This is a genomic window from Neisseria montereyensis (assembly GCF_024834045.1).
In the GTDB taxonomy this organism is placed as follows: Bacteria; Pseudomonadota; Gammaproteobacteria; order Burkholderiales; family Neisseriaceae; genus Neisseria; species Neisseria montereyensis.
The window spans coordinates 288,357-346,027 of record NZ_JANUXW010000001.1 but is presented as its reverse complement, the minus strand read 5'-3'; the positions used below and the strand labels follow the sequence as shown (position 1 = coordinate 346,027).

Annotated in this window: 54 protein-coding genes (1 of these 54 only partly in view); 30 read left to right on the top strand and 24 right to left on the bottom strand. The window is 48.0% G+C overall.

Features of this window, described 5'->3' with window-relative positions:
• The first annotated feature begins 2 nt into the window (after positions 1 to 2).
• The 3 genes from NXS09_RS01555 (at position 3) to pdxH (ending at position 3,773) form a co-directional block, all read left to right on the top strand.
• Entirely contained in the window at positions 3 to 1,199 is a 1,197-nt protein-coding gene (locus tag NXS09_RS01555; protein ID WP_259290802.1) for an acetate kinase, read from the top strand.
• Between the two features lie 270 nt (positions 1,200 to 1,469).
• Positions 1,470 to 2,969, top strand: coding sequence for an exopolyphosphatase (ppx, locus tag NXS09_RS01550; RefSeq protein ID WP_259290801.1), 1,500 nt, complete (start codon positions 1,470 to 1,472; stop codon positions 2,967 to 2,969).
• 171 nt (positions 2,970 to 3,140) lie between these two features.
• Complete coding sequence (pdxH, locus tag NXS09_RS01545) at positions 3,141 to 3,773, top strand: pyridoxamine 5'-phosphate oxidase (protein ID WP_259290800.1); 633 nt, start codon at positions 3,141 to 3,143, stop codon at positions 3,771 to 3,773.
• Between the two features lie 100 nt (positions 3,774 to 3,873).
• On the opposite strand, the gene NXS09_RS01540 is transcribed toward pdxH, so the two are convergent.
• The 4 genes from NXS09_RS01540 to NXS09_RS01525 form a co-directional block, all read right to left on the bottom strand.
• Positions 3,874 to 4,098, bottom strand: coding sequence for an HP1242/YdcH family protein (locus NXS09_RS01540; protein WP_259290799.1), 225 nt, complete (start codon positions 4,096 to 4,098; stop codon positions 3,874 to 3,876).
• 143 nt (positions 4,099 to 4,241) lie between these two features.
• Positions 4,242 to 4,712 (bottom strand): DUF3465 domain-containing protein, encoded by a 471-nt coding sequence (locus NXS09_RS01535; protein ID WP_259290798.1) that lies wholly within the window; start codon positions 4,710 to 4,712, stop codon positions 4,242 to 4,244.
• Positions 4,705 to 4,866: a hypothetical protein gene (locus tag NXS09_RS01530; RefSeq protein WP_259290797.1), complete on the bottom strand. Its 162-nt coding sequence runs from the start codon at positions 4,864 to 4,866 to the stop codon at positions 4,705 to 4,707. The genes NXS09_RS01535 and NXS09_RS01530 overlap by 8 nt, the downstream gene beginning before the upstream one ends.
• Before the next feature lie 79 nt (positions 4,867 to 4,945).
• Positions 4,946 to 5,740, bottom strand: a complete 795-nt coding sequence (locus NXS09_RS01525; protein ID WP_259290796.1) for a hypothetical protein — start codon at positions 5,738 to 5,740, stop codon at positions 4,946 to 4,948.
• 181 nt (positions 5,741 to 5,921) lie between these two features.
• Here NXS09_RS01525 and NXS09_RS01520 point away from each other — a divergent pair, with 181 nt between their 5' ends.
• On the top strand, positions 5,922 to 6,173 hold the full coding sequence (locus NXS09_RS01520; protein WP_151050945.1) for an NGO1151 family protein: 252 nt from the start codon (positions 5,922 to 5,924) through the stop codon (positions 6,171 to 6,173).
• A gap of 75 nt (positions 6,174 to 6,248) precedes the next feature.
• Here NXS09_RS01520 and NXS09_RS01515 read toward each other — a convergent pair whose 3' ends face one another.
• The 3 genes from NXS09_RS01515 to leuB all read right to left on the bottom strand — a co-directional run bounded on the left by NXS09_RS01515 (position 6,249) and on the right by leuB (position 8,556).
• A complete protein-coding gene (locus tag NXS09_RS01515) occupies positions 6,249 to 6,815 on the bottom strand; it encodes a peptidylprolyl isomerase (RefSeq protein WP_259290795.1) in 567 nt (188 codons plus the stop codon).
• 217 nt (positions 6,816 to 7,032) lie between these two features.
• On the bottom strand, positions 7,033 to 7,371 hold the full coding sequence (locus tag NXS09_RS01510) for a carboxymuconolactone decarboxylase family protein (RefSeq protein ID WP_259290794.1): 339 nt from the start codon (positions 7,369 to 7,371) through the stop codon (positions 7,033 to 7,035).
• Between the two features lie 114 nt (positions 7,372 to 7,485).
• Positions 7,486 to 8,556, bottom strand: coding sequence for a 3-isopropylmalate dehydrogenase (leuB, locus tag NXS09_RS01505; RefSeq protein ID WP_259290793.1), 1,071 nt, complete (start codon positions 8,554 to 8,556; stop codon positions 7,486 to 7,488).
• Between the two features lie 167 nt (positions 8,557 to 8,723).
• Between leuB and NXS09_RS01500 the strand changes: the two genes are divergently transcribed.
• The gene (locus tag NXS09_RS01500; protein WP_259290792.1) at positions 8,724 to 9,506 is read left to right on the top strand and encodes a TrmH family RNA methyltransferase; all 783 of its coding nucleotides are present in this window, start codon (positions 8,724 to 8,726) and stop codon (positions 9,504 to 9,506) included.
• A gap of 75 nt (positions 9,507 to 9,581) precedes the next feature.
• Here NXS09_RS01500 and NXS09_RS01495 read toward each other — a convergent pair whose 3' ends face one another.
• A complete protein-coding gene (locus NXS09_RS01495; RefSeq protein WP_259290949.1) occupies positions 9,582 to 10,826 on the bottom strand; it encodes a multifunctional CCA addition/repair protein in 1,245 nt (414 codons plus the stop codon).
• A gap of 184 nt (positions 10,827 to 11,010) precedes the next feature.
• Here NXS09_RS01495 and rlmB point away from each other — a divergent pair, with 184 nt between their 5' ends.
• From rlmB to NXS09_RS01480, 3 genes are all read left to right on the top strand, one after another.
• A complete protein-coding gene (gene rlmB / locus NXS09_RS01490) occupies positions 11,011 to 11,760 on the top strand; it encodes a 23S rRNA (guanosine(2251)-2'-O)-methyltransferase RlmB (protein ID WP_259290791.1) in 750 nt (249 codons plus the stop codon).
• Between the two features lie 140 nt (positions 11,761 to 11,900).
• Complete coding sequence (locus NXS09_RS01485; protein WP_259290790.1) at positions 11,901 to 12,323, top strand: NfeD family protein; 423 nt, start codon at positions 11,901 to 11,903, stop codon at positions 12,321 to 12,323.
• 13 nt (positions 12,324 to 12,336) lie between these two features.
• The gene (locus NXS09_RS01480) at positions 12,337 to 13,302 is read left to right on the top strand and encodes an SPFH domain-containing protein (protein WP_259290789.1); all 966 of its coding nucleotides are present in this window, start codon (positions 12,337 to 12,339) and stop codon (positions 13,300 to 13,302) included.
• Between the two features lie 73 nt (positions 13,303 to 13,375).
• Here the strand turns inward: NXS09_RS01480 and NXS09_RS01475 are convergent, their stop codons facing one another.
• The 3 genes from NXS09_RS01475 to hemC form a co-directional block, all read right to left on the bottom strand.
• Positions 13,376 to 14,023, bottom strand: a complete 648-nt coding sequence (locus NXS09_RS01475) for an HAD family hydrolase (RefSeq protein WP_259290788.1) — start codon at positions 14,021 to 14,023, stop codon at positions 13,376 to 13,378.
• Positions 14,024 to 14,120: 97 nt separating this feature from the next.
• Positions 14,121 to 15,080 carry a cation diffusion facilitator family transporter gene (locus NXS09_RS01470; protein WP_259290787.1) on the bottom strand — a complete coding sequence of 320 codons (960 nt, stop codon included), beginning with the start codon at positions 15,078 to 15,080 and terminating at the stop codon, positions 14,121 to 14,123.
• 110 nt (positions 15,081 to 15,190) lie between these two features.
• Positions 15,191 to 16,141 carry a hydroxymethylbilane synthase gene (gene hemC / locus NXS09_RS01465; protein ID WP_259290786.1) on the bottom strand — a complete coding sequence of 317 codons (951 nt, stop codon included), beginning with the start codon at positions 16,139 to 16,141 and terminating at the stop codon, positions 15,191 to 15,193.
• A gap of 101 nt (positions 16,142 to 16,242) precedes the next feature.
• On the opposite strand from hemC, the gene ybeY reads away from it, so the two are divergent.
• Both ybeY and NXS09_RS01455 read left to right on the top strand, forming a co-directional pair.
• Positions 16,243 to 16,752: an rRNA maturation RNase YbeY gene (gene ybeY / locus NXS09_RS01460; protein WP_259290785.1), complete on the top strand. Its 510-nt coding sequence runs from the start codon at positions 16,243 to 16,245 to the stop codon at positions 16,750 to 16,752.
• An 8-nt stretch (positions 16,753 to 16,760) separates the two neighbouring features.
• Positions 16,761 to 17,609 (top strand): CorC family transporter, encoded by an 849-nt coding sequence (locus tag NXS09_RS01455; protein ID WP_259290784.1) that lies wholly within the window; start codon positions 16,761 to 16,763, stop codon positions 17,607 to 17,609.
• Between the two features lie 112 nt (positions 17,610 to 17,721).
• On the opposite strand, the gene NXS09_RS01450 is transcribed toward NXS09_RS01455, so the two are convergent.
• The gene (locus NXS09_RS01450) at positions 17,722 to 18,612 is read right to left on the bottom strand and encodes an NAD(+) kinase (RefSeq protein WP_259290783.1); all 891 of its coding nucleotides are present in this window, start codon (positions 18,610 to 18,612) and stop codon (positions 17,722 to 17,724) included.
• Between the two features lie 265 nt (positions 18,613 to 18,877).
• Here NXS09_RS01450 and radC point away from each other — a divergent pair, with 265 nt between their 5' ends.
• Positions 18,878 to 19,561, top strand: coding sequence for a RadC family protein (gene radC, locus NXS09_RS01445; RefSeq protein ID WP_259290782.1), 684 nt, complete (start codon positions 18,878 to 18,880; stop codon positions 19,559 to 19,561).
• A gap of 23 nt (positions 19,562 to 19,584) precedes the next feature.
• On the opposite strand, the gene ilvA is transcribed toward radC, so the two are convergent.
• A complete protein-coding gene (gene ilvA / locus NXS09_RS01440; RefSeq protein WP_259290781.1) occupies positions 19,585 to 21,108 on the bottom strand; it encodes a threonine ammonia-lyase, biosynthetic in 1,524 nt (507 codons plus the stop codon).
• A 402-nt stretch (positions 21,109 to 21,510) separates the two neighbouring features.
• Between ilvA and NXS09_RS01435 the strand changes: the two genes are divergently transcribed.
• The 3 genes from NXS09_RS01435 to NXS09_RS01425 all read left to right on the top strand — a co-directional run bounded on the left by NXS09_RS01435 (position 21,511) and on the right by NXS09_RS01425 (position 24,526).
• The gene (locus NXS09_RS01435) at positions 21,511 to 21,765 is read left to right on the top strand and encodes a hypothetical protein (protein ID WP_259290780.1); all 255 of its coding nucleotides are present in this window, start codon (positions 21,511 to 21,513) and stop codon (positions 21,763 to 21,765) included.
• A gap of 196 nt (positions 21,766 to 21,961) precedes the next feature.
• Positions 21,962 to 23,185: a D-alanyl-D-alanine carboxypeptidase family protein gene (locus NXS09_RS01430; RefSeq protein ID WP_259290779.1), complete on the top strand. Its 1,224-nt coding sequence runs from the start codon at positions 21,962 to 21,964 to the stop codon at positions 23,183 to 23,185.
• 216 nt (positions 23,186 to 23,401) lie between these two features.
• Complete coding sequence (locus NXS09_RS01425) at positions 23,402 to 24,526, top strand: aminotransferase class V-fold PLP-dependent enzyme (protein ID WP_259290778.1); 1,125 nt, start codon at positions 23,402 to 23,404, stop codon at positions 24,524 to 24,526.
• A 98-nt stretch (positions 24,527 to 24,624) separates the two neighbouring features.
• On the opposite strand, the gene NXS09_RS01420 is transcribed toward NXS09_RS01425, so the two are convergent.
• On the bottom strand, positions 24,625 to 25,629 hold the full coding sequence (locus tag NXS09_RS01420) for an NAD(P)-dependent oxidoreductase (protein WP_259290777.1): 1,005 nt from the start codon (positions 25,627 to 25,629) through the stop codon (positions 24,625 to 24,627).
• 297 nt (positions 25,630 to 25,926) lie between these two features.
• Positions 25,927 to 26,328, bottom strand: coding sequence for a Cu(I)-responsive transcriptional regulator (gene cueR / locus NXS09_RS01415; RefSeq protein ID WP_259290776.1), 402 nt, complete (start codon positions 26,326 to 26,328; stop codon positions 25,927 to 25,929).
• A gap of 172 nt (positions 26,329 to 26,500) precedes the next feature.
• Between cueR and NXS09_RS01410 the strand changes: the two genes are divergently transcribed.
• The 5 genes from NXS09_RS01410 (at position 26,501) to NXS09_RS01390 (ending at position 31,070) form a co-directional block, all read left to right on the top strand.
• Entirely contained in the window at positions 26,501 to 26,710 is a 210-nt protein-coding gene (locus tag NXS09_RS01410) for a heavy-metal-associated domain-containing protein (protein ID WP_259290775.1), read from the top strand.
• 12 nt (positions 26,711 to 26,722) lie between these two features.
• On the top strand, positions 26,723 to 27,385 hold the full coding sequence (gene yczE / locus NXS09_RS01405; protein WP_259290774.1) for a membrane protein YczE: 663 nt from the start codon (positions 26,723 to 26,725) through the stop codon (positions 27,383 to 27,385).
• A gap of 82 nt (positions 27,386 to 27,467) precedes the next feature.
• Positions 27,468 to 29,630, top strand: a complete 2,163-nt coding sequence (locus NXS09_RS01400; protein WP_259290773.1) for a heavy metal translocating P-type ATPase — start codon at positions 27,468 to 27,470, stop codon at positions 29,628 to 29,630.
• 329 nt (positions 29,631 to 29,959) lie between these two features.
• Positions 29,960 to 30,505: a DUF2062 domain-containing protein gene (locus tag NXS09_RS01395; RefSeq protein WP_151052181.1), complete on the top strand. Its 546-nt coding sequence runs from the start codon at positions 29,960 to 29,962 to the stop codon at positions 30,503 to 30,505.
• The gene (locus tag NXS09_RS01390; protein ID WP_259290772.1) at positions 30,495 to 31,070 is read left to right on the top strand and encodes a type IV secretion protein Rhs; all 576 of its coding nucleotides are present in this window, start codon (positions 30,495 to 30,497) and stop codon (positions 31,068 to 31,070) included. Before NXS09_RS01395 ends, NXS09_RS01390 begins: the two co-directional genes overlap by 11 nt.
• A gap of 169 nt (positions 31,071 to 31,239) precedes the next feature.
• On the opposite strand, the gene amgK is transcribed toward NXS09_RS01390, so the two are convergent.
• A complete protein-coding gene (gene amgK, locus NXS09_RS01385; RefSeq protein ID WP_259290771.1) occupies positions 31,240 to 32,244 on the bottom strand; it encodes an N-acetylmuramate/N-acetylglucosamine kinase AmgK in 1,005 nt (334 codons plus the stop codon).
• Positions 32,245 to 32,314: 70 nt separating this feature from the next.
• Between amgK and NXS09_RS01380 the strand changes: the two genes are divergently transcribed.
• The 7 genes from NXS09_RS01380 (at position 32,315) to NXS09_RS01350 (ending at position 41,536) form a co-directional block, all read left to right on the top strand.
• A complete protein-coding gene (locus tag NXS09_RS01380; RefSeq protein WP_259290770.1) occupies positions 32,315 to 34,639 on the top strand; it encodes an LPS-assembly protein LptD in 2,325 nt (774 codons plus the stop codon).
• Positions 34,636 to 35,595, top strand: a complete 960-nt coding sequence (locus tag NXS09_RS01375; protein WP_259290769.1) for a peptidylprolyl isomerase — start codon at positions 34,636 to 34,638, stop codon at positions 35,593 to 35,595. The genes NXS09_RS01380 and NXS09_RS01375 overlap by 4 nt, the downstream gene beginning before the upstream one ends.
• Before the next feature lie 391 nt (positions 35,596 to 35,986).
• Positions 35,987 to 37,015: a type I glyceraldehyde-3-phosphate dehydrogenase gene (gene gap / locus NXS09_RS01370; protein ID WP_259290768.1), complete on the top strand. Its 1,029-nt coding sequence runs from the start codon at positions 35,987 to 35,989 to the stop codon at positions 37,013 to 37,015.
• Positions 37,016 to 37,214: 199 nt separating this feature from the next.
• The gene (mltB, locus tag NXS09_RS01365; RefSeq protein WP_259290767.1) at positions 37,215 to 38,294 is read left to right on the top strand and encodes a lytic murein transglycosylase B; all 1,080 of its coding nucleotides are present in this window, start codon (positions 37,215 to 37,217) and stop codon (positions 38,292 to 38,294) included.
• A gap of 158 nt (positions 38,295 to 38,452) precedes the next feature.
• The gene (dnaX, locus tag NXS09_RS01360) at positions 38,453 to 40,579 is read left to right on the top strand and encodes a DNA polymerase III subunit gamma/tau (protein WP_259290766.1); all 2,127 of its coding nucleotides are present in this window, start codon (positions 38,453 to 38,455) and stop codon (positions 40,577 to 40,579) included.
• A gap of 134 nt (positions 40,580 to 40,713) precedes the next feature.
• Positions 40,714 to 41,049, top strand: coding sequence for a YbaB/EbfC family nucleoid-associated protein (locus tag NXS09_RS01355; protein WP_259290765.1), 336 nt, complete (start codon positions 40,714 to 40,716; stop codon positions 41,047 to 41,049).
• A 76-nt stretch (positions 41,050 to 41,125) separates the two neighbouring features.
• Entirely contained in the window at positions 41,126 to 41,536 is a 411-nt protein-coding gene (locus tag NXS09_RS01350) for a YidB family protein (protein ID WP_259290764.1), read from the top strand.
• A gap of 203 nt (positions 41,537 to 41,739) precedes the next feature.
• Here NXS09_RS01350 and infB read toward each other — a convergent pair whose 3' ends face one another.
• The 6 genes from infB to NXS09_RS01320 all read right to left on the bottom strand — a co-directional run bounded on the left by infB (position 41,740) and on the right by NXS09_RS01320 (position 49,956).
• The gene (gene infB / locus NXS09_RS01345; protein ID WP_259290763.1) at positions 41,740 to 44,592 is read right to left on the bottom strand and encodes a translation initiation factor IF-2; all 2,853 of its coding nucleotides are present in this window, start codon (positions 44,590 to 44,592) and stop codon (positions 41,740 to 41,742) included.
• Entirely contained in the window at positions 44,589 to 46,103 is a 1,515-nt protein-coding gene (gene nusA, locus NXS09_RS01340) for a transcription termination factor NusA (RefSeq protein WP_259290762.1), read from the bottom strand. The genes infB and nusA overlap by 4 nt, the downstream gene beginning before the upstream one ends.
• Before the next feature lie 37 nt (positions 46,104 to 46,140).
• On the bottom strand, positions 46,141 to 46,572 hold the full coding sequence (gene rimP / locus NXS09_RS01335) for a ribosome maturation factor RimP (RefSeq protein WP_259290761.1): 432 nt from the start codon (positions 46,570 to 46,572) through the stop codon (positions 46,141 to 46,143).
• A gap of 293 nt (positions 46,573 to 46,865) precedes the next feature.
• Positions 46,866 to 47,402 carry a hypothetical protein gene (locus NXS09_RS01330; protein WP_259290948.1) on the bottom strand — a complete coding sequence of 179 codons (537 nt, stop codon included), beginning with the start codon at positions 47,400 to 47,402 and terminating at the stop codon, positions 46,866 to 46,868.
• Positions 47,403 to 47,787: 385 nt separating this feature from the next.
• Positions 47,788 to 47,946, bottom strand: a complete 159-nt coding sequence (locus tag NXS09_RS01325; protein WP_259290760.1) for a hypothetical protein — start codon at positions 47,944 to 47,946, stop codon at positions 47,788 to 47,790.
• 87 nt (positions 47,947 to 48,033) lie between these two features.
• Positions 48,034 to 49,956: an ATP-binding cassette domain-containing protein gene (locus NXS09_RS01320; protein ID WP_259290759.1), complete on the bottom strand. Its 1,923-nt coding sequence runs from the start codon at positions 49,954 to 49,956 to the stop codon at positions 48,034 to 48,036.
• A 560-nt stretch (positions 49,957 to 50,516) separates the two neighbouring features.
• On the opposite strand from NXS09_RS01320, the gene NXS09_RS01315 reads away from it, so the two are divergent.
• The 3 genes from NXS09_RS01315 (at position 50,517) to NXS09_RS01305 (ending at position 55,492) form a co-directional block, all read left to right on the top strand.
• Entirely contained in the window at positions 50,517 to 50,936 is a 420-nt protein-coding gene (locus NXS09_RS01315; protein ID WP_259290758.1) for a DoxX family protein, read from the top strand.
• Between the two features lie 242 nt (positions 50,937 to 51,178).
• The gene (gene alaS, locus NXS09_RS01310; RefSeq protein ID WP_259290757.1) at positions 51,179 to 53,803 is read left to right on the top strand and encodes an alanine--tRNA ligase; all 2,625 of its coding nucleotides are present in this window, start codon (positions 51,179 to 51,181) and stop codon (positions 53,801 to 53,803) included.
• A gap of 72 nt (positions 53,804 to 53,875) precedes the next feature.
• Positions 53,876 to 55,492 carry a tetratricopeptide repeat protein gene (locus NXS09_RS01305; protein ID WP_259290756.1) on the top strand — a complete coding sequence of 539 codons (1,617 nt, stop codon included), beginning with the start codon at positions 53,876 to 53,878 and terminating at the stop codon, positions 55,490 to 55,492.
• 374 nt (positions 55,493 to 55,866) lie between these two features.
• Here NXS09_RS01305 and NXS09_RS01300 read toward each other — a convergent pair whose 3' ends face one another.
• Together NXS09_RS01300 and NXS09_RS01295 are read right to left on the bottom strand one after the other, a co-directional pair.
• A complete protein-coding gene (locus NXS09_RS01300; protein WP_259290755.1) occupies positions 55,867 to 56,106 on the bottom strand; it encodes a hypothetical protein in 240 nt (79 codons plus the stop codon).
• 142 nt (positions 56,107 to 56,248) lie between these two features.
• Positions 56,249 to 56,680 (bottom strand): META domain-containing protein, encoded by a 432-nt coding sequence (locus NXS09_RS01295; RefSeq protein WP_259290754.1) that lies wholly within the window; start codon positions 56,678 to 56,680, stop codon positions 56,249 to 56,251.
• Between the two features lie 215 nt (positions 56,681 to 56,895).
• Between NXS09_RS01295 and NXS09_RS01290 the strand changes: the two genes are divergently transcribed.
• Positions 56,896 to 57,671 carry the 5' portion of a tetratricopeptide repeat protein gene (locus tag NXS09_RS01290; protein WP_259290753.1) on the top strand. Its footprint extends 1,534 nt past the window's final position, so only the first 776 of its 2,310 coding nucleotides appear in the window; its start codon is at positions 56,896 to 56,898; its stop codon lies beyond the right edge, outside the window.

Here is a 57,671-nt window from a genome sequence, read left to right as displayed (position 1 = left end):
ACATGTCAAACAAATTGATTTTAGTATTGAACTGCGGCAGCTCGTCTTTAAAAGGCGCCGTTTTAGATAACGACAGCGGCGATGTCTTGCTGAGCTGCCTGGCAGAAAAACTGAGTCTTTCAGACGCCTACATCACATTCAAAATCAACGGTGAAAAACATAAAGTCGAACTAGCCGAAAACCCCAACCATACCGGTGCCGTAGCCGCTTTGATGGAAGAATTGAAAAAACACGGTTTAGACAGCCGTATCGGTGCAGTCGGACACCGCGTCGTCAGCGGCGGCGAATTGTATAGCGATTCTATCGTAATTACCGAAGAAGTCATTGCCGGTATTGAAAAATGTATTCCTTTGGCTCCGTTGCACAACCCGGCCAACCTGCTCGGTATCCGTGCCGCACAAGATATTTTCAAAGGCCTGCCTAATGTAGCCGTATTCGATACCGCATTCCACCAAAGCCTACCCGAACATGCCTACACCTACGCTGTGCCACATGAGCTTTACCGCAAATACGGCCTACGCCGCTATGGTTTCCACGGCACCAGCTACCGTTATGTAGCCGATGAAGCCGCCCGCTTCTTAGGCAAAAACAAAGACCAATTGCGCATGGTGATTGGCCACTTGGGTAACGGGGCTTCTATCGCCGCCATCGCCAACGGCAAATGCCAAGACACCAGCATGGGTTTAACCCCGCTTGAAGGTTTGGTAATGGGTACCCGCAGCGGCGACGTAGACCCCAGCGTATTCTCATTCTTGGCCGAAAATGCCGGTATGGATATCAAACAAGTAACCGACATGCTAAACAAAAAATCAGGCCTATTAGGGATTTCCGAATTATCCAGCGACTGCCGCGTTATCGAAGAAGAAGCAGGCAAAGGCCACGAAGGTGCCAAACTGGCGCTGGAAGTATTTGCTTACCGCTTGGCCAAATATGTCGGTTCCATGGCTGTTGCAGCCGGCGGCTTGGATGTTTTGGTATTCACCGGCGGCATTGGTGAAAACTCAAATGCCATCCGCAGCAAAGTATTGGGTTACCTGAATTTCTTAGGCTTGAAAGAAGACGCAAAAGCCAATGAAGATGCCCGTTTCGGCAATTCAGGCGTGATTACTACTGCAGACAGCACTGCTCAAGCGGTTGTGATTCCGACCAACGAAGAATTGATGATTGCACACGACACTGCCAAACTGAGCGGTCTGTAATCATCTGTTAAAAAAAACAGTACCCATACAAAGGCAGCCCTGAGGCTGCCTTTTTTACTACGATAAGTATAATCGGCGGCCCATCACCCGCCGCCATTTTCCTCCGACACAATTTTTCTTCGCCGCTCACTCACCCAATTTATAAAACTTAAAACTTAAATACATTTAATCTATATACCACAAATACTTATCTATCAGGCAGATGACAGCCCCCCTTTATGCGCGGTAACATCTCCGCTTTCATTGATTGACGCTCCGGTTTTTGCTTTTATGACTAAACCCAACATACTTGCCTCTGTCGACTTAGGTTCTAACAGTTTCCGCCTGCAAATTTGCGAAGTCCACTCAAACAGCCAGCTTAAAGTTATTGATTCATTTAAAGAAATGGTTCGTCTTGCCGGCGGCTTGGATGAGCAGAAAAATCTTGACGAGGCTTCCCAAACGCGGGCATTGGAATGTTTGGCCAGATTCGGCGAACGTTTAAAAGGTTTTCCACCGGAGCAAGTACGGGTGGTGGCCACCAATACTTTCCGTGTTGCAAAGAATATTACCGATTTTATGCCCCGTGCCGAAGCTGCTTTAGGGTTTCCCATCGAAATTATTGCCGGCCGTGAAGAAGCCCGTTTGATTTATACCGGCGTCGTGCATACCCTACCGCCCAAAGGCGACAAAATGCTGGTTATCGATATTGGCGGCGGTTCGACCGAATTTGTTATCGGGTCGGAACTACAGCCTGCGCTCACCGAAAGCCTGCCTTTAGGTTGCGTTACCTACAGCATGCGTTTTTTTCCGAATAAAATCGGCCAAAAAGATTTTCAAGCGGCTATTACGGCGGCACGCAATGAAATCCAACGTATCGGTAAGATGATGAAGCGCAGCGGTTGGGATATTGCCATCGGCACTTCCGGCTCGGCCAAATCCATCCGCGACGTTCTCGCTGCCGAAAATCCGCAAACGCACGATATTACCTATGAGGGCATGAAAAAGATTGCCGATAAAATCATTCAGGCCGGCAGCGTGAAAAAAGCACGCTTTTCCGGCATGAAATCCGACCGTATCGAAGTATTCGCCGGCGGATTATCCGTTATGATGGCGGCCTTTGAAGAGCTCGGTATTGAAAAAATGACGGTCACCGATGCCGCCCTGCGCGACGGTGTATTCTATGATTTAATCGGCCGCCAGATCAATGAAGATATGCGCGACCAAACCACCGCAGAATTCCAACAGCGCTATCATGCCAGCCCGAATCAGGGTAAACGTGTGGCGGCTGCGGCGCAAAAATTTATGGAAAGCATCTGCCATGCCCTGAATGCGCCGGTGCAGGAATTGGCTTATTGGCAGCAATACATCAATTGGGCGGGCATGTTGCACGAAATCGGCATTGATATCGCCCACACCGGCTATCACAAACATTCCGCCTATATTCTCGAAAATGCCGATATGCCTGGCTTCTCGCGCAAAGAACAACGCATTTTATCCCTATTGGTACTCGGCCATCGCGGCGATATCCGCAAAATGGTAGATTTGGTTGATAATCAAATGATGTGGTTTGCGATTTTATCGTTACGCCTCGCAACCTTATTCTGTCGTGCCCGTATGCCGTTGGAACTACCGCCCTATACCCAATTGCGTAGCGACAACGGTAACGGCTTTATTCTGCGTATCAGCCAAAATTGGCTCAACGAACACCCACTGATTAACGGCGCACTCGGCTACGAAAGCGAGCAATGGCAAAAAGTCGATATCCCATTTAGCGTACAGCCGCAATAAACCTATATTGGTTTTAAGCGCTTATACATAAGCATACCGACAATTAAAAAACATACTTGATTTATAACCCAATATTAGGCCGTCCGAACACTTTCAGACGGCCTTAAATCTTGCTATCCTTAATATATATGTGTTCATATATCTTTCCTCACTACAAGCTAGGAGTTGGTTATGGATTTACACAATATCCGCAAAGATTACAGCAAACAGGAATTATCCGAAGCCCAATGCGATGCAAACCCCATCGTTCAATTTGAACGTTGGCTGAATGAAGCCATCCACTCCGAGGTCAACGAACCGACTGCCATGAATGTGGCTACCGTTAATTCAGACGGCCGGCCGGAAAGCCGCCAATTATTACTAAAAGAAGTTACCAAGCAGGGGTTTGTTTTTTTCACCAATTACAAAAGCCGCAAAGGACGTGCACTGGCCGCCGTACCTTTTGCCGCGCTCACATTCTTTTGGCCGGAGTTGGAACGACAGGTTCGCATAGAAGGCAGGGTTGAAAAACTGGATGAAGCCGCTTCCGACGAATATTTCGACAGCCGCCCCTACACCAGCCGCATCGGGGCATGGGCAAGCGAACAAAGCGAAGTGATTGCCAGTAAATCGGTATTGGTTACCCGCGCCGCAGCAATCGGCGTGAAACATCCGCTCCACGTTCCCCGCCCGCCGCATTGGGGCGGCTATGTGCTGATACCCGACAGAATAGAGTTTTGGCAGGGCAGACCCAGCCGCCTGCACGACCGTATCCAATACCGTTTAGACGGTAATCAATGGATTAAAGAACGGCTCTCTCCTTAAATTTTATTTAGAAATAAACCATTTTCTTGACTACACAGTAAAAAGGCCGTCTGAAAATATTTTCAGACGGCCTTTTTATAACTTTCCGACTTTAAAGCGATTATTTGGCTTCTTTATCGGCTTTTACCAAAATATCATATAGTTGATCTTTCAGATGTAATTTTTGTTTTTTCAATTCTTCAATTTCTTCCAAGCCTTCGGTAACAGGGCTGTTGGTTAAACCGGTGATTTTGTCATCCAACTGATTGTGTTCTTCAAACAAACGGGCAAAGTGTGTATCTTCTTGTTTTAATTTAGAAATCAAATCACGGTATTCTGGGAACATTTCGTTTTCCTCTTACAATACAAATTAAAAATTAAGCAATCTTGTGCTTACCTGAGTCGGGCTTATTCTATAACAAAGTGGGCACATTTATCCAGTTTTTTCAGCTTTTGTGCCGCGCGTGTCTCATCCGTATCTTACCGAAACTATTGATAAACTATGCCGTTGTGTTTAAGCCATCCGTCGGCATGCCGGCCTTGCGGATCGTGATGCGTCCAATGGATTACACCACCCTGCTTCGACCATTCGTATTCACCGTAAAACGAAACGGTATCGCCTTTTTTCAGCCCTTTAATCTTGGGTGCCAAATCGATATTGTGTGCCACCAATAAAGTTTGACCGCTACCCAGCTTTAAAATAAAACGCTGGTGCTTCGAGCCTTTATTATCATCGGGCAACGTTTTGGTCACTTGGCCACTGCCTTCGATTTGAATATCGCTTTGTTGACGTTCAAACGCCGTCTGAAGAATATCATCTACCGAGAAGCTTGGTGTTGAACTCTGTTGCTGTATTTCAACCCTATGATCGCTTTCTATATATGGTTGTGACTTATTCCATATTTTATAGCCACCGGCAACCAGAGCGATGACAATACCGATCCAAGCGCGTTTATTCATGCCGTTTAAATTCCATATCCTTGACCGTCTCTATGCTTTGCTCTATTTTGGCTTTATAGGCGTTTTTTTCTACATAATGTTGGTACTTATTCCATATTTTATAGCCGCCGACAATGATTGCGATAACGATAACAATCCAAGAACGTTTATTCATATCATAAGCCTCCATAATATACGCCATATAAAAAACCGCCCTAGAAATTTCAATATTTCAGACGGCTCTAATCTTACATTTAACGCTTGTATTTCAAACTGTATTTGATATCCGACATCACGGCTTTGAGGTTATGTTCCAATATTTCATCCACCAATGCCGGTGTTTGTTCGTGCAATATTTGCTGAAGTTGGTAAGTCAGTGCAGCCGCCTGTTTTTGGATGGCTACGCGCACCATTCCTGCAACGGCATCGGTTAAATGCGGGCGCAGGCGGCGGGTTAGGTGCTCAAGTAATTCCTGTTCGGAAAGAAACAGCACGGGTTTACGCGGATCGGCCTGCGGGTTGATAACTTTCACGGTTACCGGCAGCCATTCTTCCGGCTGCACCGCTTCTTCAATCGGGTGTTCTTGTGTGCCTTCTTCTTCGCTACTCGGCTTGGGCTGTTCGGGTATCGGATTTTCAAATGCCACATTTTGCCGCTTCGGATTCAACCATACCGTGCGAGTACTTTGTACTTTACTGTCGTCGATACGCGCACTTTGCAAAGCGGTTTGAGCAGCCAACCAATCTTCCTGCAGCAATACGGTTGCATCGGTTTCAGCCGTCATGGTGTCTGCCAACGGATCATTATGTTCTTTTTGCCATTGTTGCAAATATTCACGCAGCAGTTTTTCGGCAGCGGTATGATTAAGTTGGACTTCTTCGGATAATGATGAAGCTTTAGCTTCCGGTTTCGGCGTTGTAGCGGTTGCCGAAGCCTTAGCCGGTTTATTCTGACCGGCGTTGCGCTGTTCGCGTAATTGTTCCAAGCCGCGTTCCCAATCGAACTCGTCTTGGCTGTTATCGGAATTGGTATGACGTTGGTGGTTCATTATTATTTTCTCTCTATGATAATACGGCCTACTCCCGCCGCTTCGGATTGTCTTTTTCCAGCATTTTCCTGAAATGATTTCAAGCATAAGAAACCACACATAAGCGCCGGTAAAGGCTAAGGGCTTCTTAAAAAGTATGCGGTATAATGCTTCATTTTATCAGATTATGAAAGGAAAAATCATGAACGGTATGGAACAGCGACTGGAATACCTCGAAGAAGCCTATGAAGCCGTCCGGATGCAAAATCATGTATTGGCCACCGCCTTAAAAGGCATGATTCGCGCACTGCCTGCCGATATTGCGCAGGATGTAGTCGAATCGGTGCAATTGGCATTTGAAGATGCATTGGCCGAACTGACTTATGAAGACAGCCCGCATGTGGATTTGTTTCACGATGTAACTTATGCTTTTTTCCGTGAAAAAGAACGTTAAGCAGGCTTTTGCCCGTACTCATAGTAAAAAACGCCCTTGATGGGCGTTTTTTACACTCTTTTTTTTACAGATATTTTACTCTGCAACGGTAACACGGCGAATCACTACCGGCTCTACCGGAACGTTTTGATAAAAAGAGTAATTGGTGGTGCCGACTTTGGCGATTTTATCCACCACATCCATACCGGAAATCACTTTACCGAATACGGTATAGCCATAGCCCTGTATGGTTTTGTTTTTAAAATTTAAGAAAGAATTATCGGCCACATTGATAAAAAACTGGCTGGTTGCCGAATGCGGGCCGGCTCTTCTGGCCATCGCAATGGTGCCGACGGTGTTTTTCAAACCGTTATCCGCTTCATTCACAATGGCTTTCTCAGTTGATTTTTCTTTCATATCCGCAGTAAAACCACCGCCCTGAATCATAAAGCCATCGATAACACGGTGGAAAATAGTGCCGTTATAAAAGCCTTTCCGCGCATAGTTGGCAAAATTGGCCACGGTTTTCGGGGCTTTTTTTTCATCCAGCGACAACTCGATTTGACCCATATTGGTATCAATCACGGCACGGGTTTCTGCGTGTGTGTGAAAAGCAGCGGCAAGTGCGATGCCTGCAAATATTATTTTATTGATGTGTTTCATAATTTTTTATTAATCATTACCTTTAATGTTGGAAAAAAGGCATATCCGATGCCTCTCGTTATCAGCAGCCAGATTATTGTGATTCGAACCACCATAACCTTGAGCAGCTTGAACAGTATATAAGGCCGTCTGAAAAATAAACAATATTATTCAGACGGCCTATTTTTACAGTATCCGATATTACCATACCGAAACATCAAAACCTAACGGCTTGCTGTTATTTACGTTGTGTTTCAACAGCTTCCATTGCACGCAAAGCGTAAGTATAGGCGGCACCGGCGTTCAAAGAAATTGCGGTAGCCAATGCACCGGCGATTTCGCCATCAGTTGCGCCTGCTTTAATCGCTCTTTCGGCATGAATACTGATACAGCTTTCGCAACGGGTGGTAATCGCCACGGCAATGGCAATCAGCTCTCTGGTTTTTTCGTCTAATGCTTCTGCCGCTTCCGCCTGCTCCAATGAAGCATAAGCTTGAATCATTTTCGGGTGTTCTTTACCCAATTTGGCGAAAGATTTTTTCAGCAAGGCGGTATGTTCGGGCCAATCTTTAAACATGATATTGTCCTTTTATCCGTTTTTTTCAATAAATAAGAGCCTGCATTATATAACGGAAAAGCAGGCTTCATCGAAATAAAGCCGATAATTTTATGATTATAACATATATTTATACTAAATCGCATCCAACACGGCGTCACCCATTTCCATACAGGAAACCAATTTACAACCCTCTTCAAAGATATCGGCGGTACGATAACCTTGTGCCAATACCTTTTCTACCGCCGTTTCGACACGGTGGGCGCGCGCTTCATCATTGAGGCTGTAACGCAACAACATCGCTAGCGATAAAATCGTCGCCAACGGGTTGGCTTTGTTTTGTCCGGCAATATCGGGGGCGGAGCCGTGCGAAGGTTCGTATAAACCTTTGCCGGTTTCATTCAGAGAAGCAGATGGCAACATGCCGATTGAGCCGGTGAGCATAGAGGCCTGATCGCTGAGGATATCGCCGAAGATATTGCCGGTGGCAATCACATCGAATTGTTTGGGCGCACGCACCAGCTGCATGGCGGCATTGTCTACATACATATGGCTGAGTTCGACATCGGGATAATCTTTACTCATCTCGGTAAAGATTTCTTTCCATAGCTCGGTGGTTTCCAATACATTGGCTTTATCGACCGAACACAATTTTTTATTGCGTTTTTGCGCCGCTTCAAACGACACTTTGGCAATACGGCGGATTTCGCTTTCGCTGTATCTCATGGTATTGAAACCTTCGCGCTCGCCGTTTTCCAAAGTGCGGATACCGCGCGGTTCGCCGAAATAAATATCACCGGTCAGCTCGCGGACAATCAAAATATTCAAGCCTGCCACCACTTCGGGCTTCAGCGTCGAAGCATTGGCCAATTCGGGATAAAGAACGGCCGGACGCAGATTGGCAAACAAATTCAAATCCTTGCGGATGGCCAACAAGCCGCGTTCGGGGCGCAGCGGGCGGTCGAGTTCGTCATATTGCGGACCACCGACGGCACCGAGCAGCACCGCATCGGCTTGGCGGCAGAGTTTTTGGGTATATTCGGGATAAGGATGGCCGTATTCGTCATAAGCGGCACCACCGAGCGGGGCATACAAATATTCGGCATCTAGGCCGTCTGAAATCAATTTATCCAATACACGAACAGCTTGTGCGGTAATTTCCGGGCCGATACCGTCGCCGGGCAGAATCACGATTTTTTTAGACATTGATAGGTTCCTCGTAGACAAAACAGACTAAAACGGTTTCGATTGTACCTTTTTTCCCATGCGCGGTTAATATAAATATCGCACAATCACAACCGTCCACTATTTTTTCAGACGGCCTGTTTATTCCGGCGGATACAAGGCCGTCTGAAAACATTATAATGCCGCCTATGGAAACGATTACCTCTGCCAAAAACGAGCAACTCAAACACTTATCGAAGCTGCTTTCACAAGCCAAAGCACGCCGTTTGCACAAGCAAACCGTTTTAGAAGGCGTGCATCTTCTGCAAGCCTATCTGCAAGCGGGCGGTATGCCTATGCGGGTTTATATACCCGAACACAAACGGCAGACACCCGAAATCAGCGCTTTACTCGCCACACTGCCAGCAAGCAAACAGATTCCCGTTGCATCGGGAATATTGGCCAAAATCAGCGGCCTGACCGATGCCGAAGAAATCCTCACCTTAATTGATATCCCCACCGCTCCGCCGCTGCCCGAACACGGCGACTGCGTGGTGCTCGACCGCGTACAAGATCCCGGCAATGTCGGCACGGTGATACGCAGCACCGCAGCGGCCGGAATAAAGCAATTGATATTGGGCAACGATTGTGCCGATGTATGGTCGCCGAAAGTATTACGCGCCGGCATGGGGGCGCATTTTCTGCTGACCATCTGCGAACGAGTCGATTTATCCGCATGGTGCCCGAGCTATCAAAACCCGATTTGGGCGACCGCCCTCTCGCAACACAACGAACACCGCCTCTATGACATGACGCTAACCGAACCCGCCGCATGGGTGTTCGGCAACGAAGGCAGCGGCATCCGCCCCGATATTCTTGATAAAGTAAGCGGTTGCGTCAGAATCCCGATGGCCGGGCAAACCGAATCTTTGAATGTGGCAATGGCGGCAACCGTCTGCCTATTCGAGCAATTACGCCAGCGCCTCCTCTAACTCAATCTCATAATCATAAAGCCGTCTGAAACCTTTCAGACGGCTTTATCCATACTCAAACAAACACCAACCACACTAATGCCCTTTGCCTGCATATTGCGCTTTATAGGCCGTCTGAACCGGATTGATTTCCGCCAAACGCGCCTTATCAATGGCTTCGGCGATTTTCTGCGGCGTTTCCGCATAAGCGGCGGCAATCGCTGCCGTGTCGATATTATTGGCCGCATGCAGCAGTTCGAGCCAGTGGGCACGTTGCGGATACGGGGCATTTTCACGATGCAAGCGGCCGCGCGTATCGGCAACACACACATTCAAAGCTGCTTCAAAACGCTGCGGGCGGCGGAAAGCATCTACTTTTTTTAATGTTTTCAACACCGTTGCCGGCTTTAATTCGCCCACGCTATGAAAAATAATATGCCAACGGCACACCAATTCCGCCAATTCGGCGCAGGCTTTCGGCACTTTCCAACGCGCGTTTACCGTGCGGACGGGTTCTACTCCTGCCATATCGTGGCCGTGATGGCGCGGCAGAATGTCGGCAGGGGTCAACGCCTTGCCCAAATCGTGCAATAGCGCGGCATAGCGTTCGGGCAGGGTTAAACCGCTGTCGGCGGCATATTGCAACACCATCATGGTATGGATACCGCAATCGATTTCGGGATGATAATCGGCACGTTGCGGCACACCGAATAAGGCATCCACCTCCGGCAGCAATACCTTTAAAGCGCCGCACGCACGCAACACTTCAAACATACGAACCGGCTTCGGCTCCATCAAACCTTTCGCCAATTCCTGCCACACCCGTTCCGCCACCAACGCATCCACTTCGCCGTTATCCACCATCTGCCGCATCAATATCATGGTTTCGGGTGCCACTTCAAAATCATAGCGGGCGGCAAAACGGGCGGTGCGCAAAATCCGTACCGGATCTTCGGCAAAGGCCGGGGAAACGTGGCGCAACACCTTATGCTGTAAATCCCGCTGTCCGCCGAAAGGGTCGATAATCAGGCCGTCTGAATCCTGCGCCATCGCATTGATGGTTAAATCGCGGCGCATTAAATCCTGCTCTAAGGTAACGTCTTTTTCGGCATAAAAATCAAAGCCGGCATAGCCTTTGGCCGTTTTGCGTTCGGTGCGCGCCAAAGCATATTCTTCCTGACTTTCAGGATGCAGGAAAACCGGAAAATCCTTGCCGACCGGCCGAAAACCCGCCGCCATCATTTCTGCCGCATCCGCCCCCACCACCACCCAATCGCGGTCGGTAACCGGCAGATTCAATAAACGGTCGCGTACGGCGCCGCCGACCAGATAAGTTTTCATCATAGCTTTCCATCAAACGTTTCAAAATAAACCCGATGCCTATTCACGAGCATAAAGCCGTTTTAACCATCATGCTCAATATACGATGCATATTGTATAGCAATCCGAATCACCACGCTTTTTCAGACGGCCTCCCGATAAACCCTGTATAATGCCGCCTTAAATATTAATACAAAGTAAAAACATGGCAAACCAAAGACTTATCTACGGCTTTCATGCTGTAAACGCCCGCTTGTGGCAAAACCCGAAAAGCATTACCGAACTTTATATCCAAGAAGGCCGCAACGATGCCCGCACCCGCGACGTGCTCGAAAAAGCCGCTACCGAAAAAGTGCGCGTTCATTTCGCAGCGGCGGATAGATTGAACACCATCAGCAAAGGGGCACGCCATCAGGGTGTGGTCGGCTTTATCGACGCTTCTAAAAACCATGTACATCTGGAAGACGTTTTGGAAAACCTAAGCGAACCGGCACTATTATTGGTGCTGGACGGCATTACCGACCCACACAACCTCGGCGCCTGCCTGCGTACCGCCGACGCGATGGGCGTACACGCCGTTATCGCGCCGAAAGACAAAAGCGCGGGGCTGAACGCCACCGTTAGCAAAGTAGCCTGCGGCGCGGCGGAAACCGTGCCCTATATTACCGTCACCAACCTCGCCCGTACCCTGCGCGAGTTAAAAGAATACGGTATTTGGGTGGTCGGCACCGATATGGAAGGCAGCAGCGACCTATACCACTGCGACCTACCCGAAAGTGTGGCGTGGGTAATGGGCAACGAAGGCGAAGGCATGCGCCGCCTTACCCGCGAACATTGCGATTTGCTGGTTTCGGTACCGATGTTCGGCACGGTGGAAAGCATGAACGTATCGGTCACCGCCGGTATGGTTTTGAGCGAAACACGCCGCCGCCGCGTATTGGCCGCCGAACAATAAGGCTTTAAGGCCGTCTAATCATAAGTTTGCCATACGTTCAGACGGCCTGTTAACCGCTTCGCATAAACCGGTTGAATTTTTTGAAACTTGGCTTATGCTTATGCGAAAAAAAAATAGATAACAAGATAAAGGGAAACATAATGATGCTATGGTTTATTGCCGCCGCCCTGATTTTAATTCTCGAATTGTTTATCGGTACCGTTTATCTGTTGGTGGTCAGTGCCGCCCTATTCGGTGCAGGGATTGCCGCATTTTTATTCAATAGTTTTAGTCTCAGCATGCTAATAGCCGCCGTGCTTTCTGCCGTCGGTATTTGGTGGGCGCACGGTTGGCTTCAACGCCACCGCCATTCCGATACGGAAGAATCCGCCCGCAATGATTTGGATATCGGCCAAACGGTACAGATTACCCGCCACCTGCACGACTCAAGCTACGAAGTACACTACCGCGGCACACTCTGGCAGGCTCAGGCGCAAAATGCCGCTTCTTCCGATGCACCGGTTTCGCAAACTGCCGTTATTGTCGGGAAAAACGGCAACACCCTTCTTATCCAACTACACTAAGGAATAATTCATTATGGATCTTGGCTTTTTCTTAAGTTTCCCCTTGTTGATTTTGATTGCCGTGGTGGTGTTCGGTTTCAAATCGTTCACCGTTGTGCCGCAACAAGAAGCCTATGTTGTCGAACGTTTGGGGCGTTTTTATAAAGTATTGAACCCCGGTTTGAATATTCTGATTCCGTTTATCGACCGCCTCGCCTATAAACACACTCTGAAAGAAATTCCGCTCGATGTGCCCAGTCAGGTGTGTATCACCCGCGACAACACCCAATTAACGGTGGACGGTATTATTTATTTCCAAGTTACCGATCCCAAGCTGGCTTCTTATGGTTCGAGCAACTACATTATGGCCATCACCCAACTGGCGCAAACCACCCTGCGTTCGGTTATCGGCCGCATGGAATTGGATAAAACCTTTGAAGAGCGCGATGAAATCAACAGCATCGTCGTATCGGCTTTGGATGAAGCCGCCATATCATGGGGTGTAAAAGTATTGCGATATGAAATCAAAGACTTGATTCCCCCGCAAGAAATCCTGCGTGCCATGCAGGCGCAAATTACCGCCGAACGCGAAAAACGCGCCCGTATTGCCGAATCGGAAGGCCGCAAAATCGAACAGATCAACTTAGCCAGCGGTCAGCGTGAAGCGGAAATCCAACAATCCGAAGGTGAAGCGCAAGCGGCCATCAATGCTTCCAACGGTGAAAAAATCGCCCGCATCAACCATGCCCAAGGTGAAGCCGAAGCCCTGCGCCTAGTGGCCGAAGCCAATGCCGACGCCATCCGCAAAATCGCCGAAGCCCTGCAAAACCCCGGCGGCAATCAGGCCGTGAACCTGAAAATCGCCGAGCAATATGTAGAAGCCTTCAGCAAACTGGCGAAAGAAAGCAATACCTTGATTATGCCGGCCAATGTTGCCGATATCGGTAGCTTGGTTTCTGCCGGATTGAAAATCGTCGAAGGCAACAAACCTGCCCAATAAACGATATTGCTTATATAAATGGCCGTCTGAAACTTTTCAGACGGCCATTTATCATTAAAAACAAATCTTTGTGCTATACATATTCCAACAATGCCGCAGGCGTAGCAATGCGCCAATCGTATAGCCATTCTTCGGTTTTATCTGTCGGCGCAATATAGCCCCAATCCACCAACACGGTTTTCATACCGGCATTTTTTCCGGCTTCCATATCCCGTTCGGCATCGCCGACATAAATACAGTTTTCAGGCGCCACGCCGATTTGTTCGCAAGCATAAAACATCGGTTCGGTGCTTGGTTTGGGTTTACTGCATGTATCGCCGCTCACCACCACCGCGGGCGGATGGATAAAACCCAGCTTGGGCACCAAACGGTCGGTAAACCTTTTCGGCTTATTGGTAATAATCCCCCACTGAATGCCGCGCGCCACCAAATCGTTAATCAATGGGTTAATGCCGTCGAATAATACGGTTTCCTTATCGAAACAGCGCTCATATTCGTCCAAATATTCCTGCCGCCAATCGGCATGCTTCGGGTGTTCTTTGGTAATGCCCGCGCCCAATAAAATCAGGCCGTTGGCACCATGGCTGGCAATGGGGCGGATTTCGTCCATCGTTTTTTCAGGCAGGCCGTGACGGCGCAGCAGGGTATTGAGTGCGCCGCCCAAGTCTAGGGCGGTATCGGCAAGGGTGCCGTCCAAATCGAATAATACGGCTTCGGTCATAAGGTTTCCTTCTTATCAAACAGCCATAACGGTTGTCAGCGTTATCAATGGATTAGGCCGTCTGAATGGTGTTCAGACGGCCTAAATTCTAACAGATTTAATGATGGTGTTGATGGTCGTGGGGGTCAATGCTTGGCTCGCCAATCGAACACAACACGCTGTCTTCATGCGGGTGTTTGCTGCTTTCGGTCTGTATGGTGGTATGGCGGATATTTTCGTGCGCCAAAGTATGTTCGATACGGTACACAATCTGCTCGGCTTCGGCTACACTCAAACGACCGTCTACCACAATATGACATGACAATACATGCACATTGCTGGTAATCGTCCACACATGTAAATCGTGCACCGATAAAACGCCGTCGGTTTCTTGGATAATCGCCAGCAATTCGCCGGTATCGATATTTTCCGGCGCACCCTCCATCAGAATATTCAGGGTTTTCCTGAATACCTGCCAACCGCTGCGCCCCACCAAAGCTGCCACAAGGATACTCGCCAACGGATCCGCCCACTGCCAGCCGAACGCCATCATCAAGATAGCCGCCGCAACGGCACCGAGCGACCCGAATAAATCGCTCAACACATGCAGATACGCCCCACGCATATTGATATTGCCGTCGGTATCGCTGCCGCGCAGCATATACCATGCTACGAAAATATTCACCAACAGCCCGACCAAACTAATCACCAACATGCCGGTGGTGGCGATTTCCGGCGGATGGCGGAAACGGTCGGCCGCTTCATAAAAAATCAAGACCGCAATCACCATCAGCGAAATGCCGTTAAAGGCTGCCGTTAGGATTTCAAAGCGTTTGTAGCCGAATGTTTTTTGCAGAGTGGTGGCTTTTTCGCCGAGTTTAAACGCCAGCAAAGCCACGCCGAGCGAAAAAGCATCGCTAAACATATGCCCCGCATCCGACAACAACGCCAGCGAGTGCGTTAGCCAACCGCCAATGGCTTCGACCAACATAAACGAAGCAATCACGGCAAACGATACTGCCAATACTCTCTTATTGGCGGTATGTGCATGCGCATGATGTGAATGATCGTGTGCCATAAGCGTACTTCCTTATTATGAATAAGGCCGTCTGAAAATACGGTAACAAGGTTTCAGACGGCTTCAAACCCAAGCGTTTAGGCAATGTGGAAACCGCCTGCATTCATCGGTTAAGAACGTTCCGTTGTATCCTGTTCGGCCAATACCGCGCGAATTAAATCTTCCGCGCCGTCGTCCGCCAATTTTTTGGCAACGGCACGCCCCAAAGCATCGGCATAAGCCGCCGGCGCTTCGGCTTGAGCCTGCAAAATCACCGAGCCGTCGGGGTGGCCGACCAAGCCGCGCAAGGTCAATAAGCCGTTTTCTTCGGTGCAATACGCCGCCAACGGTATCTGACAACTGCCGTCTAAAGCCCGTGCCAGCGCACGCTCTGCGGTTACACACGCATTGGTCAGCGCATGATTGAGCGGGTTTAAGGCTTCCAATAAATCATAGCGGTGGGCGGCGATTTCAATCCCCAACGCCCCCTGCCCGGCTGAAGGCAGGCTGTCGGTCGGCTGCAATATCATGCGAATGCGGTCGTCCAAACCCAAACGTTGTAAACCGGCAGCAGCTAAAATAACGGCATCGTATTCGCCGTTATCCAGCTTGGCCAAACGGGTTTGCAAATTGCCGCGCAACGGCTTTACATTCAAATGCGGATAACGCGCCCTGATTTGCGCTTCGCGGCGCAAGCTTGCCGTCCCGACCACCGCCCCCTCAGGCAGCTCTTCCAAACGTCCGTATTTTGAAGAAACAAACGCATCGAAAGGATTGGCGCGTTCACAAATAGCCGCCAAAGCAAAACCTTCCGGCAATACCATCGGCACATCTTTAATCGAATGCACCGCCAAATCGGCGCGCCCGTCTTGCAAGGCCTGCTCCAACTCTTTAATAAACAAACCCTTGCCGCCGATTTTCGACAGCGTTTTATCAAGAATCTGGTCGCCGCGCGTGGTCATCCCCAAAATGCTGACTTCGCAATCGGGATAAAGCTGTTTCAGACGGCCTTGAATATGTTCGGCCTGCCACATGGCCAACGCGCTCTCACGGCTGGCAATTACAAGTTTTTTAGGAGTCATAAAAATATATTGGAAAACGTTGTCAAAACAACACAAGTCTATCATGTTTTTCAGACGGCCTTGTGCTATATTTCAGCCTGAACACTTACCTATCCAAATTTATGAAACGCGCTAAAAAATTCCCTTTTCTCAAACTACAACAACAACGTTTTCATCTACATTTCGACAATCAAAGCAGCTTAAACGGCCTGCCGACGGAGCACGATTTCTACCGTTGGGCATGGCATGCTTTGAAAAACGGCTACCGCCGCGCCGACATCAGCATTATCCTGCTCGATGAAGAAGACGCCCGCGCCTATAACGCCGACTACCGCGGCAAAGACTATGCCACCAATGTATTGAGTTTTGCCCTAAACGAAGGCGACATCATGCCCGGCAGCCTTTCAGACGGCCTCTACGGCGATTTGATTATCTGCCCGCCGGTTGTGCTCAAAGAAGCCCGCGAACAAAACAAAACACCGATGCAGCACTTCGCCCACCTCACCATACACGGCATCCTGCATTTAATGGGCTACGACCACATTGAAACCGGCGATGCCGAAATCATGGAAACACTTGAAATCCGCCTGCTGAATCAGTTAGGATATACCAACCCCTATTTACAGGATTAAATACGAAAATGGACGACAGCCAGTCGAAACCCTCATTTTTTGAACGTTTGGTTGCCCGCATCTCCGGCGACGCTCCCGAATCTGCCGAAGAAGTACTCAACGTACTGAGACAGGCGCACGAACAAGAAGTATTCGACAGCGACACCCTGCTACGGCTTGAAAAAGTATTGGATTTTACCGAGCTCGAAGTGCGCGATGCCATGATTACGCGCAGCCAGATGGATGTCGTTAAAGCCGAAGAAAGCATCGAACGCATTATTTCCTATGTGATTGAAACGCCCCGTTCACGCTTTCCCGTTATCGGCGAAGACAAAGACCACGTTTTAGGCATTTTGCACACCAAAGACTTGCTCAAGTATGCCCTTCACCCCGATCATTTCAATCTGCAAAGCATTATCCGCCCGGCGGTTTTCGTGCCCGAAGGCAAGTCGCTCAACACGCTTTTAAAAGAATTCCGCGAACAGCGTAACCACATGGCGGTGGTTGTGGATGAATACGGCGGCGTATCCGGCTTGGTGACCTTTGAAGATATTATCGAACAGATTCTCGGCGACATCGAAGACGAATTCGACGAAGAAGACGGCGACAATATCGCCCCCGTATCGGCAGAGCGCTACCGTATTCACGCCGTTACCGAAATCGAAGACATCAACGAATATTTCGGCACCGATTACAGCGACGATGAAGTCGATACCATCGGCGGCTTGGTGATTCAGGAAATCGGCCATCTGCCCGTTCGCGGCGAAAAAGTGGTTATCGGGCCGCTGCAATTTACCGTTGCCCGTGCCGACAGCCGCCGCCTGCATACCCTGATGGCCATACGGGTTAAAGACAAAGATTTGAAAGAGAAAGAGTAAACCGCCGCTTACTTTACCTACGATTACTTTGCCCACATAGCAAAAACCGAATCATGCAGACATTTAAAAATCTCTTTGCATGATTCGGTTTTATTTTGTAGTAACGTAACAATTAAACCAACTGCTCGCCCCAATGCAATTTTTGGCGCAGGGTTTTGTAATATTGATAGTCGGTCGGGTGTAAAACCCTTAACGGATGGCGGTAGCGGTGGATTTTAATACGGTCGAAATTCTGTACATCAATAAAAGACTGGCCGTCGAAATGGATACGGGCATCGCCGCTTTTGGTCAAAATAATTTCGATTTCACAAGTGTCGGCAATCGCAATCGGCCTGTTGGTCATGGATTGCGGGCAAATCGGCACCAATGTAAACGCCCGCAGGCTGGCCTGCATAATCGGCCCGCCGGCCGCCAGCGCATAAGCGGTAGAACCGGTCGGCGTCGAAACAATCAAGCCGTCCGAGCGCTGCGTATAGACAAATTCCCTATCGATAAAAACCTCAAACTCAATCATCTGCCCCGCGCCGCCGCGCGACACCACCACATCGTTCAATGCAAAAGAATTGGTAACAACTTCGCCGTTTCGTATCAACGAAGTTTCCAACAAAATCCGCTCTTCCGGTAAATATTTACCGGTGAGCATACCGTTTAAAGTGCCCACCATTTTTTCACGCTGAACCTGCGTTAAAAAGCCCAAATTACCTTGGTTAACACCAATAATCGGCACACGGAAAGGCGCGATAATACGGGCAACGGAAAGAAACGTACCGTCCCCGCCCAATACAATCACCAAATCGCATTGTCTGCCCATATTGCTTTTATCACTGATACGGCATGCTGCGATATCTTCGTCGCAAACCGAACCGTCCTGAACGGCACATTCGTCGATATAAATATCAAGTTGATTTTCTTTCAGAAAGGTCACCAAGGTATGAATGGTTTCCTGCATCTGCGGCGTTTCCGGTCGAGGTACGATTCCGATGTGTTTAAACTGGCTGTTCATATCGCAATATTGGGCAGGCTATAAATTAACAATAGCTGATTATAGCTTTTTTTACACGGCTGCCGAAAGGGATTTACCCAAAACTTCTTATGCCCTATTTGTCTTTAGCATCATACGATTCGCATCCTAATATCAATTGCCGGCCATTAGGCCGTCTGAAAAACAGCAGTTGCCTGCTTACCGGCTCATAAATCATACATCATTATTTTCATAATTAATTATAAATGATATGATTATTACATATAAATTATAAACTGTTTGAATCATGAGTATCAAACAATGGCCGGAAGGCGAACGCCCGCGTGAAAAATTAATGGCTAGGGGTGCGGGTGCATTAAGCGACGCCGAATTATTGGCGATTTTGCTAAGGGTTGGCACAAGGGGCATGAGCGCGGTGGACTTGGCACGCTATCTGTTGGGCGAATTCGGCAGCTTGGGCAAATTAATGAGTGCGGAAGAAAAACAGCTTTCGGCTTATAAAGGCATGGGGCGTGCCGGTTATACCCAATTTGCCGTAGTGCGCGAAATCGGGCGGCGGCTATTGTGTGAAGAATTGCAGGAATCGGTATCGATGAATCATCCGGAAGATGTCGCCGACTTTCTCAAGCTTCATCTGGCACACGAGCGGGTTGAAGTTAGTTTCGCCCTCTTGCTCAACCGCCAAAACCAACTCATCGCCCTGCATGAGTTGGGACGCGGAACGGTATCGGAAAATACGGTTTATACGCGCGAAATCGTAAAACTGGCGCTCGACGAATACGCCAGCAGTATTATTCTCGCCCACAATCATCCGGGCGGCTCACCCGAACCTTCCCAAGCGGATATTGCGTTTACCCGAAAACTCTCGCAAGCGCTTAATCTGGTTGATATTACTTTACTGGACCATTTTATTGTAACGGCAAGGCAGGTAACTTCATTTCAACAACGCGGCCTAATGAAGGCCGTCTGAAGCCCTGCCTTGCCATAAAACCATTAGCTTAAAAACAGTTTATAAGCCACATTATGGGTTTCATCTTCATAAACATAACCCAAACTATCTAAAAATGCGGTAAACGCATCATTGTCTTGCGGCGGTACATCCACGCCGACCAATACCCGGCCATAATCCGCGCCGTGATTGCGGTAATGGAATAAAGTAATGTTCCAATCGGTCTGCATATGGTTCAAAAAGCGTGCCAACGCACCCGGGCGTTCGGGAAATTCAAAACTCACCACCCGCTCATCAGCCACTTTATGCGTACGCCCGCCTACCATATAGCGGGTGTGGATTTTCGCGATTTCGTTATGGGTCAGATCCGTGCTTGGTAATCCTGCCGCATTCAATTCTTCACTAATTTTGGCCAAGTCTTGTACACCGGCCGTCTGAATGCCGACAAAAATATGAGCGGTTTTATCATCGCCGTAGCGGTAGTTGAATTCGGTGATATTGCGGTTGCCGATAATGTTCACGAATTGGCGGAAGCTGCCCGGTTTTTCGGGAATGGATACGGCAAAAATCCCTTCGTTGCCCTCGCCTAATTCGCTGCGTTCTGAAACGTGGCGCAGGCGGTGGAAATTGATATTGGCGCCGCTGGTAATCGCCACTAAGTTTTCACCTTCGGCTTTGGTGCGGTTAATGTAGGCTTTCAAACCGGCCAAAGCCAAGGCACCGGCCGGTTCCATAATCGAACGGGTATCATCGAAAATATCTTTAATCGCGCTACAAATGGCATCGGTATCTACCGTAATAATATCGTCGAGCAGATCGCGGCAAATGCGGAAAGTTTCTTCACCCACCAATTTAACCGCAGTGCCGTCTGAAAACAGCCCTACGTCTTTTAAAGCCACCAATTCACCTTTGGCAATCGAAACTTTCATGGCGCAGGAATCATTGGTTTGCACACCGATAATTTTGATTTCGGGGCGGATTTGTTTGATAAACGCGGCTACACCGGCTGCCAAGCCGCCACCGCCAATCGGCACGAAAATGGCATGAATATCATCGGAAGTTTGGCGCAGAATTTCCATGCCGATGGTGCCCTGTCCCGCAATCACATCAGGATCGTCAAACGGGGCGATATAAGTTAGCCCTTCTTTTTCCACCAGTTCGACCGCATGATCATAGGCATCGTTAAAAGATACGCCTTTGAGCACCACTTCGCCGCCACGGTTTTTTACCGCATCCACTTTAATCTGCGGTGTGGTTTCCGGCATCACAATCACGGCACGGCAGCCCAAACGCTGGGCCGACAAAGCCACGCCTTGCGCATGGTTGCCCGCACTGGCGGTAATAATGCCGCGCGCCAACGCATCTTTGGGCAGTTTAATCATTTTATTGTAGGCGCCGCGTATTTTGAATGAAAACACGGGTTGTAAATCTTCGCGCTTCAGTAAAATATTATTATTGGCGCGCTGCGATAAGCTGCGTGCTTTTTCCAAAGGGGTTTCTACGGCAACGTCATAAACGGAAGCGGTTAAAATGCGGATAAGGTAGTCGGAATAAGATGGCGTATTCATAAGTTAATTTTTATTGGAAACAGAAAGATAACAATCGGAAAACAACCTTGTATTCGTTATCGCACCCTGATCGTGAACTCTCAACAAATAAAATTCCACTTTCTTCGGCAGCCATATAAATAAGAGCCGCCATACAGTGCAAAGCAACAAGGGTAAAGGCGAAACCATACCCCTCAGGCCGTCTGAAATCAAGAAAAATCTTAGCAAATGAACACATTAATAGGTATAATGCCCGCTCGAAATACTGAGCACCGCGTTCTATCGATACCGGATAATTCTAAGGCAACGCCGTTATAACAATTTAGCCAATATAAATCCAACTTGATTAAGCGCATGAATCAGGCTGGTTATATAAGTGGTTTATTAACAGAATTTGTGGATAACTTTTTAGGAAGAATTAAAATGAAAGAACGAGACATTTTTCCAGAATGGAACTTTGAGGTTGCTTTAGAGGTGTTAGGTGATTCCATGCGACCGTTTATTCAAGAACGAGAAGAGGAACGGCAAAAAGATAAACCCAATCAGGCATATATTGACTATTTAACAAGAGTGATTCAAGCCATTGATTTGTTGAGAGACGAGTTATCTCCGGATGATGAAGAACTTATTGAGAAAATTTTCGACCATGATTTTAAAATTGTTGGAACTATAAAATAAGCGAAAGTATTCTTTCATATTGCGGGTAGAACAAAAATTATTCAGACACATACTCATAATAATATTTCCATTCACCCCGACACCAATGCTCAGCAAAACACACACCCAACACCGAATATTAAATCCCAATAGGCCGTCTGAAAAATATGGCCTGTTTATACTGTTCACCGTCTATTCATAAAGATAAAATATGCACATGAAGAAAACTTTACTCGGCCTAATAGCGGCCGCTTTTATTTCAACCGGCGCCGTTGCCGCACCCGAACAAGCCGCTTCTGCTGCAGTGGTTGCCACACCGGCTGCCGCCCCTGCTGCGGCATTAACACCTGCCACCCCCGCCGTGCCCGTTCCCGATATTGCGGCCACCGCCTATATTATTAAGGACTTGCAAAGCGGCCAGATTCTCGCAGAAAAAGGCTTAAACGAGCAAATCGAACCGGCATCCCTCACCAAACTGATGACGGCTTATCTCGCATTCAAAGCACTCGATAACGGCACCCTGAAGCCCGACCAAATGCTGACCGTATCCGAAAAAGGCTGGCGTGCGGAAGGTTCGCGTATGTTTCTCGATCCGAAAGTACCGGCCAGTGTCAGCGATTTGGTTAAAGGCCTAATCATACAATCCGGTAACGATGCCGCCATCACCTTGGCAGAAGCCATGGGCGGTAGCGAAGAAGGTTTTGCCAATATGATGAATGCCGAAGCCAAACGCTTAGGACTCACCCAAACCTTCTATGCCAACAGCACGGGGCTGCCCGCAGAAGGCCATTTAACCAGCGTAAACGATTTGGCGATTTTGGCCGGTGCCATTATTCAAGATTTTCCCAAGTATTATCCGATTTACTCTATGAAATCGTTTAAATACAACAATATCGAACAACCCAACCGCAACCTGCTGCTCTATCGCGATTCCAGCGTAGACGGCTTGAAAACCGGCCACACCAGCAGCGCCGGCTACAATCTGGTTGCTTCCAGCAAACGCAACGGCCGCCGTGTTTTATCCGTCGTGGTCGGCACCGAAAGCACCGAAGCACGCGCTTCGGAAAGCAGCAAATTATTAAATTGGGCATTGCAATCGTATGACACCCCAAAACTATACGATGCCAATCAAACCATTTCCCAAGTGAAGGTTTATAAAGGCGGCAGCAATGCGGTGAATGTCGGTTTCCTTAATGCGGCTTATGTCACCATTCCGCACGGCGAAGGCCAAAATATCAAGCCGATACTCGAAACCGTCCAACCTGTATTGGCGCCGATTGAAAAGGGTCAGGTTTTGGGCAAACTCAGAATCATGAACGGCGAAACCGTTTTGGCGGAAAAAGAAGTGGTTGCGCTGAACGAAGTGGAAGAAGCAGGTTGGTTCGGCCGTGTGTATGACAGCATCGTGTTGTGGTTTAAAAACCTGTTTGCCGATGAATAACCTGTTTTAATACCTGCACTTTACGCAATCATAAAGGCCGTCTGAAATATTTCAGACGGCCTTTATTTCACCACCAACCAAGATACTCAGCAGAGGCTTTGCATTATCGGAAAACCACCTTAAAATAGCTTCGTTCATATTAAAAAACCGCCGTCTCATTGCCCGCGCAACAGATAACCTGAAGCACGGCAGCTACTACCCTACAAGGAGAAACGAATGACTGTTTTACCCCGCCCCGAAATTGATGAAAACGGTTTACTCGAATATTCCGTCGTCTATACCGACCGCGCCCTCAACCATATGTCGCAAAAGTTTCAGACGGCCTTGCGCTATATTTCCGCCACCCTGAAAAAAGTTTACAACGCCCCTCACACCGCCATGATTCCCGGTAGCGGCACTTCGGGCATGGAAGCCGTAGCCCGCCAATTGGCTCGCGATGAAAAATGCCTGATTATCCGCAACGGCTTTTTCAGTTTCCGCTGGTCGCAAATTTTGGAAAAAGGCCGCATTGCCGCCGACACCAAAGTCTTAACCGCCCGTCAGAAAGATGCCGCCCAAGCACCGTTTGCGCCTGCGCCGATAGATGAAGTTTGCGCCGAAATCGCTGCCTACCGCCCCGCCCTCGTATTTGCACCGCACGTTGAAACCGCTTCCGGCATTATGTTGCCCGAAAGCTATATCCGCAAACTGGCCGATGCCGTGCATAAAGTAGGCGGCTTATTGGTGATTGACTGCATCGCCTCCGGCTGTATTTGGTTGGATATGGAACAACTCGGCATTGACATCCTGCTTTCCGCACCGCAAAAAGGCTGGAGCGGCTCGCCCTGCTGCGGCTTGGTGATGCTGAACGAAGCAGCCTATCAGAAAGTACAAAACACCGAATCCGATAGTTTCGACCTTGATTTGAAAAAATGGCTGCAAATTATGGAAGCCTTTGAAAACGGCGGCCATGCCTATCATGCCACCCCGCCGACCGATGCCTTACTGAAACTGCATGATGTGATGAAAGAAGCCGAAGCCATCGGGTTCGACAAACTCAAAGCCGCCCAAACCGATTTGGGCAATAAAATCCGTTCGCTATTGGTTGAAAAAGGCTATCCGAGTGTGGCCGCAGAAGGTTTTGAAGCGCCCGGTGTCGTGGTTTCCTATACTACCCGTGCCGATATTCAAAGCGGTAAAGCTTTTATTGATAAAGGCGTGCAAATCGCTTCCGGCGTACCGCTGCAATGCGGCGAACGCAGCGATTTCCAAACCTTCCGCGTCGGTTTGTTCGGCTTGGATAAATTGCAAAATATCGATCAGGCTGTCGCATCATTTGCCGATGCTCTGGATAAAGTATAAGCTTATCCATCTAAGTAACTATGCTATTGCAACAGGCCGTCTGAAACCCTTTCAGACGGCCTTGCCGATGCTTTTTTCTGCCTGAAGTCTGTTAATCTTTAATCCAATATTAATTCTTCTTCAACTTCCTCGCCCAATAAAATACGTCTGACACCGTCAATTGCGATATGAACCAGATTTTCCAATGCCGTATTGGTATGGAAAGCCACATGGGGGGAATAAAAAACCCGGTCATGTTTCAGTAGTCTCAAAAATACCTCGTCGGTAATATCTTCAAGCGCCACTTTTTTATTGATATAAGGGCCTTCAAACTCATAAGTGTCAATCGCTGCCGCCCTGATTTGATGACTGTCGAGCGCATCTAATAAGGCTTCCGTATCCACCAAGCTGCCTCGAGCCGTATTAACCAAAATCAGATTATTTTTAGCCCGTTCAAACAATGCTTTATTAAACAAATGATAATTTTCTTCGGTTGCCGGCGTGTGTAGAGAAATAATATCCGATTGTTCTACCAGCTCTTCAACACTGGCAACATAAGTTAAAATATCTTCCGCTCCTTTATTGGGGTATAAATCATAACCAATCACATTGGCACCCGTGTTTTTGAATAGCTGGGCGGTTTGACGCCCTATGTGGCCTGTTCCGATAATACCGACCGTTTTATCTCTAATTTCCGTGCTGGTAATCGCATCTTTCAAGATAAAATCCCCTGCTCTAACATTGTGTTGGATAATATCGATATCTCTTGAAAAATACATGGCGCTCGCAAAAGCAAATTCCGAAATGGCAAACGGGGAATAAACAGGCACTCTTACAAAACGGATGCCTAATTCTTTCAACAACTTCAAGTTATACATATCGAAACCGGCTGAACGCGTGGCAAAAACTTTAATGCCCACTTCTTTCATTAAACGATAGGCGGCCTCGGGAATCTCTATCACTTGGGCAACAATAATACCGTCATATCCTTTTTTGATATGAGACATGGTTTCTTCCGTTAAATCCTCATAATAGATATCCAATTCGATTTCAGGATGTTTCTCTTGATAAGAAGCGATAACGCCTGCTTCATCTTCTCTGGCATTAAATAAAATAAATTTCATTTCACGATTCCTTTTGATTTTTCAAATTCAAAATATAACACTGATATTATTCTAACGTTTTTATTAATATAATAACAATCATTAATTCACCTATGGTTATCATCAAAAATTCCACCTAGTGCCATACCGCATTATCAAACATATAAATATCTGACTTAAATATAAATATATTTCAGACGGCCTAAGATATTACGCCCACATTCAAGATGCCAAGCAGGGATTTATCTTTAAGGCCGTCTGAAAATGAAAACTCAACCGGATACACATTATTTTTAATATTGCCCTTATCGGGCTTGATTACTTTTGCTGATTGCCACCACCCAAACCCTCTAAAATCGGGCATTCGGGGCAGCCGTCGCCCCTGCAGGCATCGTGCCAGCGTTGTAGCTCTAGCACCATATTCTGTAAACTCTGAATCTGCGTATTCAAGGCTTCGATATGCTTGGCGGTGAGGGCTTTTACTTCGCGGCTGTTGCGGTGCGGATTGTCTTGCAGTTTTAATAATTCCGCCGTTTGTTGCAACGAAAAGCCGACTTCGCGGGCATGGCGGATAAACTTTAACCGTATCAGATCAGTTGCGTTATAGCGGCGGTAGCCGTTGTCGTGGCGTTGGGCGGGGGCAAGTAATCCGTGTTTTTCATAATCGCGGATTTGTTTGGCGGAAAGCCCGGTTTGGCGGGCGGCTTCACTGATATTCATCACGGCTTGACCTTAACCTATGGTAAAGGTTTATAGTAATGTTTAATAGGCCAAACCGGCAAGCAGCCGAACGTTTTTATGCCTCATTCGAAATCGTATTTGTATTTATATTTAAGGGGATAGCCCCCATTTAAACCGATAGAAAGCAGCAAACAATAGAAAGGAAAATATTATGGAAACCGTTAAAATCAATGTCGGCGGTATGACTTGCGGCGGCTGCGTGAAAAGCGTAACCACTGTTTTAGAAAAACTAGAGGGTGTGAATAAAGCCGATGTCGATTTAGACTCTGCTTCTGCCAAAGTCACTTTCGACCCGGCAAAAGTACAAACGGCTGCTTTGTTAGAAGCGGTTGAAGATGCCGGTTTTGATGCCTCTTTGTAACGGCATCAAAATATGGATGAGCGAAAAAAACTAAAACGTATTCTGCCGTTAACACCGTGGTCTGCCCGATCGTTTTGGTCGTTTGAAACCAAACCGATGTTGGTTTTGTGCATTTCCCTGATGTTTTTCGGCATTGGCGAAGGCATGTTGGTAACATCGAGTCTCGGCTCGGCACCGTGGACGGTTTTGGCGCAAGGTATTTCCCTGCAAAGCGGCCTGAATATCGGCATGATCACTTTTTTGATTAGCGCGGTGCTATTGGTGCTGTGGATACCGCTACGACAACGGTTCGGATTGGGCACGGTGCTGAATATGCTGGTTATTGCCGTTGTATTGGGGCTATATGTGCGCTATATCCCCCACCCTACCCATATTGCCATGCGGATATTGCTGTGTATCGGCGGTATTCTTGCTATCGGCACGGCTTCATCGTTTTATCTAACCTGCCATTTGGGCGCCGGTGCCCGCGATGGTTTGATGGTGGGATTGTGCAGCCTGAGCGGTTGGCGTATCGGCTGGGTCCGTACCGCCCTTGAAGGCAGCGTCTGCCTTGCCGGTTGGTTATTGGGGGGAACGGTCGGTATCGGTACTATATTGTTTGCGTTCGGTGTCGGTTGGGTGGTTCAAACCGCTTTAGGAGTGATGGAAAAATCACTGGATCAGCAGGCCGTCTGAAATCTTGGCAACACGGCAGCAATGCCAAGCCTGCTTCACTATGTTCTCTTTGCCGCCCACATGCTTTAGAGGAATGAAGATTATGCAACAGAAAGCCCGTTTCCAAATCGAAGGCATGACTTGCCAAGCCTGTGCCAGCCGTATTGAGAAAGTGTTGAACAAAAAAGACTTTGTAGCCGAAGCCGGCGTTAACTTTGCCGGCGAAGAAGCGCAAGTGGTGTTTGACGACGGCCAAACCGATATAGAAGGTCTGATTCGGATTATCGAAAAAGCAGGCTTTAAAGCGGCCTTGAAAACCGATGAATTTTCCATGCCCGACAGCGAAGTGCATATTAGCTGGCGGCTATGGCTGCTGCTGGCTTTGAATATCCCGTTTATTGTCGGCATGGCCGGCATGATGCTGGGGCAGCATAATTGGATGTTGCCGCCGATATGGCAGTTTGTCTTGGCCAGCATTGTGCAACTGTGGCTTGCCATACCTTTTTATAAAAGCGCGTGGGCGAGTATTAAAGGCGGGTTGGCGAATATGGACGTGTTGGTAACCGTCGGCACGGTATCCATTTATCTCTATTCGGTTTTTATGCTGTTTTTCCACCAACATACCGCGCACGACGGCATGGCGCATGTGTATTTTGAAGCAGGCGTGATGGTGATCGGCTTTGTGAGCCTCGGCAAATTTCTCGAACACCGTACCAAACGCAGCAGCCTCAACAGCCTTAGCTTGCTGCTCAAACTCACCCCTCAACAAGTCAATGTACAGCGCGACGGACAATGGCAGCGCCTCCCGCTTGATCAAATCCGAATCGGCGATACCATCCGCGCCAGTCATGGCGAACGCATCGCGGCCGACGGTACGGTAGAAAGCGGCGATGGTTGGGCAGATGAAAGCCACCTCACCGGCGAATCCAATCCCGAAGCCAAAACGGCGGGCAGTAAAGTTTTGGCCGGTGCATTAATGACCGACGGCAGCATCGTTTATCGCGCCGAACAGCTCGGCAGCCATACCCTATTGGGCGACATGATGGCAGCCTTATCGGAAGCTCAGGGCAGCAAAGCACCGATTGCGCGGATTGCCGACAAAGCGGCAGGTATTTTTGTGCCGGTGGTCGTCAGCATCGCCCTGCTTACATTCTTCATTACTTGGTATGTGAAAGCCGACTGGGTTTCCGCACTCATTAATGCCGTTGCCGTATTGGTGATCGCCTGCCCGTGTGCACTCGGCTTGGCGACACCGGCCGCGATTATGGTCGGCATGGGCAAAGCGGTTAAACACGGCATTTGGTTTAAAGATGCCGCCGCAATGGAAGAAGCCGCCCATGTAGATGCGGTGGTACTCGATAAAACCGGCACGCTCACCGAAGGCAGGCCGCAGGTGGCCGCCGCGCATATTGCCGCCGACAGCGGTTTTAGTGAAGACGATTTATACCGTATCGCCGCCGCCGTCGAACAACATGCCGCCCATCCGCTGGCCACCGCCATTGTTCAGACGGCCTCTGCCCGCGGCCTGACCATTCCCGAAGCCGCCGACGTACAATCGGAAGTCGGTGCCGGAGTTGCCGCGGAAATCGACGGTATCGGCACGGTAAAAGTCGGCAAACCCGATTATGCCGGCTGGACCATGCCCGAACAGATGGCGGAAGTATGGCGCATTGCCAGCATTGTTGCCGTAGCCGTTAACGGCAAAGCCATCGGTGCGTTTGCACTGGCCGACACCCTGAAAACCGACACTCAGGAAGCCATAGGCCGTCTGAAAGCACACGGCATCGATGTTTATATTATGAGCGGCGACAATCAAAATGTGGTCGGTTATATTGCCGATAAGCTCGGCATCACCCATGCATACGGCAATATGAACCCGCGCGATAAAGCCGCCGAAGTGCAAAAACTGAAAGACAGCGGCAAGGTGGTGGCCATGGTGGGCGACGGCGTGAACGACGCCCCTGCCCTTGCCGCCGCCAATATGAGTTTTGCCATGAAAGGCGGGGCGGATGTGGCGGAACACACCGCTTCGGCCACCCTGATGCAACATTCCGTCAACCAGATGGTTGATGCGCTGTTGGTATCCCGCGCCACGCTGAAAAATATCAAGCAAAACCTATTCTTTGCGCTGATTTATAATACTTTGGGTATCCCGTTGGCCGCATTGGGTTTTCTAAGCCCAGTGCTTGCCGGCGCGGCCATGGCGTTAAGCTCGATTTCGGTATTGAGTAACGCTTTGCGGTTAAAACGGGTGAGCATTCAATAAAGCTTTTCCGCGTGATAATGCATGATAAACAAGGCCGTCTGAACAAATCTTTTCAGACGGCCTTTTACTTATTCCCCTTTAAATCTGAGCTTTACCCACCATATTAAACTAAAGTTGTTTCAAAATATTAAGCAGCAATACCCGATAATACAAACGGCCGTCGCCTGATTTTTTTAGGCCGTCTGAAAAAATATCTGCTATAAATATAAAATAGAACCATACGACACATACACAACAAAGGCACAAGCATTATCAAGGTTTGCAAGGCCGAAAGGCAGCCCAAACTTCCGCTACCTGCCCGACCGGACTTTTAACCCGATACCGAACTTATGAATCTTTTTAAACGCACTTCTTTCCGTAAAAAACTGCCCAAACGCGAACAGATTTTTGCATCCCGTTTCACCAAACCGTTTGCACCGATGTTCGACAAGCATTATTTTTGGACACTCAACCGCCGCCAAGCAGCCGTTTCCGCTTCTGTCGGCTTATTCTGCGGCCTCATGCCCGGCCCGACCCAAATGCTCAGCGCGCTGATTGTCGCCTACTTCCTGCGCACCAACCTACCGGTTGCCCTGTTTACCACGCTCTACACCAACCCGCTAACCTACATGCCGCTTTATTACCTCGCCTATAAAATCGGCGCCTTAATACTCGGCCTTGATCAGAATGCCGCTTTGGTTTTTCCATCGTGGGACGGCGGTCATTTCTTATCCGAATCATGGACATGGCTGGTCGGCGCGGGCAAACCTCTGTTGGTTGGCGTGCCCGTTTTAGGCACGATACTCGCCGTTGCCGGCTATTTTGCCGTACTCGGTTTATGGCGCCTGCGGACAACCCGTTTATGGCATAAACGCAAGGCCGACCGTGCGCAATAGCCCCGCATACCGCCGCTTAAGCATGGCAGAAACCACCATCGCCCGTCGGATATTTTCAGACGGCCTCGACTATACCCGCATTAAAATTTACCGCGGAATCCCCTACCTGCCCACCCTCAAAGCCGCCGTTTCGCCCAACGGCCATATTTACTTTCCCCGCAACAACTGCCCGCACGACTTTACCGAATGCCCGCAACATTACCAAATATGGCTGATACACGAACTCACACACGTTTGGCAATATCAACACGGCTATCAAACATGGTACGGCGGCCTACTGCTCGGTGCCTGCGGCGGCTATATCGGCCGAAGTGCCTATGCCTATCCGCCGCTAGCCGAAATTGCCCACTTCGGCAGCTTGAATATGGAACAACAGGCCGACTTATTGGCACACTACTACGCCGCCCGTTATTTAAACCACTCTGCCTATAAAAACGATTTGCCCTTGTTTGAAAAAATCCTCCAACCCTTTTTCAACAACCCGCACGATAAATCGCTACTGCCCAAATACCGCAACCATCTCAAAGCGTTTTACCCAATCGGCAACAAACAACCAAGCAGGTAAAAGCATTTGAAAAAGGCCGTCTGAAAGCAATATTTCAGACGGCCTTAAATAAGCGTAGGTCGGATACTTGTATCCGACAAAATGGTCAGCATTAATATCGGGTTTGAGAATCCGACCTACATGGATTTTTGTAAAGGTCTCAAGCCGTCTGAAACGGCAATCAACTTAATTAAAATGTATAACCGGTTTCCAATTCTTCATCGCCCACCAAGTCCACCAATAAGGCATAAAGCGGTGCCAAATCAATGTAGCGGCGGCTGGCGCGGCGCAGGTAGTTTAAAAAGCGCGGGATTTCGGGGCGGTATTTGTCTTTGCCGTCGCGGTAGTAGAGCCGTGCAAAAATACCGGCCACTTTCAGATGGCGTTGAACGCCCATCCATTCAAACCAGCGGTAAAAATCATCAAACTGCTCCGGTACGGGCAATCCGGCAGCGCGGGCTTTTTCCCAATAGCGAACCACCAAATCCAAGACAAATTCTTCTTCCCATTCGATAAAGGCATCGCGCAATAGAGACACCAAATCGTAAGCAATCGGGCCGTATAGTGCGTCTTGGAAATCCAACACGCCGGGGCGGCCTTCGGCCAGCATCAAATTGCGGACAATAAAATCACGGTGCACATATACTTGCGGCTGCGCCAACAGCGGCGGCAATAAGGTGGCAACGGTTTGATCCCATAGCTGGCGTTGTTTGAAATTCAGCGGCTTGCCCAATTCTTTGGCGACAAACCATTCGGGGAACAGGTTGATTTCACGCAACATCACTTCGCGGTTATATTCGGGCAGCACATCGGGGCGGCTGTTTTGCTGCAATACAATCAGTTCGTCAATCGCTTCCAGCAAGAGCACTTTATGGGCGGCTTCGGTTTGCTCATGCTGCATAGCGGTTAAAAATGTGGTATTACCCAAATCGTTTAAAACGATAAAACCTTGTTCGCGATTAACGTGCAATACTTGCGGCACGTTCACCATGCTGAATATTTGTTGAACCTTCAAATAAGGTTCGATACTCATTTTTTCAGGCGGTGCGTCCATACAGATAACGGTGTGGCCGTCTGAAAAAATCGCGCGGAAATAACGGCGGAAATCCGCATCGGCAGCGGCGAAAGCCAGCTCGAAAGACGCTTGGGGATAAACTTTTTCAAGCCAATTTTTCAGTTCTATTTGTCGTTGCATAGTCGTTTGGTGTTTTTTCAGGTTAAAATAACCGCTATTCTAACTGGCAAACCCGATTTAAGGTGAGACTTTGGCTCGTTTATTTTCATACAAACCGCTGGTGCTGGCATTAAGTGTCGGCTTTAGCGCAGCAACGGCACATGCCGAAGAGCTGTCTTTGGGCAATACCAGCCTGACTTGTTCGCCCGCACAACTGAAAACCTATGCGGAATTGGCCGCCATGCCCCAAGTAAAACGTAGCGGCGGCAGCCCCCTGCCCACCGACTACACCCGTATCACCGCCGATAAAGTGGCGGGGCAGACCAACGTAAAAGTTCGGGCGGAAGGCGATGTGATTGTCGAGCGCAACAGCGACGTACTCAATGCGCAATGGGTTGATTACGACCAAACGCGCGACACGGTTACCGCAGGCGATAAATTCACGCTGTATCAAAACGGCGCAACCGTGAGCGGTGAAAACGTCGAATACAATCTTTCAGACGGCACCGGCGTTTCCCGCAATGCCCACTTGGAAGCCGAACACGACGGCCGCCGCATACAAAGCGTTAGCGAAACCGCAGAAATGCAAGGTGAAGGACGCTACCGTTTAACCAACACCCAATTCAATACATGCGCGCCGGGTGATGCCAGCTGGTATATCAAAGCCAAAAGTATTGAAACCGACGAAAAAACCGGCATCGGCGTAGCCAAAGGTGCTTCGCTCGTATTCGGCGGCGTCCCCGTTCTTTACCTGCCGTGGATTGATTTCCCCATCAACGGCAACCGTAAAAGCGGCTTGTTGGTGCCGACATTATCCGGCGGTTCGGACGGTTTAGAGATGGATATCCCCTACTATCTAAACCTCGCCCCCAATTACGACGCCACCATCGCACCGGGCTTTATCAGCAGCCGCGGCGTGCGTGTGGGCGGCCAATTCCGCTACCTTACCGAAAAATTCGGTGGTCAGGTAGAAGGCAACTGGATGCCGCACGACCGTAAAAGCGACCGCAACAACCGTTATCAATTCAGACTCGACCACCGCCAACGATTTTCCGAAAAACTCAAAGGCGGCATCGAATACAATCAGGTTTCCGACGACGACTACTACCGCGATTTCTACGATCGCGAAGACATCGCCCGCAACGTCAACTTAAACCGACAGGCATGGTTGAATTATGACGACCGCCTATGGGGTGGCTCGTTCAGCGGCTACATGACCGCGCAAAAGTATCAAACCTTGGCCAATGCCGACGGCTTTAAAGACGAACCCTATGCCATCATGCCGCGCCTCTCCGCCCAATGGGAGAAAAATGTCGGTAAGGCCCAGATTAATATATTCAGCCAGTTCACCCGTTTCGAACACGATGAAAAACAAGACGGCAGCCGCCTTGTGCTCTACCCCAGCATTAAATGGGATTTCCATAACCAATGGGGTTATATACGGCCGAAAATCGGTGTGCATACCACCTATTATGATTTAAACCGTTTTGAAGCGACACCTTCCCGCACAGTGTCGCGCACCCTGCCGATTATCAATGTCGATACAGGGATGACGTTTGAGCGTAAAGCATCGTTCTTCAGCAACGACTACATCCAAACCCTTGAACCGCGCCTGTTTTACAACTATATTCCGACCAAATCGCAAAACGACCTACCCAACTTCGATACGTCGGAAAACAGTTTTACCTATGCGCAGCTTTTTAGGGAAAACCTCTATTCGGGCAACGACCGTATCAATTCGGCCAACAGTATTTCCGCCGCCGTGCAAACGCGCCTGCTTAACCCTCATAACGGCAGCGAACTGTTCCGTGCCGGTATCGGGCAAAAATTTTACCTAACCAATGACAACGTATTGGCCGACGGTACCATTGGCAGCTATCCGCGCCGCCGCTCCGATATTGTGGCTTTTGCCCATGGCAATGTCAGCAACAGCGTACGCGTCGACTTCGATATCCACTACAATCAAAACGAAAGCAGAACCGAGAGTTATTCGGCCGGCGTTCGCTACAACCCCGAACCCGGTAAAACATTAAGCGCACGCTATAAATACGGACGTAATGAAAAAATCTATCTGCAGGAAAACGGCGAATATTTTTACGACAAACTCAGCCAGATTGATTTAGCCGCACAATGGCCGATTAAGAGAAACTGGTATGCCGTCGCCCGCTATAATTATGATCTCAGAACCAAAGAACCACTTGAAATGCTGGCCGGCTTCGAATATAAAAACGATTGCGGCTGCTGGAGTGCCAGTGTGGTCGGCCAACGTTATGTCACCGGCCTGAACACCAAGAAAAACGCCATATTCTTTAATCTCCAACTCAAGGATTTAAGCAATCTCGGTAAAAATCCTTTTGAAAAACTCCGCTTAGCCATCCCCGGTTACAGCAAAACCAATGAGGTAGTCAGACGATGAAATTCAAATCCTTAATACTTGCCGCCGCCTTAGGCTTGGCTTTTCAAAGCGTGCAAGCCGCCGATGAAATTAAATTGGTAGACGGCATTGCCGCCATTGCCGGCAGCGAAGTCATCACCCAGCGTGATGTCCGCCAGGCCATGGCCGAAGCGCGGCGGCAATTAGGCAAAACCAATATCAATGATGAAGAACTGCGCACCCAAGTGATGCGGCAGCTAATCGACCAAGCCATTGTTTTGCAAGCTGGCAAACGCCGCAATATCACGGCAACGGATACGGAAATAGATGATGCATTGGCCAATATCGCCCGCGCACAAAAAACCACGGTCGACAATCTCTATGCCCAAGCGGCTAAAAACGGTGTGAGCAAAAACGCCGTCCGCCGCAGTATTGCCGACAGTATTATTGTGAATAAGGTACAGCAACAGGCTATTTTGCAATACAGCCAAGTGAGTGATGCCGAAATCAATGCCACCATCGCCAGAGCGCGGGAACAAGGCATTACCCTGCCTGCAGGCGAGCCTTTACACCAATACCATGCCCAACATATTCTGCTGAAAGCAGAAAGTGACAATGCATTCAAAGCAGCCGAAAGCAGCATCCGTAAAATTCACAAGCAAGCTGTCGACGGCATCGACTTTTCCGCATTGGCACGCCAATATTCGCAAGACGGCAGCGCCCCAAACGGCGGTGATTTAGGCTGGTTTTCAGACGGCCAAATGGTGCCTGAGTTTGAAGCGGCCGTACATGAATTGCAACCCGGCCAAGTCAGCCGTCCTATCCGTACCCAATACGGTTGGCATATTATCAAACTGAACGATATCCGCGACAGCGGCACACCCGAGGAACGCCAGCGTGAAGCCGTCCGCCAATACATCGCCCAGCAAAAAGCCGCCCAAGCGGCAGATAATCTGATGAGGGATTTATACGCAACTACCCATGTTGAAATCCGTTAAATCAGCTTGAATGTCAAATAACAGACGTTATGGCATGTTTTTTCAACAAAAGGCCGTCTGAAAGCAATTTCAGACGGCCTTTTATTATGGCTGCTCAAACTATCCATCCTTGCCATTATCATACACATTGCTTCCATACACCCGAGAAGCTTTTCATATTATCAAGTTACATAATTTTACTTTTCATATCGCATATAATCATTTTTTCAGACGGCCTTCGGGAACATATTCAAACAATTATTATCATAATACGGCGGAATCGGTTAGCACGCTGTAATTACACCTTGACTACAACTTACTACACCGCGTTATAATTCGCTCTGTCGGCAGATGCCGTTATTCAGACGGCCTGCAATTTGTCTAACCTCAAATCACAAAAAGGAACACAAAAATGGGCATTAAGATTGCCATAAACGGTTATGGCCGTATCGGACGTCAGGTATTAAGAGCAATCTACGATTACAAACTGGACAACCAACTCGAAGTTGTCGCCATCAACGCCAGCGGCAGTTTAGAAACCAATGCCCATATCACCAAGTTCGACACTGTTCACGGCCAATTCGCCGCCGATATCTCCCACGATGAAAACCATTTGATTATCAACGGTAAAAAAATCCCGTTTTTCTCTACCCGCAATCCCGCCGAGCTGCCTTGGGATATGTTGGGCGTTGATTTGGTCATGGAATGTACCGGTGCGTTTACCAGCAAAGCCGCGGCTAAAGTCCACTTAGAAGCAGGTGCCAAAAAAGTATTGATTTCCTCACCCGGCGGCGACGATGTCGATGCCACCATTGTTTACGGCGTGAACCACGATGTTTTAACCCCTGAAATGACCGTTGTTTCCAACGCTTCCTGCACCACCAACTGCTTGGCACCCGTTGCCAAAGCCCTGCATGACGGCATCGGTATCAATAAAGGCCTGATGACCACCATTCACGCCCTCACCAACGATCAAAACATTACCGACGTGCGCCACAAAGATTTGCGCCGTGCCCGCAGCGGTATGGAAAACATTATTCCTACCAAAACCGGTGCCGCCAAAGCCGTCGGTTTGGTATTGCCCGAACTCAAAGGCCGCTTAGACGGTTTGGCCATCCGCGTACCGACCATCAATGTTTCTTTGGTCGACCTGAGCTTTGAAGCTGCCCGCGATACTACCGTGGAAGAAATCAACGGCATTCTGAAAGCCGCTTCCGAAAACGAAATGAAAAATATCCTAAAATACAACACCTTGCCACTGGTATCTATGGACTTCAACCACACCACCCAAGCCAGCACCTTCGACAGTACACTCACCAAAGTGACTGACGGCAATATGGTGAAAGTATTCTCTTGGTACGATAACGAATGGGGTTTCAGCTGCCAAATGCTGAACACCGCCCGTGCCATGTTCGGTCTTGAAGTTACCCCGTTTAAATAAGCATTTCCGCTTTATCCAAACAGGCCGTCTGAAAATATTTCAGACGGCCTTTGTTATGCGCCTTTCAGACGGCCTTTCGGCCAATTATCGAATAAAACCGTTAAATTTTCATTTTGCTTTCATAATGCCCTACTCTTTAAGCCATTTGATAAATTTGGTAAACTGTTTTCGTCCCATGCCTTATAGAAACGAATCCCTCATGAAAAAAAACGCCCTTATCGCCCTTTCTGCCGCCGCTTTGGTTTTGGCCGCATGTAGTACCCAAGAAAACAAAGTCACCGAGCCCAAAGAAACACCGGTTAAGCCTACCGTGCAACGCCCTGCTTTCGACCCCAATGCCGAATCGGTTGCCATCAGCGGGTTTAACGGCAATACCAACGTACAGCGTTTTATCGGCTACGAAGCGGCCAGCGGGCAATTCAGCCGCACGGAGCTGCAAAGCTTTTTCGACGGCGTGGTCTATAAAGGCAATATTATTAATATTATGAACCGCCCCGGCACCTCGCGCCCGTGGTATGAGTTCCGCAACGGCAACGCCAGTGCCAGCAAAATCAATAAAGGCAAAAGCTTCTACGCGCAACATAAAAATACCATCGACTCGGCCGCCCGCAGCTACGGCGTACCCCCCGAAATCATTGTGGCTATTCTCGGCATCGAAACCAACTACGGCACCAACACCGGCAGCTTCCGTGTGGCCGACTCTTTAAGCACACTGGCTTTCGACTACCCCCGCCGTGCCGACTTCTTCCAAAAAGAACTGCACGAATTTTTACTAATGGCCAAAGAAGAAAGAAAAGACATATACAGCTTTAAAGGCAGCTATGCCGGCGCCATGGGTATGCCGCAGTTTATGCCCTCCAGTTTCCGCAAATATGCGGTCGATTTCGACGGCGACGGCTACCACGACATCTGGAACAATATCGGCGATGTGGCCGCATCGGTCGCCAACTATATGAAAGCGCACGGCTGGAAACCCAACGGCAAAATGATTGTGCCGGTTAGCCTGAATATCACCCAAGAGCTGCAAAATATTATCGACGAAAAAACCGCCCTCACCCGCACCGTCGGCGAACTCAAACGCTTGGGCGTACGGCCGCAGGAAGTGGTCGACGACAATGAAAAAGCCATTCTCTACCGCTTGGAAACCGCACCGGGTGTTTATGAATACTTTATCGGCCTCCATAATTTCTATACGGTTTGGCAATACAACCACAGCCGCATGTATGTAACCGCCGTGCGCGATATTGCCAACGGCGTCGGCGGCGGCTACCGTTTATAAACGCAGCCGTATTACCAAACCTAAGCACAGCCGCTGTCTGACCGCAGCGGCTTTCCCCTATTCGGCAAGCGCACTGACAACCGCAAAAAATGTTAGAATAAGCTGCCTTTAAAAGCACCAACCGCCGTATCCCCATTTCACGGAAATAAAACGAATCTATGGCTTATCAAGTTCTCGCCCGCAAGTGGCGGCCTAAAACCTTTGCCGATTTGGTCGGACAAGAGCACGTTGTCAAAGCATTGCGCAATGCCTTAGACAAAGGCCGTCTGCATCATGCCTATCTGCTCACCGGCACACGCGGCGTGGGCAAAACCACCATCGCCCGTATTCTGGCCAAAAGCCTGAACTGCGAAAACGCAAGCCATGGCGAACCCTGCGGCGTGTGCCAGAGTTGTACCCAAATCGATGCCGGCCGTTATGTCGATTTGCTTGAAATCGATGCGGCCTCCAATACCGGTATCGACAATATCCGCGAAGTACTGGAAAACGCCCAATACGCCCCCACCGCCGGCAAATACAAAGTTTATATTATCGACGAAGTGCACATGCTTTCGAAAAGCGCGTTTAACGCTATGCTGAAAACGCTGGAAGAGCCGCCCGAGCATGTGAAATTCATCCTAGCCACCACCGATCCGCACAAGGTGCCGATTACCGTTTTAAGCCGTTGCCTACAATTCGTATTGCGCAATATGACTTCGCAACAAGTTGCCGACCATCTCGCCCATGTGCTGACCGTGGAAAATATTCCGTTCGAGCAGCCTGCACTGCAATTGCTCGGACGCGCCGCCATGGGTTCGATGCGCGATGCCTTAAGCCTGCTCGACCAAGCGATTGCCATGGGCTCCGGCAGCGTCACCGAACAAGATATCCGCCAGATGATAGGCGCGGTTGACAAGCATTACCTCTACGAACTACTACAAGGCATTGTCAACCAAGATGGCGAAGCTCTATTGCGCACCGCCCAAGACATGGCCGCCCGTGCCATCGGTTTCGACAGCGCCTTAGGCGAATTGGCCATGCTATTGCAACGGCTGGCGCTTATCAAAACCGTTCCCGCCGCCCTAGCCGACGACCCCGAACGCGACGCCCTACTACGCTTTGCCCAATATCTCGGCGACGAACAAATCCAGCTTTACTACCAATGCGCCATTCACGGCAAACAAGATTTAAGCTTGGCGCCCGACGAATATGCCGGTTTTGTAATGACGCTGCTGCGTATGCTGGCTTTCGCCCCTATTGCCGCCAAAGCCCATGCCCCCGACGGCGTTATCGAAGGCACCCAACTGCATGCTCCGGTTTACCAACAACCTGCCACCCAAATGCCGGTAGCATCCGAAGCACAGCCCGAAGAGCCCCATACCGAGCAGCATAGCCAGGCGGCCGCAAGCGACGACGATACGCCGCCATGGCAAGACGAGCCGGAAACCGCCGTTGCCGACAACCATACGCTTGAAAATATTCAGACGGCCGAATCACAACCGGCACCGCAATCCGACAATATAGAACCTGTAACGCCCGATAATGCCGTTGAAGCCACAACTGCGGAACCCTTGCCAACCGAATCGCCGCAACCGGAAACACAACCCGTTTCCGAAATCGTCAGTCACGATACGGGAACACCCATTCAGACGGCCTCAATACAAGAAACACACACGCCCGAATCAGACAATAACCTTATAGGAACCGATAACGAGCCGCCTTATATTGCTGAAACCGAGCCTGAATCTGACCACTATTCCGATGCCGATGATAACGACGAATACGCCCCGCAACAGCCGTCTGAAATACCGTTACCCGCAGCCCTAGCCAACAGTGCGGAAGAAGAAAGCGAAGAACCCGAAGACACGGAAGAACATACTTTCACTCCGTTGCCCGAGTTCATCCCCGAAAACTGGGCGGGCATCAGCAAACGGCTTGCCCCGAAACTCGGCGCCGCCCAAATGCTGACCCAACACGCTGCATGGACGCGCTATGATGCCGAAAACCATCTAATGATATTGGCACTCACCGACGAAGCGCGCGCTACCACCAATAAAGACCGCTTGGAAAAAGTCCGCAGCACGTTGGCCGACGCCTACGGCATCACTCTGAAATTGCAAACCGAACCATGGCGCGACGATGCCGGCTGGGAAACCCCGACAATGCGCCATAAACGCTTGCAGCAGGAAGGCCGCCGACAAGCACAGGATTTACTCGAAGCAGACCCTGCCGCACAGCAGATTCTCAGCTTATTTGAAGCAGAATGGCTGCCCGACACATTAGAATTAACCGACTCGCAGGAATAAAGACTTAGGCCGTCTGAAAGCCATTCGATTATTTCAGACGGCCTGCACAAAAAACACGGAAACAGCGGCAGCTTGTGATGCCGCCTTTCCAACTGTATCATCCAACCTTTTATTGAAAACAGGAGTATCAAACCATGTTCGGAAAAGCCGGATTAGGCGGCCTGATGAAGCAGGCGCAACAAATGCAGGAAAATATGAAAAAAGCCCAAGCCAAACTGGCGGAAACCGAAGTGAACGGTGAAGCAGGCAACGGTTTGGTAAAAGTTACTATGACATGCAATCATGTACTCCGCAAAATCGACATCAATGAAGAGCTGATTCAGGAAGCCGCCGACGATAAAGAAATGCTGGAAGATTTAATTTTGGCCGCCATCAATGATGCCGGCAGCAAAGCAGAAGAAACCACCAATAAAACCATGGGTGCCTTCACACAAGGCCTACCTGCCGGTATGGGTGACTTTTTCCGTTAATACACCCCGCACATCATATAAGCAATAAACCGGTTTACCAATATCGGTTTTAACACTATATTAAGAAAGGACACTTATGGGTTTAATGGACTCTCTCATCGGCGCCGCCACTTCAGCAATCGGCAGCAACAGCCAACAAAGCACAGCCATTCAAATGGTTCTAGACTTGGTACAACGCAGCGGCGGCGTAGGCAGCCTGATCAGCAAATTGCAACAAGGCGGTTTGGGCGATGCCTTACAAAGCTGGATTTCTACCGGCAGTAACCAAAGCGTATCGGGCAGTCAAATCCAATCCGCACTCGGTAGCGGCATGGTTCAAGAAGTGGCTACTAAATTCGGTATGGACGGCAATCAGGCCGGCGATATGCTGGCACAATATCTACCCAATCTGGTCGACAACGCCACGCCGAACGGCTCCGCCCAAGATGCCGATGGTTTCGGCTTGGATGATATTGCTTCATTATTGATGAAAAACTTTATTAAATAGAAGACCTTTGCGAAATTACCCTTTAGTAGACGACCTCATCAATCCATAACCATGTAGGTCGGATTCTCGAATCCGACATTGATGCTAACCATTTTGTCGGATACAAGTATCCGACCTACCTTTGCTTTATAAATATTAAACCAAATATAAAACAAGGCCGTCTGAAACTTTTTCAGACGGCCTTGTCATTTCAAACACACCGATTATAAAGAACGGGCTACCTCTACAATTTCAAACACTTCAAGCTGGTCGCCTTCCATGATTTCATTATAGTTTTTCAACATCAAGCCGCACTCATAGCCCATGCGTACTTCTTTCACATCGTCTTTAAAGCGTTTCAGCGATGACAACTCACCGGTATGAATTACCACATTATTACGGATCAGGCGAACGTGTGCATCGCGTTTCACCACACCGTCGGTTACCATACAGCCGGCAATATTGCCCACTTTGGAAACGCTGATTACCTGACGGATTTCCACCATACCGATCACCTGTTCTTTTTCTTCAGGTGCCAACATACCGCTCATGGCTGCTTTCACATCATCAATGGCATCATAAATAATGTTGTAGTAGCGGATTTCGACATCTTCGGCTTCGGCCAGTTTACGCGCAGAACCGTCGGCACGCACATTAAAGCCGATAATAAAGGCACCGGATGCAATCGCAAGGTTCACATCAGACTCGGTAATACCGCCGACACCGCTATGCAATACATTCACTTTCACTTCGTCGGTAGATAGTTTTCTCAGGCTGCCCGCTAAGGCTTCGTAAGAACCTTGAACGTCTGCCTTGATAATCACCGACAACGATTGGGCTTGGTTTTCGCCCATATTGTTGAACATATTTTCCAGTTTGGCCGCCTGCTGTTTAGCCAAGCGCACGTCACGGTATTTACCCTGACGGAACAAGGCAATCTCACGCGCTTTTTTCTCATCGGCCAACACCATCGCATCTTCACCGGCATTCGGCACATCTGACAAACCCAGAATCTCAACCGGAATCGACGGGCCTGCCGATTCAATCGGCTTACCGTTTTCATCCGCCATCGCACGGACTTTACCAAATGCCGTACCGGCCAGCAGCATATCGCCTTTTTTCAAGGTACCGCTTTGTACCAATAAAGTGGCAACCGCACCGCGGCCTTTATCCAAACGGGCTTCAACAATAATGCCTTTAGCCGGTGCGTCAACAGGTGCTTTCAGTTCTAACACTTCTGCTTCAAGCGATACGGCTTCCAATAAAGCATCAATATTTAAGCCCTGTTTAGCGGATACATCGACAAACTGTACATCGCCGCCCCACTCATCAGGCACCACTTCATGTGCCGTCAACTCTTGGCGGATACGTTCCGGATTGGCACCCTCTTTATCGATTTTATTGACCGCCACCACAATCGGCACATTCGCCGCTTTGGCATGGGCAATCGCTTCAATGGTTTGCGGCATCACACCGTCATCGGCAGCCACCACCAAAATCACAATATCAGTAGCTTTGGCGCCGCGTGCGCGCATGGCGGTAAACGCTTCGTGACCCGGGGTATCAAGGAAAGTAATCACGCCTCTAGGCGTTTTCACATGATAAGCACCGATATGCTGGGTAATACCACCGGCCTCACCCTGCACCACTTTAGAACGGCGGATATAGTCGAGCAATGAAGTTTTACCGTGGTCAACGTGACCCATCACCGTTACCACAGGCGGACGCGGCAATTCTTCGGCAGTAACAGCCTGCTCTTCATCACCCAAAAACGCTTCGGGATCATCTGCGGCGGCAGGTTTGCCGATATGGCCTAATTCTTCAACCACAATCAAGGCGGTATCTTGGTCGATGGATTGGTTAATCGTCACCATCATGCCCATTTTCATTAGAGCTTTAACCACTTCCACGCCCTTAATCGCCATTTTATGTGCCAAATCGGCAACGGTAATGGTTTCGGGCACCAAAACCTCATGAACCACCGGTTCAGTCGGCGCTTGGAAAGCATGTTGATTGGGCTCTAGTTTGAGTTTTTTATTACCTTTTTTACCGCCGCGAACACGATCTTCGGCATTGGCATTCTGACGGCCTCTGCCCTTGTCTTTACCACCGCGACGGCGGCTTTCCACCTCTTCCTTACTGTAGCGTTCGTCTTTTTTAGAACGGGAAGGAGCCGCATCTTTAGTAGATTTTGTAGCGCTTAAAGGGGCGTTGTCGGAAGGTTTGGCAGAACGCTGTCCGGCACCTTCTTTAGCAGCCTTGGCTTCCTGTTGCGCTTGAAGCTTCATGGCCTCACGACGTGCCTGACGCTCTTGTTTTTCACGCAACAAAGCTTCCTGATGGGCGCGCATAGCGGCGGCACGGCGTGCTTCTTCATCACGCTGTGCCTGCTCTTCGGCACTCACGACAGGCTTCACTTCAACCGGTTCCGCTGGTTTTTTAGGTTCTTTGTTTTTAGTTTGTTTAGCTGCTTTTGTAGGCTTCTCTTTTTTAGTATCGGATGCAGGCTTCACTTTAGCCGTTGCTTTTTCTTCAGCTTGTGCAGGTTCTTTGGCAACCTCTTCTTTTGATACCGAATCCGTTTCTTTTTGCGCTTCGGCTTTCACTTTTTCCGCTTCGGCAGCCAAGCGTTCACTTTCCGCTTTTTCCGCTGCTTCACGTTCGGCTTGTGCGGCCGCTTCGGCTGCTTTTTGTGCTTCCAATTTTTCCGCTTCGGCTTTTGCCTGTTCTTCGGCTGCTTTTTCCGCTTCAGCTTTCGCCTGTGCTTCGGCTTTGGCACGGGCTTCAGCGGCCAACTCATCGGCAGGCGGAACAATCACTTTACGGGTGCGGCGGCGTGTTTCTACTTGTACACCGCCTACCGTACTGACTTCGGCTTTTTTACGGCTGATACTGATGGTGCCGTTTTCACTGCCATGTGTTTTTTTCAGGTATGCCAGCAACAATTGTTTATCATTGGAGGTAATGCTGTCGTCGGCGCTGCTTTTTGCCACGCCGGCACTTTTCAATTGTTTCAATAAAACATCTACGGGTTTTTTCAGCTCGGCGGCAAATTGTTCGACTGTTTCATTACTCATGCTTCACCCCCTTTGTTTTCTTCTTCTGCAAACCAGTGTTCGCGGGCTGCCAAAATCACTTTTTTAGCAGTTTCTTCATCCACACCGGTAATTTCAATCAACTCGTCTACCGCCAACTCCGCCAAATCATCACGGGTAGTAATACCGGCCTGAGCCAAATCACGCAGCATATCCTGATCCATTCCTTCCAAGCTGCGCATACTTTCTTCCACATCGCCCAACTTCTCTTCGGAAGCAATCGCCAAAGTCAACATAGCATCACGGGCACGGGCACGGAGGAGTTCTACGGTATCTTCGTCAAAACCTTCGATTTCCAAAAGTTCCGCCGCAGGCACATAGGCCACTTCTTCTAAAGTAGCAAAGCCTTCCTGCACCAAAATATCTGCTGTTTCCTCATCAAGGTTCATATGTTCCATAAATAAATTACGGATGGCCGCATCTTCGGCCTGATTGCGCTCATCAGCCTCTTCCACGGTCATAATATTTAACTGCCAACCGGTTAAATCGGCAGCCAAGCGAACGTTTTGTCCGCCACGGCCAATCGCCAATGCCAGCTGGTCTTCCGCCACAATCACATCAACGGAATGGCTGTCTTCATCAATCAGAATACGGGTCACTTCTGCGGGTGACAGTGCATTAATCACGAATTGAGCCGTTTCAGGCGACCACAAAACCACATCGATACGTTCGCCGGAAAGTTCGTTGGTGACCGCATTCACACGGGAACCGCGTACACCGATACAGGTGCCTTGCGGGTCAATACGTTGGTCGTTGGCTTTTACGGCAATTTTGGCTCGGTGGCCGGGATCGCGGGCGGCTTCTTTGATTTCCAATAAGCCATCTTCAATTTCGGGCACTTCCATAGCAAACAGCTTCACTAAGAAATCGCGGGAAGTACGGCTCAAAATCACTTGTTTGCGGCCGGAAGCACCGATTTCGTCCACACGCAAAAATAAAGCGCGTACACGGTCGCCGGTACGGAAATTTTCACGCGGAATCATTTGATCGCGCGGCAATAACGCATCCAGTTTACCGATTTCGATAATGGCACCATGACGCTCAACACGTTTCACCGTACCCATCACAATATCTTCTTTGCGCCCTAAAAAGGCTTCCAGAATCTGTTCGCGCTCGGCATCACGGATACGTTGTAAAATAATCTGTTTAGCCGTTTGGGCGGCCTGACGGCCAAAAGCTTCGTTTTCAAGCGGCTCTTCGTAATATTCGCCGATTTGTATGGTTGTACCCGGGATTTCTTCTTGGATTTCTTCAATGGTTTTTTCCACATCCGGGTAGGTATAATCTTCATCGGCCACAATCAACCAGCGGCGAAAGGTTTTATATTCGCCGGTATCACGGTTGATTTCCACGCGGACATCCATATGCTCGCGGTTTGCTTTTTTCTTGGCAGCCGTACTCAATGCAAACTCCAAGGCATTGAATACTACTTCGGGGTCTACGTTTTTTTCACTGGCCAATGCTTCGGCCAGTTGTAACATTTCGCGACTCATTCTTTACATTCTCCGTTCGATATCACTATTTTTCATTTTAAAAATTAAATTCCGGGCGCAGGCGTGCTTTATCGATATTGCTGATTTCGATATCGACCGTTTTGCCGTCGAAAGCAATGCGTACGCAATCGTTTTCAAAACCTTCTAAGCGCCCTATAAAGTTTTTTTGGCCGTCTATCGGCAGACGTGTTTTTATTTTGGCCTGCTGCCCGGCGAAACGTATAAAGTCCGCTGCTTTTTTCAACGGACGGTCCAATCCCGGGCTGGAAATTTCCAAGCGCTTATAATCAATATCTTCAACCAAAAACAAGCGGCTCAAATGGTTGCTTACGGTTGCGCAATCTTCTACGGTAATCCCGCCTTCTTTATCAATAAAGACACGCAGGTCTCCCTGAGCGGTTAATTCAAAATCAACCAGCTCGTAGCCCAAACCGGGCAAGGTTTTATCAAGAATATTTTGAATATCCATGTTGCTCCAAAAACAAAAAAATGGCCCCGTGGCCATTTTTCGTAAAAACTGAAAAATTTATTGATTATAACACCAATTTCCTATATTTGAGAAGATAAATATAGGTTTAGCTTAGATTATTTAAGGCGTGCTCAAGATTTGTTTATTTTTCTCTTTAAATTGGCAGCAGCAACCGATAATTAACCAATTACTGCAACTTTTCTAAATAATAAATAGAAACCTAAATTCATCTGATATTTTTAGCTTTTTTCAGACGGCCTCATATTACCCCGCAGATACAACTGCCAATTGCATTACATTCTGCCTAGTTCACGTTGCAAAGCCTGAATATTTTGCTGTCTATCCAACACATTGCCTTGTAATTGTGCAATCTGTTGCTGGTTAATGCTGCCGTTTTTCGCCGTACGCGCCGAGCTTAATGATTGTTGTGCTTGTGCAAGTGCTTTACGCTCGTTGGCCAATTCTTGTTCGAGAATACTACGGCGGCTGTTTCTAGAGGGCGTTTTCGGCATGGAAGAGCCGGAAGGTGGGGAAAATTTTACCGGCGCAGCGGTAGCACGTCTTACTTTTGGTTTACGCGCTTTGGCCACCTGCTGTTTCTTCGGCTCTTGTGCCGCCTTACGGGTATAGTTTTGAGGTTCGTCATAACGGCTGCTGCTGTAATTGCCGATAGGCGGAAGATCCGCTGTCGTACAATTACCAGCATTGCGTGAAGTATAAATAACTTCCCCATTGACCACACAGGTATAAATTTTTGCAGAGGCCGTCTGAATACCTGGCAAATTCAATAACAGCAGTGTGCCGATTGTCATCAGTTTTTTCATACGCATTTCTTCAAAGCGAAACAGCATCACGTCTTACTTTTAAAATTTATTTTCAGGCAAATATTCCTTTTTAAATAAAATTTAGTTTTCAAGCCGTGATGAATTACTTTTATGAATATCTGTAATAACAGTATTGTAAGGTTTTATTACTTTTGAATAAAGCCATGCCGATTTTAAAAAATTTTAAAATATTAATATACTGCCATTATTTCAGTTACCAATTTACTAATACCAACGCCGATGATAAAGCAGAACAGGCTCTCCTATTCTGCCAATATCATCATCAGGCAAATCAGCCATTTTATTTGTTATAACAAGAGAGAAAGTATGATAAAAGAGGCTGAGTTTAGTAATTAATGTTTTACTGTTTATCGAACATTTGGAAATATTTTTAGATACTGGCTTGTAAAACCTCAATATCAGCCACTTCATCCGCTTCATAATCGGACTGGGTACCCAAATAGTCTTGCAGGCTTTTAAGATCGGATAGCGTTGCACCGCTTGCTGCAAGTAATAGAATAGCTTGTTTGAATGATGTATAAGAAGACATAATGAAACCCCGTAGTAGTTTAAATAATAGGTTTTAATCTTTATAAATAAATTTTTTAATCTTTATAAATAACTTACCGACCCGATACTACCAATCGGCAAAATACACTTGAAGATCGCTTTCAATCTGCTCCAGCTCCTCTTGCCAGGTCAACCAGCCCTCTTCAAGTTTACTTAATTTTAACTTAACTTCAGCTAATTTAGCGAGTGTTTTCTGTAGCTTTACCTTATTTTCTTCCGAATAGGCTTCTTCTTGTGCCAAAAATGATTCACAGTCGGCCTGAATCTCATTCAATTCAGCCATTTCCTTTTCTGCCTGATTAATCTTCTGCTGTATGGGTTTAGTGCGCTTTGCACGCTCTTGGCGCATTTGCGCTTCCATACGTTTCACATCTTTACGGTTTTGTGTAGATGTGGATGCCGACGGCGCATCGGTTTCGTTTTCTTGAGCCAAACGCCATAAGCGGTAATCGTTTAAATCGCCTTCAAAAGTTTTCAGACGGCCTTTATCTATTAATAAGAAGTTATCGGTTGTAGCTTCTAATAAACTTCTATCGTGCGATACCACAATCAATGCGCCTTGGAAACTTTGTAAAGCAACGGTTAAGGCATGGCGCATATCCAAATCCAAGTGGTTGGTCGGTTCGTCGAGCAATAATAAATTAGGTTTTTGCCAAACAATCATCGCCAATGCCAAGCGTGCTTTTTCGCCACCTGAAAACGGTTCGATTTTTTGCAACGCCATATCGCCGACAAAATTAAATCCACCCAGAAAGTTTCTAATTTCCTGTTCGCGCACATCGGGTGACAGCTGCTGAATATGCCATACCGGGCTTTGATCCGAGCGCAGCGTATCCAATTGGTGCTGGGCAAAATAGCCGATATTCAGTTTCTCTGATTTCACCACCTGCCCGGCAAGCACATCTAATTCGCCCGCCAACAATTTGATAAACGTTGATTTACCGCTGCCGTTCACCCCCAACAAACCATAGCGTGCGCCGCTTTCCAACGACAATGAAATATCATGCAATACCGCCTTGCTACCATAGCCCAAATCTACTTTATCCAGTTTTAACAACGGATTGGGCAAATGCGCCGGGCTTTCAAATTCGAAACTGAATTCGCTATCTAAATGAGCAGGTGCAATGCGTTCGAGCTTGGCCAATGCTTTCATCCGGCTTTGCGCTTGCACGGCTTTGGTGGCTTTGGCTTTAAAACGGTCGATAAAAGATTGCAAGTGTTTGATATGCGCCTGTTGCTTAACATATGCCGCCTGCTGTTGCGCTAAACGCATGGCGCGTTCATTTTGATAGAAGTCGTAATTGCCGCCGTATTGCGTGAGTTTTTGATTGGATAACTCAACCGTTTGATTGGTAGCGGCATTTAAAAAGTCGCGGTCGTGGGAAATAATAATTTGAGTACACTGAAGCTGGGCAAGATGGTTTTCCAACCACAACACCGTTTCCAAATCCAAATGGTTGGTCGGCTCGTCGAGCAGCAGCAAATCGGCGCGGCACATTAAAGCCTGCGCCAAATTCAGACGCATCCGCCAGCCGCCGGAAAAATCTTTAACCGGTTTCACCGATTCTTCTTGCGAAAAACCCAAGCCGTGCAATAATTTTGCCGCCCGTGCAGGTGCTGTATAAGCTTCAATTTCTTCCAACTTGGCATGATATTCGGCCATTTTCATACCGTCGTTTTCCGCCTCGGCCTGAGCCAAGGCCGTCTGAAGCTGTTGCAGTTCGGCATCGCCCTGCAAAACATAATCGGCAGCAGAAACCGCCAACGCCGGCGTTTCTTGTGCCACTGCCGCTATTTTCCAATGTTTCGGAATCAGCACATCGCCGCCATCCTGCATGATTTCACCTTTGATTAAGGCAAACAAGCTGGACTTCCCCGTACCGTTTTTCCCGATTAAACCAACACGCTGATTAGGATTAATCGTTAGATTAGCTTGATCCAGCAGCACTTTCAGGCCACGTTGCAAGGTGAGGTTTTTGAATTCGATCATGGGAAACAGCCGATAAATAGAAAAGGCGGCTATTTTATATCTTTTTATCTCACCACACCAAAATCCAATAATAAAAAGCCGTCTGAAAACTTTTCAGACGGCCTTATCATCATATACATTTTATCAATGGTTTGTACCGAAACAGCCATTTCAGTTGCAAAACAGCTACACACAACCATTCAAATCTCAATCGGCTATCATCACAAACATTCCCACAAAAACCATTTCAGAAACACCATAAAATGACAATTCTCTATATGATGTTTAGATTATGTTCTATAAAACTTTTTACTCATTCCACATCAAAATCCAAGTTATAATTTCTATAAAAATAATAAAATTATTTTCATCACGGCCCTTAAAAAAACCGCTATCCAAAGCAGCCATTTTCAGCTTCACGAAATTTTATTGTTAATTTATTAAATAATTTGGTTTTTCTATTATATCTTTTTCATCCAAAGGGTAATATAATATGCCGAGCTTTTAACTTTAGGGAACTTTATAACTTTAAAGACTTTGATAATTTTAAAGAACTGTTAACTTTAAAAGAGAGGCAAATCATGTTTAATCCAAATGTTTTTGTTAAAAAAATTGTAACTCAACCTCAAGTTGCAGCATTGGTTACACTGATATCGCGTGCGTTATTAATCTATCTATTCCTCAATTCAGGTTGGGGAAAAATCTTCAAATACGACGCCGTAGTTCAACACATGGTGGATATGGGGGTGCCGGGATGGATGCTGCCACTCGTTATCTTGCTTGAAGTGGGTGGCGGTATTGCCTTCTTATTTGGTTTCCAAACCCGCTTGGTTGCTTTCTGGTTGGCCGTTTATTCAATCCTTTCCGGTCTTATCTTCCACGCATCGCCGGAAGATGCCATTCATTTGATGAAAAACCTCGGTTTAGGCGGCGGTTTCTTCTTCGTGATGGTAATGGGCCCCGGCCGTTGGAGCTTAGACCGCTTAATTGAAAAAGAATAACGCTTCCATTGCATCATATAAACACCCAATAAAGCCCCTTGTGATATAAGGGGCTTTATTCATTATTGGATTCCATATCTAATCATTCATCTAAGACACAGTATTCCCTATTCGGGCAACCGTAAGTAGGCGTATGGTTAAATCTACGGTAAGATACCACTATTTTATTGCATTTTTTCAGACGGCCTGCTCAATCGCTCAGAAGGCCGTCTGAACCCGTTTAATATATTAAAGAAAACATTATGAAAACTTCCGAACTACGCCAAAAATTTCTCAAGTTCTTTGAAAGCAAAGGGCATCAGATTGTGCCGTCATCATCGCTGGTACCGCACGACGACCCCACCCTGCTGTTTACCAACGCCGGCATGAACCAATTTAAAGACGTTTTCCTCGGCTTCGATACCCGCCCCTACACTCGCGCCACCAGCGCACAAAAATGCGTACGCGCCGGCGGCAAACACAACGACCTTGAAAACGTCGGCTACACCGCCCGCCACCATACCTTTTTCGAAATGATGGGCAACTTCTCATTCGGCGACTACTTCAAACAAGACGCGATTAAATTCGCATGGGAATTTCTCACTTCCCCCGAATGGTTGAACATACCCACCGAAAAACTATTGGCCACCGTTTATGCCGACGATGACGAAGCATACAATATCTGGCTCAACGAAATCGGCCTGCCGCCTGAAAAAATCATCCGCATCGGCGACAACAAAGGCAGCCGCTATGCTTCCGACAACTTCTGGCAAATGGGCGACACCGGCCCCTGCGGCCCCTGCTCCGAAATCTTCTACGACCACGGCGACCACATCTGGGGCGGCCCTCCGGGAAGCCCCGAAGAAGACGGCGATCGCTTTATAGAAATCTGGAACTGCGTATTTATGCAGTTCAACCGCGACGAATCCGGCACCATGAACCCGCTGCCCAAGCCTTCGGTCGATACCGGCATGGGCTTGGAACGCATGGCCGCCGTGATGCAACACGTTCACGCCAACTACGAAATCGACCTCTTCCAAAACCTGCTGAAAGCCGCCGCCCGCGAAACCGGCACCGAATTCAGCATGGAAGTACCCAGCCTGAAAGTGATTGCCGACCACATCCGCGCCTGCTCCTTCCTGATTGCCGACGGCGTATTGCCGAGTAACGAAGGCCGCGGCTATGTATTGCGCCGCATTATCCGCCGCGCCGTACGCCACGGCTACAAACTCGGCCAAAAACAAGCCTTTTTCTATAAACTCGTGCCCGATTTAGTCAAAGAAATGGGCGACGCTTATCCCGAATTAAAAGAGCGTCAAAGCCAAATCGAAGAAGCCTTGAAAAACGAAGAAACCCGTTTTGCCCAAACCCTTGAAACCGGCATGGCCTTATTGGAAAACGCCCTTTCAGACGGCCGCAAAGTGTTAGACGGCGAAATCATCTTCAAACTCTACGACACCTACGGCTTCCCCTACGACCTCACCGCAGACATCTGCCGCGAGCGCAGTATCGACATGGACGAAGCAGGCTTTAACCGCGAAATGGAAGCTCAACGCGCCCGCGCCCGTGCCGCCCAAAGCTTCAAAGCCGACACCCAACTGGCATACGAAGGCCAAGACACCCAGTTCAAAGGCTATACCGAGCGCCAAACCCAAGCCAAAATCCTCGCCCTCTATAAAGACAGCGAGCCGGTAAACGAATTAAACGAAGGCGACAACGGCGCCATCGTATTAGACAACACCCCGTTTTATGCCGAAAGCGGCGGCCAAGTCGGCGACGTCGGCTATATTTCTGCCGACGGCAACCGCTTTGAAGTGCGCGACACCCAAAAAATCAAAGCCGCCGTATTCGGACAATTCGGCGTATTGGTTGCAGGCCGTCTGAAAGTGGGCGACAGCGTTACCGCCGCCATCGACAACGACATCCGCGATGCCAATATGCGCAACCACAGCGCCACCCACCTCATGCACCGCGCCCTACGCGAAGTGCTCGGCACCCACGTCGAACAAAAAGGCTCGTTGGTAACCGCCGAAGTCACCCGCTTCGATATTTCCCACCCGCAGCCAATTACCGCCGAGGAAATCGCCGAAGTCGAACGCCGCGTTAACCGTGCCATTCTCGCCAACGTCGAAGTCAGCGCCGAAATCATGAGCATGGAAGACGCCCAAAAAGCCGGCGCCATGATGCTGTTTGGCGAAAAATACGGCGACGAAGTGCGCGTGCTCCAAATGGGCGACTTCTCAACCGAACTATGCGGCGGCACCCACGTTCACCGTACCGGCGACATCGGCCTGTTTAAAATCATCTCCGAAAGCGGCATTGCCGCCGGCATCCGCCGCGTAGAAGCCATCACCGGCATGAACGCTCTGCAATGGGCGCAAAACCAAGAACGCTTGGTGAAAGACATTATCGCCGAAGTCAAAGCCCAAACCGAGCGCGACGTATTAGCCAAAATCCAAGCCAACGCCGCCCACAGCAAACAGCTTGAAAAAGCCCTCAGCCAAGCCAAAGGCGAACTGGCCAAACACGCAGGCGCACAACTTCTAGACAACGCCAAAGACTTAGGCCAAGCCAAGCTCGTGGTTGCCCAAATCGAAGCCGAAGCCGGCGCCCTACGCAATATAGTGACCGACCTCACCGGCAAATCCGATCAAGCCGTTGTGCTGCTCGCCGCCGTAAACGACGGCAAAATCGCCCTTTGCGCCGGCGTATCCAAACCTTTAACCGCCAAAGTCAAAGCCGGCGACTTAGTGAAATTTGTGGCCGAACAAGTCGGCGGCAAAGGCGGCGGCCGCCCGGACTTAGCGCAGGCAGGCGGCAGCGACACCGACAAACTGCCGCAAGCATTAAACAGCGTAGAAGATTGGCTCGGCAGCAAGCTGGCCTAATCCACACCAACAGGCTGCCTAACCTGCTTAGGCAGCCTGTTTTTGTTATCCCATCCCAATCAGAAGACAACAATGAAAAAATACTCTTGGTTAATCGCATTATGTTTAACGGCTGCTTTTGCCCAAGCCGCAACACCCTCTGCCAATGAAAACCAAGCCGCCAATCAAGCCCAACGTTTTCAAATGGAAACCGATATTCGTTTAAACCATTTGGAAAAACAGCAAGAACGGATGCAAGAGAAAATAGATGCAGTGGGTAATAATAGGCAGGAATCAGACAAACAAATTAATGAGCAATTAGCCGAATTAAAAGCCAGCGATCGCGTAGTGAGTTGGGGCGGTTGGATTATGGCAATACTCTCTATTTTTGTTGCCGTAGGAAGTATTGTTTTACCCTTGCTTCTGTTTAGAAGAAATCAGGAAGTCACTAAAAAATTCGAGAAAGAAGTACAAGATTGGGAAAAACAACGAAAAGAACTAACGGATAAACATCAACAGGATATAACCAACCTTAATCAAAAAATGGCAGATTTTGAAAGTCAATTTTCTGGTTTTATGGAATCGTCAAGACAGAAATTTGATAATTTTTTGGGTAAAACCAGCCAAGAACTCATCAATAATCCACAAACGATCTTACTTGATACTTCCTCTAAGCTTAATACTCCTTCTAAGAGTAATTCACTAAATGAAGCCGAATCCACTGCAGTACGCCAAGATGCTCATCATTTAGCTGAAATGGGGAAAGAACAGCAATCCGCCGAAAAGTTATTTCAAGCAAGTACTTTAGCATATTATTCAAAGAACTATGGTGATGCTTTAGATTGGTCAAACCAAGCTATTAAGTTAGAGAATGAAAATACTCTTTTATATACCCGTATTTTAATCCTAAAGGGTAATGCTTTATCTGAGCTAACCCAATATAAAGAGGCGATAAAGGTTTATAACCAAGTAATAAAACAATTTAGTTCCAGTGCTGAAGTCACAATACAAAGACAAGTAGCAGCAGCTTTAATTAATAAAGGGGTAACACTAGGAAAGCTTAATTGCTATGAAAAGGCAATAGCCTGTTATGATAAAGTGTTAGAAGAATTCGAATCTAGTACCAACATTATATTACAAGAACAAGTAGCCCAAGCTCTATTTAATAAAGGAGCCGCATTAGGACTACATGGACGCATTAACGAAGAAATTTCTGTTTATGATGAAATACTAAGCAAATTCGAATCTAGTTCCGTTCCCGCATTACAAGAGCAAGTAGCTTGTGCATTAATAAATAAAGGTGTTTCCTACTATCAACTTGAGGATTACAAAAAAGCAATTTCTGTTTACGATAAAATGCTAGATAAATTCAGTTCTAGTACTGATCCCACATTACAAGAGCTAGTGGCTCAAACATTTCTTAACAAAGGAATTTCTCTATCAAAGCTCAATCTCATAAATGATGAAATATTAACTTATAACGAAATGTTAGAAAAATTTAGTGACACTACTCAACTTCCAACATTACAAGATATAGTAGCCCAAACTTTATTCAATAAAAGTCTGGCATTAGATAACCTCAACCGCAATAGTGAAGCCATAGCCTTATGCGATGAAATTATCAACCGTTTTGGCAATAATCTGGAATTAAAAATCCAAGAAGCTGTTAATAAAGCCAAACAATTAAAAGAAAAGCTTTCAAAAAAATAACCCCTAACCCTATTTCAGACGGCCATCCAATCTTTTCAGACGGCCGTCTGAAACCATTCATACCCGCCCAATCCAAACACCCATGTAGGGGCGGATTATATATCCGCCCGTGTCTGCCCATTTGCTTGGCCAACCACTCGCCGCCAATAGCACACCCTACACAATAGCCGTTTTATTTTGTAGAACACCAAATCAAACAGCGGGCGGATATATAATCCGCCCCTACCAACCCGCCCCACGCTAACCATCTTTTTAAGATTAAATAAACCTCAAACAATATTAAAATGCCGTTCCAATAATCTGGAATCAATCTTCAAAGAACTGTTAATGAAGCCAAACAATTAAAAGAAAAGCTTTCAAAAAAACCCTAACCCCTAACCCTTTTCAGACGGCCATCCAATCTTTTCAGACGGCCGTCTGAAACCATTCATACCCGCCCAATCAAAACACCCATGTAGGGGCGGATTATATATCCGCCCGTGCCTGCCCATCTGTTCGGCCAACCACTCACCGCCAATAGCGCGCACCCTACACAACAACCGTTTTATTTTATAAAACACCAAATCAAACAGCGGACGGATATATAATCCGCCCCTACCAACCGCCCCAAGCAATCACTATTTCCATACCTAATAAACGCCAAATAATATAAAAAACGCCTTAGCCACTGTATTACTACACATGCGATTATATTCATTATTTAAGGCCGTCTGAAAACCCTTTCAGACGGCCTTTTATCAAACCCAAAACACCGGATTAATCCCAATCTTGCGCCACAAAACGGGCTTCCTTGCCCGCATCATTACGCAATATCAGCGTATGCCCCTCGATACGATAACTTTTCGTGCCCGCAACATAATTCATAAACGAATATTCCAGCGGTATCGTTTCCGCACAATACATACGGGTAGACGTGCCATTGCTAAACACCATACGATCGCCGCCCGTCTGCTTCGCTTCCATCATCAACTGATTGCAACCCATATAAGCATAAACACGCGGCAACTGCCGCCAATCCATCCTCGCCTCCGCCGCTACCAACTGCTCACGACTGAAGCCCTCGAAATCCGCCAACATCCACACCCGTTTAATATTCGGCTGCGGCGTATTCTCAGCCGAAGGCAACACCCCCGCCGAACAAGCCGCCAGCCCTGCCGCCGCAAACACCCAAGCAAACCGTTTTATCATCATACCCTCCCGAATTGGTATTGAAAATCAAACCATTGTACACACCCCACCGCCCCACACCAAGCCCAAACCCTTTTCAGACGGCCTGATTGATGGTTTAGCCTGCCGTCGGCCAAACGCATTTAAAGTAGATTTTCCGTTATAATTTTGGGATGGATTTTTTATAAGATGATTGAAATATTGTTGGTAAATAAGTTTTTTAGAGGGATAAGGTTATGGAAAAGCAAATTAGACAGTTGATTTTAGAAGGTATAAATTTACTTCAGAGTGACCAATCTTCAGAAGCGATAGAAAAATTTAATACTGTTTTAAATCTGACTACAGATAAAAAAAACCATATTCGAGAACAAATTACTATCCTCTTTATGTTAGGTCGTTTATATTACGAACAGGCCTTAAAAAATAATGACCTAAGTCAAACAAACAAATATTTTGAATTGGCTATCAACCATCACCAACAGCAATTATCCTTAGCTGAAAAATTAGATGGTAATAATCAAACAAACATTAAGAAAAAAAGTGAGGCTCGACTTGGATTAGGTTCATGTTATTTTCAGCAAGCCTTAAAAAGTGACGACCAGAAACAGATAAAAAAATATTTTGAATTAGCCATCAACCATCACCAACAGCGGTTGATATTAGCCGAAAAATTAGATGGGGCAACGAGTATTCAGGAACAAAATAGTGCTCAGCTTGCATTAGGTCGTTGCTATTTCGAACTAGCTAGAAAAAGTGATGATGAGAAGAAAGCAAACGAATATTTTCAAATAGCTATCAACCATCACCAACAACGGTTGATGTTAGCCAAAAAATTAGATAGGCAAACAAGTATTCTAGAACAACATTATGCTCATCTTGCATTAGGTACATGTTATTTGGAACAGGCTAGAAAAAGTAACAATGAGGAGCAAGCAAACGAATATTTTCAAATAGCTATCGACCATTACCTACAACAATTAGAGCTAGCTAAAAAATTAACTGATAAGCAAAC

Coding starts and splice junctions, on each gene's coding strand:
- yczE (WP_259290774.1), top strand. CDS start 26,723: ATGGATGAGCGAAAAAAACTAAAACGTATTCTGCCGTTAACACCGTGG.
- ybeY (WP_259290785.1), top strand. CDS start 16,243: ATGAAACGCGCTAAAAAATTCCCTTTTCTCAAACTACAACAACAACGT.
- rlmB (WP_259290791.1), top strand. CDS start 11,011: ATGGCAAACCAAAGACTTATCTACGGCTTTCATGCTGTAAACGCCCGC.
- NXS09_RS01395 (WP_151052181.1), top strand. CDS start 29,960: ATGAATCTTTTTAAACGCACTTCTTTCCGTAAAAAACTGCCCAAACGC.
- ilvA (WP_259290781.1), bottom strand. CDS start 21,108: ATGAATACGCCATCTTATTCCGACTACCTTATCCGCATTTTAACCGCT.
- pdxH (WP_259290800.1), top strand. CDS start 3,141: ATGGATTTACACAATATCCGCAAAGATTACAGCAAACAGGAATTATCC.
- NXS09_RS01330 (WP_259290948.1), bottom strand. CDS start 47,402: ATGCGTATGAAAAAACTGATGACAATCGGCACACTGCTGTTATTGAAT.
- NXS09_RS01325 (WP_259290760.1), bottom strand. CDS start 47,946: ATGTCTTCTTATACATCATTCAAACAAGCTATTCTATTACTTGCAGCA.
- gap (WP_259290768.1), top strand. CDS start 35,987: ATGGGCATTAAGATTGCCATAAACGGTTATGGCCGTATCGGACGTCAG.
- NXS09_RS01435 (WP_259290780.1), top strand. CDS start 21,511: ATGAAAGAACGAGACATTTTTCCAGAATGGAACTTTGAGGTTGCTTTA.
- NXS09_RS01320 (WP_259290759.1), bottom strand. CDS start 49,956: ATGATCGAATTCAAAAACCTCACCTTGCAACGTGGCCTGAAAGTGCTG.
- NXS09_RS01410 (WP_259290775.1), top strand. CDS start 26,501: ATGGAAACCGTTAAAATCAATGTCGGCGGTATGACTTGCGGCGGCTGC.
- cueR (WP_259290776.1), bottom strand. CDS start 26,328: ATGAATATCAGTGAAGCCGCCCGCCAAACCGGGCTTTCCGCCAAACAA.
- mltB (WP_259290767.1), top strand. CDS start 37,215: ATGAAAAAAAACGCCCTTATCGCCCTTTCTGCCGCCGCTTTGGTTTTG.
- NXS09_RS01375 (WP_259290769.1), top strand. CDS start 34,636: ATGAAATTCAAATCCTTAATACTTGCCGCCGCCTTAGGCTTGGCTTTT.
- NXS09_RS01500 (WP_259290792.1), top strand. CDS start 8,724: ATGGAAACGATTACCTCTGCCAAAAACGAGCAACTCAAACACTTATCG.
- NXS09_RS01295 (WP_259290754.1), bottom strand. CDS start 56,680: ATGATAAAACGGTTTGCTTGGGTGTTTGCGGCGGCAGGGCTGGCGGCT.
- NXS09_RS01535 (WP_259290798.1), bottom strand. CDS start 4,712: ATGAATAAACGCGCTTGGATCGGTATTGTCATCGCTCTGGTTGCCGGT.
- NXS09_RS01540 (WP_259290799.1), bottom strand. CDS start 4,098: ATGTTCCCAGAATACCGTGATTTGATTTCTAAATTAAAACAAGAAGAT.
- ppx (WP_259290801.1), top strand. CDS start 1,470: ATGACTAAACCCAACATACTTGCCTCTGTCGACTTAGGTTCTAACAGT.
- NXS09_RS01520 (WP_151050945.1), top strand. CDS start 5,922: ATGAACGGTATGGAACAGCGACTGGAATACCTCGAAGAAGCCTATGAA.
- NXS09_RS01510 (WP_259290794.1), bottom strand. CDS start 7,371: ATGTTTAAAGATTGGCCCGAACATACCGCCTTGCTGAAAAAATCTTTC.
- NXS09_RS01355 (WP_259290765.1), top strand. CDS start 40,714: ATGTTCGGAAAAGCCGGATTAGGCGGCCTGATGAAGCAGGCGCAACAA.
- NXS09_RS01425 (WP_259290778.1), top strand. CDS start 23,402: ATGACTGTTTTACCCCGCCCCGAAATTGATGAAAACGGTTTACTCGAA.
- NXS09_RS01515 (WP_259290795.1), bottom strand. CDS start 6,815: ATGAAACACATCAATAAAATAATATTTGCAGGCATCGCACTTGCCGCT.
- NXS09_RS01475 (WP_259290788.1), bottom strand. CDS start 14,023: ATGACCGAAGCCGTATTATTCGATTTGGACGGCACCCTTGCCGATACC.
- NXS09_RS01530 (WP_259290797.1), bottom strand. CDS start 4,866: ATGAATAAACGTTCTTGGATTGTTATCGTTATCGCAATCATTGTCGGC.
- NXS09_RS01555 (WP_259290802.1), top strand. CDS start 3: ATGTCAAACAAATTGATTTTAGTATTGAACTGCGGCAGCTCGTCTTTA.
- rimP (WP_259290761.1), bottom strand. CDS start 46,572: ATGGATATTCAAAATATTCTTGATAAAACCTTGCCCGGTTTGGGCTAC.
- NXS09_RS01450 (WP_259290783.1), bottom strand. CDS start 18,612: ATGAACAGCCAGTTTAAACACATCGGAATCGTACCTCGACCGGAAACG.
- leuB (WP_259290793.1), bottom strand. CDS start 8,556: ATGTCTAAAAAAATCGTGATTCTGCCCGGCGACGGTATCGGCCCGGAA.
- NXS09_RS01305 (WP_259290756.1), top strand. CDS start 53,876: ATGAAAAAATACTCTTGGTTAATCGCATTATGTTTAACGGCTGCTTTT.
- hemC (WP_259290786.1), bottom strand. CDS start 16,141: ATGACTCCTAAAAAACTTGTAATTGCCAGCCGTGAGAGCGCGTTGGCC.
- alaS (WP_259290757.1), top strand. CDS start 51,179: ATGAAAACTTCCGAACTACGCCAAAAATTTCTCAAGTTCTTTGAAAGC.
- nusA (WP_259290762.1), bottom strand. CDS start 46,103: ATGAGTCGCGAAATGTTACAACTGGCCGAAGCATTGGCCAGTGAAAAA.
- NXS09_RS01470 (WP_259290787.1), bottom strand. CDS start 15,080: ATGGCACACGATCATTCACATCATGCGCATGCACATACCGCCAATAAG.
- NXS09_RS01480 (WP_259290789.1), top strand. CDS start 12,337: ATGGATCTTGGCTTTTTCTTAAGTTTCCCCTTGTTGATTTTGATTGCC.
- NXS09_RS01420 (WP_259290777.1), bottom strand. CDS start 25,629: ATGAAATTTATTTTATTTAATGCCAGAGAAGATGAAGCAGGCGTTATC.
- amgK (WP_259290771.1), bottom strand. CDS start 32,244: ATGCAACGACAAATAGAACTGAAAAATTGGCTTGAAAAAGTTTATCCC.
- NXS09_RS01430 (WP_259290779.1), top strand. CDS start 21,962: ATGAAGAAAACTTTACTCGGCCTAATAGCGGCCGCTTTTATTTCAACC.
- infB (WP_259290763.1), bottom strand. CDS start 44,592: ATGAGTAATGAAACAGTCGAACAATTTGCCGCCGAGCTGAAAAAACCC.
- NXS09_RS01400 (WP_259290773.1), top strand. CDS start 27,468: ATGCAACAGAAAGCCCGTTTCCAAATCGAAGGCATGACTTGCCAAGCC.
- NXS09_RS01455 (WP_259290784.1), top strand. CDS start 16,761: ATGGACGACAGCCAGTCGAAACCCTCATTTTTTGAACGTTTGGTTGCC.
- NXS09_RS01315 (WP_259290758.1), top strand. CDS start 50,517: ATGTTTAATCCAAATGTTTTTGTTAAAAAAATTGTAACTCAACCTCAA.
- NXS09_RS01495 (WP_259290949.1), bottom strand. CDS start 10,826: ATGAAAACTTATCTGGTCGGCGGCGCCGTACGCGACCGTTTATTGAAT.
- NXS09_RS01525 (WP_259290796.1), bottom strand. CDS start 5,740: ATGAACCACCAACGTCATACCAATTCCGATAACAGCCAAGACGAGTTC.
- NXS09_RS01350 (WP_259290764.1), top strand. CDS start 41,126: ATGGGTTTAATGGACTCTCTCATCGGCGCCGCCACTTCAGCAATCGGC.
- dnaX (WP_259290766.1), top strand. CDS start 38,453: ATGGCTTATCAAGTTCTCGCCCGCAAGTGGCGGCCTAAAACCTTTGCC.
- NXS09_RS01485 (WP_259290790.1), top strand. CDS start 11,901: ATGATGCTATGGTTTATTGCCGCCGCCCTGATTTTAATTCTCGAATTG.
- radC (WP_259290782.1), top strand. CDS start 18,878: ATGAGTATCAAACAATGGCCGGAAGGCGAACGCCCGCGTGAAAAATTA.